Below are 52,055 nucleotides of genomic sequence, written 5' to 3' on the forward strand. Positions count from 1 at the left end.
GTTCGGCGGGGACCGACCGCCCCGCCCGCCGAGACCGTCCTTCCCCACTGAGCCCGCATTGCCCCGCCTCACGTTCCCGCCCCAGCGCAGCGCAGCGCCGAAGATCCCGACGCCGCCCGCGCAGCCGGGCCTCGTCTGGGGCTTCTCGATCGATGGGGACCGCATCGCGGCGCTGGGAGAGGCCGACCTCGATCTGCTGGGCTCCGGCGAGACGGAGGGAGACGAGGCGGAGTTCCGCTGGCTGCACCTGAACCTTGCCAACCAAGGCACCCGGCGCTGGATCGAGGAGCAGGCGGCGCTGCCCGAGGCGGTGCGCGAACTCATGCTGTCGAGCGAGACGCACCAGCGGGCGCTCGTGGTGGAGGGGCATGTCGCCTGCGTCCTCCACGATTTCGAGGTGGATTTCGGCACCGAGGAGACCTCGCGCGTCGGTTCGCTGTCGCTGGCGCTCGGCGCCAACGCGATGCTGACCGCCCGCCACCATCCGCTCTCGGCCGGCAACGTGGTGCGCCGGCGCGTCGAGGCTGGCGCGCGGCCGCGCGATGCCGCGCAAGCCTTCGACCTCGCGGTCGGCGCGATCCTCGAGATCGCGGCGCGGCGGGCCACCGTGCTCGGCGTCGCCGTGCAGGGAAGCGAGGACAAGCTCCTCGCCGACGGCTGGGAGCCCGACCCCAAGGCCCTCGCCGCGCTTCGCCGCGAGGGCGTGCGCCTGCACCGGCAGGTCTCGGGCATCCGCGCCGTGCTGCAACGCCTGGAGACCGACGAGGAATTGCCCGAGCCGCTGCTGGCGACGATGGAGAAGCTGAACCAGCGCGTCGTCTCGTTGCATGGCGATGTCGGGGCGGCGCAGGGCGACCTTCGCCTGCTGCGCGACGAGATCGACCTGCAGATGACGCAGCGCACCAACCGCAACCTCTACGTCCTGTCGATCCTCTCGGCGCTGCTCCTGCCGGCGACGCTCGTCACCGGCTTCTTCGGCATGAACACCGGCGGCATGCCGTGGAGCGGCTCGGCGCACGGCACGCTCTTTGCCGGAGCCGCCGTCGCGGGCTCGGCCGCCTCGATCTATCTCTGGCTGCGCGGCAAGGACTTTCTCGGAAGCTGACGCCCGTCGCCGCTCAGGCGGTGGCGACCAGCGCGATCCCGTCGCTTCGGAAGCGCTCCAGCATGGCGAAGAAGATCGCCGAGCGCGTGGTGTAGACGGCGCGCGGCCCCGCGACGAAGGCGAAGGACTTGAAGACGATCTTGCCGTCCTCGATGCCGTCGATGAAGACGGACGGCGCGGGATCGGCGAGCACCGCCTCGTGCGCGGCATAGATGTCGAGCAGCGCGCGCCGCACGTTGGCGACGTCCACGTCGAGCGGCGCGGCGAAGACGATCTGGATGCGCCCGAGCGGGTTCGCCAGCGTCATGTTGCGGATCGTCTTGGTAATCAGCTCGGAATTGGGCACGATCAGGGTCGAGCGGTCGGCGATCTGGATCTCGGTGGAGCGCACGCTGATGCGCCGCACGTCGCCCTCGTCGGTGCCGATGCGCACGGTGTCGCCGATCTTCACCGGCCGCTCGGCGAGGAGAATGAGGCCGGAGACGAAGTTCTGGGTGATCGCCTGCAGACCGAAGCCGATGCCGACCGAGAGCGCCGAGACCACGAGGGCGATGCGCTCGACGCCGATGCCGAGCGCCGTCAGCGCCCAGAAGCCGGCGAGGATGATGCCGGCATAGCTGACGATGGTGGAGACCGAATTGCGCGCACCGGGGTCGAGGTCGGTGGCCGGAAGGTAGCGTTCGTCGAGCCAGTGGCGCACCCCGCGCATCAGCGCGATGCCGACCGCCAGCACCACCACCGCCTTGAGGATCGAGCCCGGCACGATGGTGAAGCCGCCGATGTTGATCTCGGCGGAGTTTCCGAACTGGTAGAAGAGCGAGCTGGCGCCCGGCCCGAGCGGCCCCGACAGGAGGATCGCCGCGAGCACGAGGATGGCGATGCGCAGGACCGCCGACAGCACCACGCCGATCTGGCCGACCTGCGACTTGCGAAGGCCGAGGCCCGCGTGGAGCGAGCGCCCGAGCCGGCTCTCGCCCGACAGGAGCGTGGTGCAGAGATCGTCGGCCACCACGAGCAGCAGATAGGCCGCCGCCGCGACGATCGCGGTCCAGATCGTCTGCCGGCTGAGGAAGAGCGCGAAATTCACGTAGCCCTGGAACGCCGCGACGACGCTGACGACGACGCAGATCCAGGCGGCCAGCGTCGCCAGCGTCACGAGCGTCGTCTGCGCGCTCGGCTCGCGGCTCGCCCCTTCCGGGTGATTGCGCCGCAGGCGGCCGAGACTGACGAGAACGGCGACGATGAGGCCGCAATAGGTGAAGGCGACGACGTAGTTGAGGAGGATCGCGGCCGGCTGGCTGACGCCCACCGCCCGCCCCGTCTCGACGATCGCGACGCCGCAGAAGGTCAGGACGGCGCAGAGGCCGGGATAGGATCGCAGCCGCCGCGCGGCATCCTCTCCGATCGGCAGCAGGCGCCAGGACGGCTTGCCGACGAGCAGCAGCCCGGCGCCGAGCGCCAGAACGAAGGCGCCGACCGTGGCCGTCACCGTCAGCATCTCGGCGAGCGGGCGCACGCCTCGCGTCAGGAAGCCCGCCCAGTTCGCCGTGGCATAGACGGCGAGGAAGCCGAGCGCCGAGGTCAGCGTGCCCACGAGCACGAACCAGAGCGCCAGCCCCGAGCGCCGGGCGCGCGAGGCCGGAACCTGGCTCACCGCGAAGTTGCGCCCGGCCTGGCGCAGGCGCCGCCGCACCGGCAGGATGAGCACGGCGGCAATCGCCAGCGCGCCCGCCAGCGCCAGAAGCCGCAAGGGCAGATTGGCCTGCGGAATGCGGTTGAGCGCGTCGCCGAAGAAGTCTCGGAAGCGCGCGCTGTCGTCGGGCAGGCTGGCGCCGACCACGCTCCAGAGCGCCGGCGAGAGCGGCGAGGCGACGAGCTTGAACGTATCGCGGCTGAACGCCTCGTTGATCTCGAGGATCATCCGGTCGATCAGGTCCTTGGCGTCGGCCGCGAGCAGGCGCCCGCGCTTGATCGCCGAGTCGAGATCGCCGCGCTCGGTGTCGAGCTTATCGCGCTGCGCCTTGACGTCGGGCGCCTCGGCGTCGGTCGCCTCGCCGAGTTCGGCGATGCGGGCGTCCATCGCCTCCAGCTGCGGCACGAGCAGCGCCACGGCGGCGTTGGCGGCGGTGCCGACCGCCATACCGCGATCGCGCAGCTCGGCCTTGCGGGCCGCATCCGTGTCCCCGTCGGCGGCCTGCGTGATGGCGCCGAGCTCGGCCGTCTGCGCGTCGAGCACGGCGATCGGATCGGGCGCGGCGACCGCGCCGTCCTGAGCCTGCGCGAGCGTTGCCGCCATGAAGAGAAGGCAGCCGGCGAGTGCGGCAGCCCATGCCCGCAGGAAGGTCTTGATCGTCATCGATGCGTCCCCTCCGGTCGCGTCGCCGCTCCGGTCTCTCGAACTCGCGGTGTCGTTCCGGCCCCGCCCCATCCCCCCGGACGGATCGCGCATCCGTGCAGGCGACGCGATCCCGGCGCATGGACCTGCGGCCCGGCCATAATGTGGCGAGCCTTGCCCGGACCTCACGGTTCGGCGCCGGCTTGCCCGTCCGCCGATCCTGCGGGACAAGGTCGGGCGCGGCACGGCGAATCACGGGTGGCTCGGGCGCGCGACCCGGCAAGCGCGGTCGCTCCCCGCATGCCGGGTCGATCGAACGCAACGGGCGGGATCTCGCATGCCAGGCATCTTCGACGGACTGATCGCGACGCCGCTGACGCTGGGTCTGGCCTTGATGGCGGCCTTCTTCGTCGGCCTGTCGAAGGGCGGCCTGCCGGTCGTGGGCATGCTCAGCGTGCCCATCCTGGCGCTCGCCATGCCGCCGCTGGCGGCCGCCGCGCTCATCCTGCCGATCTACGTCGTGTCGGACCTCGTCGGCATCTATCTCTACCGCCACCGCTACAACCTGCGGAACCTCGCGATCCTCGCCCCGGCCAGCTTCGTCGGCGTCGCCATCGGCTGGGCCACCGTGTCGATCATCCCCGACCGCGCCATCACCTTCACGATCGGCGCCCTCGGCCTGCTGTTCTGCCTCGATGCGTTCGCCAAGCGGCGCCGGCCCGTGGCGGCACGCCCGGCCGACGTGCCGCGCGGCCTGTTCTGGGGCGTCCTGTCGGGGATCTCGTCCTTCATTTCGCATGCGGGCGGGCCGCCCTATCAGATGTACGTTCTGCCCCAGCGGCTTGAGAAGCTCGAATATGCGGGGACGACGACGATCCTCTTCGCCTTCGTCAATGCGGTGAAGGTCTTCTTCTACTGGCAGCTCGGGCAGGTCTCGATCGCCGGCAATCTCGAACCGACGCTCGTTCTCCTGCCGATCAGCGTCGCCGCCGCCTTCCTCGGCGCCTGGGCGACGCGGCGCATCGACGAGCGCCTGTTCTTCAAGCTGGTGGAAGGCGTGCTCTTCGCGTCGTCCCTTCTCCTCGTCGTCAAGGCGATCCGCGGCTGACGGGGCGCCGGCCGGTTCAGGTGCCGCAGAAGGTCCGGTAGGGCTCAATGGCGATCGGCGGCGGCTCCCCCTCGCCCGGCTGGTCGTCGTAGGGCCGGGAAAGACGGGCGTTCAGCGCCTCGAACGGGCCGAAATCGGCATGGCCGACCGCCGCCTCGATCGCGGCCTCCACGCGGTGGTTGCGCGGAATCACGGCCGGGTTCGTCCGGCGCATGGCCGCGCGCCGCTCAGCCGGGTCCATACCATCCCTTGCGAGACGCTCGCGCCAGCGCACGGCCCAGTCGTCGAACGCGGCAGGGTCGCGGAACAGGATGCGCACCGCGTCGTTGCCGCCGGTCTCGGCCTCGCAGAGCCGGCGGAAGGTCAGCGTCTGATCGGCGCCGTTCGCCTCCATCCGGTCGAGGAGGTCCTGTGCCAGCGCCGCATCGCCATCCTCCCAGGGCGCGCCCAGGCCGATCTTGCGGCGCAGGCCGTCGACATAGGCATCACCCATCAGAGCGGGAAAGACGGAGAGGGCCGCATTGGCCCGCTCCACCGCCGCTTCGCGGTCGCTCGCGATGAGCGGCAGCAGGCTTTCGGCGAGGCGCACGAGGTTCCAGTGCGCGATGCCCGGCTGGTTGGCGAAGGCGTAGCGGCCGTTGCGGTCGATCGAGGAGAAGACCGCCGCCGGATCATAAGCGTCGAGGAAGGCGCAAGGGCCGTAATCGATGGTCTCGCCGGAGATCGACATGTTGTCGGTGTTCATGACGCCGTGAACGAAGCCGACGCTCATCCACTGCGCGACGAGCCGCACCTGCCGGCGCATGACCCCTTCGAAGAAGGCGAGAGCGGGCTCGGGCGCCTCGGCCGCCGCCGGATCGTGGCGGGCGATGGCATAGTCGACGAGGCGCCGCAGCCCGTCCTCGTCGCCGCGCGCGGCGAAGAACTGGAACGTGCCGATGCGGATGTGGCTGGCGGCGACGCGCGTCAGCACCGCGCCCGGCAGTTCCGTCTCGCGCAGCACGCTTTCGCCGGTCTCGACGGCGGCGAGAGCGCGGGTGGTGGGGATGCCGAGCGCCGCCATGGCCTCGCTCACCAGATACTCGCGCAGCACCGGGCCGAGCGCTGCGCGCCCGTCGCCCCGGCGCGAGAAGGGTGTCGGCCCCGAGCCCTTGAGCTGGATGTCGAAGCGTCGGCCCTCCCCGTCCACCACCTCGCCGAGCAACACCGCGCGCCCGTCGCCGAGCTGCGGCACGAACTGGCCGAACTGATGCCCGGCATAGGCGAGCGCGATCGGATCGGCGCCCTCGGGCACGCTGGCACCCGACAGGAAGGCGGCCCCCGCCGGGCTGTCGAGCGCCTCCGCATCGAGGCCTAGAGCCTCGGCGAGCGGCCGGTTCAGCCGGATCAGCCGCGGCCGCATCACTGGCGTCGGCGCGACCCGCGCGAAGAAGGCCGGCGGCAGAGCGGCATAGCTGTTGTCGAAGGCAATCGGATGGGACATGGAGGCTCCGCGAACGGCCGAGAGAGGCGGCGGCGGATCGCCGCTGCCTCCGGCGGCCGGGACGGCCCCAAGATAGGGAGCCGACCGACCGTTCTCAACGCGCGAGGCCATGTGGACGTTACCATCGCGCGGCCCGCCTCACGATCTCCGCGTCGTCAAGAGAGGAGCCTGTAATGCGCCGCGCGGGCGACGAGCTGGGCGCGGTTGCGGGCGCCGAGTTTGCGGGCGGCGGCGTTGAGATGCATCGTCACGGTGGGCGCCGAGCGGTTGATCTTCAGCGAGATCTCCTTGGCCGACAGCCCCTCGCCCGAAAACCGCACGCATTCGCGCTCGCGCGGGGTCAGGCGCACGGCGCGCGACTGGCGCTCGGCCTCGCCGAAGAGCGGCTCGATCGCGGCGTGGACGGCATGGGCGAGAAGCGCGAAATCGGCCAGATGCTCCTGCGCCTCGCGGTCGAAATCGGCCGCCGCGTCGTGGCGGATACCCGTCACGGTGGCGCAGTCGCCGCGCAGGAGATGGATCGGCACCGTCATGCCGCAGGTGATGCGGGCGTCGTGGACATAATCGACCACCGGGGCATGCACCTCGCTGAGCGAGCGGTTCAGCACCGTGCGATCGTCGCGCCGGTAGCTCCAGACGAAGGGCTTGGGGCTCTGCAGCGCAAGATGCTGCACGGGGTCGATCTGGTAGAAGCCGCTCGACGACCAGAGCGCCGCCATGTCGGCGGGTACGTCGCGCATGCCGAAATAGGACGGCGTGATCAGCGTTCCCTCATGCGTGTAGGTCACCGGGGTGTAGTCGTAGATCAGCGCCGTGAGGCCGAGATGGCTCATCGCCTGATGCGCGTGGTCGAGCTTGCCGTCGATCCCCGCGATCGCCTCCAGCCCTTCCTCGAACTCCGAAACGTGCCAAGCCATCAACGCCTTGCCCTGCGACTGCCAATCGATGCGGCATGTTCACATTTTGAGCGCCCGGCGGCAAGATGGCGACGCCACGACCTATCGATTCTGATAGCTTTCGCACCAAGGCGTCCCGGACCTATGGTCCCGCCGACGAGAAGCCGAGGGAGTGGACAGCCATGTGGCGTGAGATCGAACCGGACGAGACGCGGCGCATCGCCGTCGAGGGCGGCGAGGTCGTCACCTATTCCTTCGGCAGCGGCGACGACGTCGTCCTGCTTTTGAACGGCGGCCCGGGCCTGCCCTGCGACTACCTGCGCGACAGCCATTCCTGCCTGATCGACCACGGCTACCGCGTCGTCGCCTTCGACCAGCTCGGCACCGGGCGCTCCGACCGGCCGACCGATCCCGCCCTCTGGACGATCGAGCGCTACGTGCGTGAGGTCGAGACCGTCCGCCAGACGCTCGGGCTCGGTCCGGTCCATCTCGTCGGCCAGTCCTGGGGCGGCTGGCTCTCGGTGGAATATGCGCTGACGCATCCGGACGCCCTGCGCACGCTGGTGCTGGAAAACACCGCCGCCGACATTCCCCATCTCGTCGGCGAGCTCGATCGGCTGCGCGAGGCGCTGGGCTCCGAGACCGTGGCGATGATGCAGCGTCACGAGGCCGAGGGCACGCTCGACCATCCCGAATATCAGGCCGCCATCACCGTCCTCAACTATCGCCATGTCTGCCGCCTCGCGGAATGGCCGGCGCCGGTGAAGCGCTCGCTCGGCGACTGGAACATGGGGCCCTACGAGACGATCCAGGGGCCGAACGAGTTCACCTATACCGGCAATCTCAAGGACTGGAACCGTGTGCCCGATATGCACCGGATCACCGTCCCGACGCTCATCACGGTCGGCCAGCACGACGAACTGACGCCGGCCTGCGCCATGCGGATGAAGCATGCGCTGCCCGACGCCGAGCTGAAGGTGTTCCCCAATTCCAGCCACATGCCCTTCTTCGAAGAGCCGGCGGCGTTCTTTCCGGTGCTCGTCGATTTCCTGGCGCGGCGCGGCGGCCGCGCATGAGGGCGCCGGCCGGGCTCACCGAAACAGGCGCAACCTCGGGCGGGTGCCCTCGCGCTCGGCTTGCCGGCAAGGCGGCCTGACCCGATGCATCGCTACCGCTTCGTCCTGACCCGGCCCTTCCAGCTCATCCCGGTGCTCCTGGGCATCAGCATCGTCACCTTCGTGCTGGTGCGCTCGATCCCCGGCGATCCCGCCCGCCTCATCCTCGGCACGCGCGCGACGCCCGAGGCCTTGGCGCGGGTGCGCGCCCAGTTCGGCCTCGATGCGCCGCTCTGGACCCAGTATCTCTACTTCCTGAAGAACCTCGGCGCCGGCGAGATGGGCCGCTCCATCCTCTACAAGGTGGACGTGCTCGGCCTCATCGCCAGCCGCATCGAGCCGACGCTGGTGCTGGTGGCGGGCGCCGTCGCGCTCTCGCTTCTCATCTGCGTGCCGATGGCGACCTTCGCCGCGCGCCATCGCGGCGGCCCGGTGGATCAGGGCGTGCGCTTCGTCTCGACGATGGGCCTCGGCCTGCCGAACTTCTGGCTGGCGATCATGCTCATCATCCTCTTCTCGGTGACGCTCGACTGGTTCCCCGTCTCCGGCTACGGCCAGACGCTGCCCGACAAGCTGCACCACATGGTGCTGCCCTGGGCGACGATCGCGCTGTCGCTGTCGGCGGTGCTGACGCGGAGCCTGCGCGCCACGCTGGTCGCCGAGATGCAGTCGGACGTGGCGCTGGCCGCCCGCGCCCGCGGGCTGCCCGAAGGCGTCATCTTCCGCCGCCACGTCCTGCCGAACTCGATCCTGCCGACACTCAACCTCCTCGCCGTCAACATCGGCTGGCTGATCGGCGGTACGGTCGTGGTGGAGCAGGTCTTCGCCATCCCCGGCATGGGGCAGCTGCTGGTGCGGGCGATCTTCTCGCGCGACTACATGGTGGTGCAGGGCGTCGCCATGGTCTTCGCGGTGGCTACCGTGCTCGTCAATTTCCTCGCCGATATTCTCACCGTCACGGCCGATCCGCGGGTGAAGCTGTGAGCGCGGCGCTTCCCGTTCCGACGCTCGCCCCGCCGCTGCCCGCCAGCCGCTCGCGACGCATTGCCGGCCTTCCCGCGCCGCTGCTCGCGGGCGCCGCGATGCTCGCGCTGTTCCTGGCGCTGGCGCTGCTCGCGCCGCTCATTGCGCCCTACGATCCGATCTATCAGGACGCCACCGCGCGCCTGGCCTCGCCCTCGCTCGCCCATCCGTTCGGCACCGACAATTACGGCCGCGACATCCTCTCGCGCGTCCTCTTCGCCATCCGCATCGACCTGCAGCTCGCCGTCTTCGGCGTCGCCTTCCCCTTCGCCATCGGCACCGTGGTCGGCACGGTCGCCGGCTATTTCGGCGGGGTCGTCGACACCGTGTTCATGCGCATCGTCGATGTCGTGCTGGCCTTTCCCTTCCTCGTGCTGATGCTCGCCGTCATCACCATTCTCGGCCCCGGCCTGCAGAGCTTCTTCATTGCCATGGCGCTCGTCGGCTGGGTCTCCTACGCCCGGCTGGTGCGCGCCCAGATCCTCGTCCTCAAGGGCAGCGACTTCGCGGTCGCCGCCCGCTCGCTCGGCTTTTCCCATGCCCGCATCATGTTCCGCCATCTCCTGCCCAACGCGCTGACGGCCTCGATCGTCTTCGCCATGTCCGACTGCGTGCTCGTGCTCCTGTCGGGCGCGGCGATCTCCTATCTCGGCCTCGGCGTGCAGCCGCCCGCCGCAGAATGGGGCATCATGGTGGCCGAAGGCCAGGGCTTCATCTCGCGGGCCTGGTGGATCTCGGCCTTTCCGGGCCTTGCCATCGTCACGCTTGCCTTCGCCTTCAGCCTCGTCGCCGACGGCCTCGGCGAGTTCCTGGGACGACGGGCATGAGCGCCGCGCTGGACATCGAGGGCCTCAGCGTCGCCAGCCGCGACACGGGGCGCGAGCGGCGCATCGTCGACGACCTGTCGTTCCGGCTGGAGGCCGGCGAGATCCTCGGCCTCGTCGGCGAGAGCGGTTCGGGCAAGACGGTCGCCTGCCGCGCCCTCATGCGCCTGCTCCCGGCCTCGCTCGCGATCTCCGCGCGCCGGGTGGCGATCAACGGCCGCGAGGTCTCGAAACTGCCCGAGGCCGAGTTCGCCAAGCTGCGCGGGCGCGAGATCGGCATGATCTTCCAGAACCCCGCGAGCCATCTCGATCCGGTGATGCGCATCGGAGAACAGATCGCCGAGACCGTGCGCCACACGCGCGGCTTCTCGCGGCGCGAGGCGGCGCGCGAGAGTGTCGACCTCCTGCGCCAGGTCGGCATTCCCGATCCCGAGCGACGCGCGATGAGCTTTACGCACGAGTTTTCCGGCGGCATGCGCCAGCGCGCGATGATCGCCGTGGCGCTCGCCTCAGACCCGAAGGTGCTGATCGCCGACGAGCCGACCACCGCGCTTGACGTCACCGTGCAGGCGCAGATCCTGCGGCTGCTGACCGAGCTGCGCGACCGGCGCGGCCTGTCGATCGTCTTCATCACTCACGATCTCGGCGTCGTCTCGCAGCTCTGCGACCGCATCGCCGTTCTCTACGCGGGCCGGCTCTGCGAGATCGGGCCCAAGCGCGAAGTGCTGCTGGCGCCGCGACACCCCTACGCCGCTGGACTTGTCGCCTGCCAACCGGCGGCCAGCACAGGCGCCCGCCGTCTTCGGACGATCGAGGGCCAGCCGCCGTCCGCCGGCGCCATGCCGGAGGGCTGCCGCTTCCATCCGCGCTGTTCGAAGGCCGAGGACGACTGCCGCACGCGCCAGCCGCAGCTTGAGAGCGTCGGCGGCGATCATGCCGCCGCCTGCTTCCACCGGCTCGCCGCACCGGCCCGCCATGGAGGGATCGCCGCATGAGCGCCGTTCCCTCCTCCCCCGACACGATCCTCGAAGTCGACGATGTCGAGGTGCGCTTCGCCGCGCCCGGCGGCGGGCCGTTCGGCCTGCAGCGGCGCGAGGTGCGGGCCGTCAACGGCGTCTCGCTTTCCGTTCGCCGCGGCGAGACGGTCGGCATTGTCGGCGAGAGCGGATCGGGCAAGTCGACGCTCGGACGCGCCATCCTCGGCCTCGATCGCGTGACGCAGGGCCATGTCGTCTTCGATGGCATCAAGGTTTCGGACGGCCGGCGCGACGCATTGCGGACCCTTCGCTCGCGCACGGCCATGGTGTTTCAGGACCCCGCCAACTCGCTGAACCCGCGCCTGACGGTCGGCGAGACGCTGACGGAAGTCCTGCGCGTCCACGCCAAGACGGCGCGAGGTGGGGAAGGCGCCCGCGTCACCGAACTGCTGCGGCTCGTCGGGCTCGATCCCGCGCTCGCAGGGCGGCGTCCGGCCGCGCTGTCGGGCGGCCAGTGCCAGCGCGTCGGCATCGCGCGGGCGCTCGCGGTGGAGCCCTCGCTCGTGATCGCCGACGAGTGCGTCGCCGCGCTCGACGTGTCGATCCAGGGCCAGATCATCAATCTCTTCCTCGATCTCAAGGACGAGATCGGCCTGACGCTGATCTTCATCGCCCACGACCTCGCCATCGTGCGCCGGCTCTGCGACCGGGTGGCGGTGATGTATCTCGGGCGCATCGTCGAGGAAGGCCCGACCGAGGCGATCTTCCGCGCCCCGCGCCACCCCTACACCGCCGCCCTCATCGCCGCGATCCCAGAGATCGACCCGGATCTGGCGCTGCCCGAGGCGCCGATGGGCGGCGAGCCGCCGAGCCCGCTCGCCCTGCCGCCGGGCTGCACCTTCCATCCGCGCTGCGGCTTTGCCGAAGATCGCTGCCGGACCGGCCCGCCGCCGAGCCTTCGCCGCGCCGACGACCACGGTTGGGCCTGCATCCTCGAGCCCGGCACGCTGGCGACGCCGGCGCGCAACGTCCCGTCTCTCCACCTCCCCCTCCGCCCCGACCATGAGGTTCCCGCATGACCCGATCCCGCATGACGCGCCTTCTTGCCGCCACCGCGCTGGCCGCCCTGTCCCTCACCGCCTCGATCGCCGAGGCGGCCGGTGTCCTGACGATCGGTCGCCGCGAGGATTCCACCACGTTCGACCCGATCGCCTCGGCGCAGAACGTCGACAACTGGGTCTATTCGAACGTGTTCGACGTGCTGGTGCGCGTCGACAAGACCGGCACGAAGCTGGAGCCGGGCCTCGCCGAGAGCTGGACCGTCTCGGACGACAAGCTCACCTACGTGTTCACCCTTCGCGACGCCAAGTTCTCCGACGGCTCGCCCGTCACCGCCGAGGATGCCGCCTTCTCGCTCCTGCGCATCCGCGACGAGCCGACCTCGCTCTGGTCTTCCTCTTATTCGATCGTCGACACCGCGACGGCCACCGACGCCAAGACGCTGACCGTCAAGCTGAAGGAGCCCTCGGTGCCCTTCCTCGCCTCGCTGGCTCTGCCGAACGTCTCGGTTCTGCCGAAGAAGGTGGTCGAGGCGAAGGGTGAGGAATTCGCCTCCGCGCCGATCGGCTCCGGCGCCTTCTCTGTAAAGGAGTGGATCCGCGGCGACCGGGTGATCCTCGAGAAGAACCCGAACTACTGGGACGCCGCGAAGGTCAGCCTCGATGGCGTCGAGTGGATCTCCGTGCCCGACGACAACACGCGCATGCTCAACGTGCAGGCCGGCGAACTGGACGCGGCGATCTTCGTGCCCTTCTCGCGCGTCGAGCAGCTGAAGCAGGACGCCGGCCTCAAGGTCTCGCTGGACACCTCGACCCGCGAGGACGCGCTCCTCATCAACCACGAGAAGGGCAAGCTCGGCGAGATCGCCGTGCGCCAGGCGCTGGACATGGCCATCGACAAGCAGGCGATCGTCGATGCCGTGACCTTCGGCATCGGAACGGTGGCGAACTCCTACATTCCGAAGGGCGCACTCTACTACAATGCCGACAACCTGCGCCGCCCCTACGACCCCGAGAAGGCCAAGGCGATGCTGGCGGAGGCCGGCGCGTCCGACCTGTCGCTCGACTACAACGTGAAGGCTGGCGACGAGGTGGACGAGCAGATCGCCGTCCTCATCCAGCAGCAGCTCTCGAAGGCCGGCGTCACCGTCAACATCAACAAGGTCGACGCCGCCTCGCAGTGGGACATGTTCATCGCCGGCGACTTCGACGTCGCGGTCGGCTACTGGACGAACGACGTGCTCGACCCCGACCAGAAGACGACCTTCGTGCTCGGAGACGATTCGAACATGAACTACATGACCCGCTACAAGAATGCCGACGTGAAGGCGCTGGTCGCCAAGGCCCGCACGGAGGCCGACCCGGCCAAGCGCGAGGCCATGTATGTGGAGTTGCAGACAACCGCGAAGGCCGACGCCAACTGGATTGACCTCTACTACAGCCCCTATATCAACGTGACGCGCGCCAATATCGACGGCTTCTACCAGAACCCGCTCGGCCGCTTCTGGCTGGAAGACGTCGTCAAGAACTGACGCCGCACTCGTCACGGTGCGGGCGGCGAAAACCACCCGCGCCACCCCCTCGAACAGCTTGCCGGCTGCATGTTCGCCGGCAGGCGCCGGGCTGGCCGATCAACCCGCCGGTTCCAGATGATGCGTCCAGCAGGCCGCCCGTCGTTTCGACGGGTCGGCGGTGGAGGCCGGACCGATGACCCCTTTCGAAGTCTCGTGGGACGAAGCGAAGCTCGAGGCCGTTCGCGACCGGGTCCGCGCCTTCCGCATGCCCGTGACACCCCAGGTTTTGGATGGCGAGGGCTGGCGCTATGGCTGCGACCCCGCCTTCCTCGAGACGCTGCGCCAATATTGGCTCGACGGATTCGACGCCCGCGCCGCCGAGCGCGAGCTTAACCGCTTTCCGCAGGTTACGCTCCGGGTCGAAGGCCTCGATCTCCATGCCGTCCATCTCGTCGGCGAGGCCGAGGGGCGCAATCCGCTTCTCCTGACCCATGGATGGCCGGGCTCGACCTATGAGTTCTGGCAGGTCGCGGAACCCCTCGCCTTCCCCAGCCGCTTCGGCGGCCGGGCCGAGGACGCGTTCGATCTCGTGATCCCCTCGCTGCCGGGCTTCGGCTTCTCCGGCAAGCCGTCCCGCCCGATCGGCCCGCGCACCGTCGCGAGGCTCTTCGACACGATGATGCGCGAGGGCTTCGGATATTCGCGCTATCTGGCGCAAGGCGGAGATTGGGGCGCCGGCGTCAGCGCTTTGCTGGCGCTCGACCATCCCGCGAGCGTCAAGGGGATCCATCTGAACTACCTGCTGGTGCAGCCGGCCGGCGACCCCGAGACGGCGGAAGAAAAAGCCTGGAAATCGGCCTATGACGACGCGCAGCAGCGGCTCGGCGGCTATTCCCATCTGCAGGGCACGAAACCGCAGTCGCTGGCCTATGCCATGGCCGATAATCCAATGGCGCAGGCGGCCTGGCTGGTGGAGCGCTTCCACGACTGGGCCGATCTGCGAGGCAAACCCTTCGAGGAAGTCTTCACCCTCGACCAGCTCCTCACCGACGTGATGATCACCGTCATGAACGACGCCTTCCCGACCGCCGCCTGGATCTACGCGGGCGCCGCCGAGGAGGGCATTCGCAAGATGGCGGCGGGGCAGCGGGTCGATGTTCCCACCGCCTTCTCGGCCTATCCCGACCCGCGCGCGCCGAACCCGCCGCGAAGCTGGGTGGAGCGCGGCTACCGGCTAACGCGCTGGCGCGACATGCCCCGCGGCGGCCATTTCGCCGCGATGGAAGCGCCCGACCTCTTCGTCGAGGACCTTCGCGACTGGTCGCGCTCCCTCGCCTGACACGTCAATCGGGCAGGATCAGCACCGCCCGCAGGTCGTTGACGTTGGTCAGCGTCGGCCCGGTACGCACGAGGTCGCCGAGCCGGTCGAACAGGGTGTAGCTGTCATGGGCTTGCAGGACGGCGGCGGGGTCGAGCCCGGCTTCGCGGGCAAGGGCCAGCGTTGGCGGCGAGATCACCGCGCCCGCCGCATCCTCCGTGCCGTCGATGCCGTCGGTGTCTCCGGCCAAGGCATGAATACCGGGTTCGCCGCCGAGCGCCACGGCGAGCGAGAGCAGAAACTCGCTGTTGCGCCCGCCCCGGCCCGGGGGCCCCGAGCCGATCGTCACCGTGGTCTCGCCGCCCGAGAGCAGCACCGCCGGCCCGCGCACGGGATGGCCGTGCCGCTTCACCGAGCGCGCGATGCCGGCCATCACGATCCCGGCCTCGCGCGCCTCGCCCTCCAGCGCATCGCCGAGGATCAGCGGCGTGATGCCGGCGGCGCGTGCCACCGTTGCGGCGGCTTCGAGCGCCATCTGCGGCGTCGCGATCAGGCGGAAATCGGCCTCGAAGGGCTGGGCCGGCTCGGGCGGAGCGGCGAGACGGCTGCGTACGGCGTCGGGCAGGCCGGGGCCGAGGCGCGCCGCCAGCGCGCCGAGATCCTCGCCGGCATCGGGATCGAAGACCGTGGGGCCGGATGCGATGGCGCGGGGGTCGTCGCCCGGCACGTCGGAGATCGCCAGCGTCACCAGCCGTGCCGGACGCGCGGCGAGCGCCAGCCGGCCGCCCTTGATGCCCGACAGCCGGCGCCGGACGCGGTTCATCTCGTTGATCCCCGCACCGGAGGCGAGGAGCAGGCGGTTGACCGCGATCTTGTCGGCCAGCGTCAGTCCGTCCGCCGGCAGCGCCATCAGCGACGAGCCGCCGCCCGAAACGAGCGCCAGCACGAGATCGTCGGGCCCCAGCCCGTTGAGCGCGCCGAGAATGCGCCGCGCCGCGCTTTCGCTCATCGCATCGGGCACCGGGTGGGCGGCCTCGATCACCTCGATCCGGCGCGTCGGGGCGCCGTGCCCGTAGCGCGTCACCACGACACCGGAGAGGTCGACGTCGGGCCAGGCCGCCTCCACCGCCTGCGCCATCACGGCGGCGGACTTGCCGGCGCCGACCACGACGCAGCGCCCGCGCGGCTTCTCCGGCAGGAACGGCGCGAGGACACGCAGCGGATCGGCGCTGGCGATGCCGGCGGCGAACACGCGCTCCAGCCAGGCGCGGGGGTTGAACCCCGCGGTGTCGACGGTCTGCACGGCGCTCATGATCCCTCCCCGATCGCTCTCTGCCCGCGATCCTAGACGATCGCCGGCCGGCGTGCAGGAGCCGCGGCGGATCCCTGCCTTGCAACATATCGACGGCATTCGGCTACATTTCGTAACGCTGCGGCCCGAAACCTGTCGCCGAAATCCCGCATCCTCGTCTTGCTCGACAAGGAGACGAACCGATGACGAACCCCCGCAAGCTGTCCCAGTCCCCGGCACGGTCCTTCGACCGCGCCCGGTCCCTCGCCGCCGTGGTGGGCAGACGGCTTCTGGTGCAGGCGGCCCTGTCGGGCACCGTCATGCTCGGCCTTCAGATGGCCTCGCAGATCGATCTGGGTCTCTCCGCGAAGCTGGCGGGGGTCGACTGGTCGCAGCTCGCCGACGCCCACACGGCGCCCGAACAGGCGAACAGGGATGCGCCGACGCGCCCCGATGTCGAGGCTTCGCACCCGCTGGATCTCGTGCGAACCGCGTCCCTCACGCCGGCCCCCACCACCACGGTCCTGGCTTGGCCGGCGGCCCCGGCCGCGAGAACCAGCCGCCTTCCGGGTCCTGCCGGGATCGACGCCACCAGGCCGCAGGCCGCGGTGACGGCCGAAGAGCGCCCTCGCCCCGTGACGCGCGCCCGCACGCAGGGCGCAGGCACCGCATCCGCCGCCGACGTCGTGCGCTTCGACGAATGCCAGCCGCTCTGCGAGTCCCGTGATCCCCTGCTTCTCCAGACGGCGATGGTGACCGGCGGCCGCGACACGGCGACCATCGCGCCGGTCGCTGAGCGGCTCGTATCCGTCGCTTCGCCCTCGACCATTCCCGAACTGGGGTCGCAGCTCTCCGAGCCCGCCCCGCCGCTAGCGCGCGGCGTCGTCGGCACGGCCGTGGACGGTCTGGTCGGCGCGCGCGACGTCGCCGCATCGGCGGTCGGCAGGGTCGCCGGGCTCGTCGGCTGGTAGCCGGTCCCGGCCCGCGCGGCAGGGCGAGCGGCTCAGGCGAGGGGGAAGCGCACCTCCTGACGCAGACCGCCGCCCTCGCGATGCGAGAGGACGATCGTTCCCCCGTGGCGCTCGATGATCTCGCGCGCGATGGCGAGCCCGAGCCCCGCCCCGCCGCCGGCCTGCGGCCCGCCGGCGGGCTCCGGTTTGCCACGAGCCGGATCGACCCGGAAGAAGGGCTCGAAGACACGGTCCATCAACGCCGGGGGAATACCCGGTCCCCGGTCCTCGATCAGGACGAGCGCTTCGCCCGCGTCGCGATCGAGGCTGATCTCGCCGCCGCCGCCGTGGCGCGCGGCGTTCTCCGCGAGGTTGCCGAGTGCCCGTCTGAGGGCGTTCGGCTCGCCCGTCACATCGAGAGGCCCGACGCCGCCCGGCTCGAACCGCACGGGAAGACCGATTTCCGAGAGGTCGGCCGCCAGGTGCGCCAGGAGGTCCGGCAGCGCCACCACCTCGCGCGCGCCCGGCGCCACCTCCTCGCGCACGAGCCGGATGGCGCTGTCGGCGATGGCGTCAAGTTCGGCGAGGTCGCGCAGCCAGGTTCCGCGCTCGCCCTCGGGCAGGAACTCGGCGCGCAGCCGCATGCGGGTCATCGGCGTGCGCAGATCGTGGCCGGCCGCCGCGATCAGCCGCATGCGGCTTTCCACGGCATGGCCGAGCCGCTGCGACAGGACGTTCAGCGCCCGCGCCGTCGCCTTCACCTCCGCCGGCCCCCGCTCGGGGATCGGCGCCAGCGTGCCGTCCGGGCGCACGCGTTCGAGCGCGGTCTGCAGCAGTTGCATCGGCCCGACGATGCGCGAGGCCGCATAGAGCGAAACCGCCACGGCCCCTGCGACGACGAGCCCCAGATAGGCCGTGAGCAGCCGGATCGGCGACGGCGGTTGGCCGAAATAGGGAAGATAGAGCCAGTCCTCGCCGGCGAGCAGCACCGCGAGGCGCACCTCACCGCCCGCCATCCGCACCAGACGCACGTCCGAACCGAGATGCACCAGTTCGGAGCCTTGTTCCATCTCGTCCAGCGCCTCCATGGCAGGCGTCGGCGGCGGGCCGACATCGAGGCCGACGCTGCGCGCCGTCTCGGCCGAGCCGGCGAGGAGCCGCAGGATCGAGGCTGCCTGCAGTGAGAAGCTGGCCGTCACGGGCCGCCCACCGGGATCGCGCGCCAGAATGTGGATGGTGACGGCGGCCGCGATCAGCACGACGCCCACGATGGCGGCGACGAGCAGGGCCGCCAGCCGCGTCCGCAGCGATCTCACGCGTCGCTCCGCTCGGTGCGGGCGGCGAACTGGTAACCACCGTTGCGCACGGTCTTGAACAGGCGAAAGACGCCGTTGTCGCCGAACTTGCGGCGCAGGCGGCTCATCGTCACGTCGATCGTGCGATCGAACGGATCCGTCGAGACCCGCCCATGCAGCAGATCGAGCAGCGTCTCGCGCGACAGCACGCGGCCGGGCCGCTCTAGGAAGATCATCAGAAGATCGAACTCGGCGCCGGTCAGCTCGATCGGTGCGCCTGCCGCGTCTCGGACCTGCCGCGTGGCTTCGTCGGCCTCGAAACCTTCGAAGCGGAAGCGCCGATCGGATGCCCCGGCTGGCTCGGGCTCGCCGCGCCGCAGCACCGCCCGGATGCGCGCGGCGAGTTCACGCGGGTTGAACGGCTTTCCGAGATAGTCGTCGGCGCCGAGTTCGAGGCCGATGATGCGGTCGACGTCCTCCTTCAGCGCCGTCAGCAGGATCACGGCCGGCGCCGGACGCCGGTTGCGGATCTCGCGGCAGATGTCGAGGCCCGACCCGTCCGGCAGCATGACGTCGAGCACCACGAGATCGATGCCGCCTTCCATCAGCTGCGCCTCACACTCGCGCCGGCTCGCGGCGAGCACGATGTCGAACCCCTGCGTTTCCAGGTAGCGGCCGAGAAGTTCGCGAATGTCGCGATCGTCGTCGACGACGAGAACGCGCGAGCCGGCACTCATGGCCGGTTGCCCCCCGGCGACGAGCGGGCGATGAACGGGTCGAGGAACGACATGCGATCTCCGGACAGGGAGGGATGCGGCGCGGTGGTGGACCGACGATGAAGCGTTGCACTCCGCTTCGCAATCTCGGCACACGCCTCCTCTTTGTGCATGGCTGCCATGCAAAAGCGTCGCTCGCGCCGGGGCGGCGACTGCGGCATAGTCTGTTTCAGCAAGCGTTCCTCCCGATTGTTTGCAAAATTCCAGCCCGCACGGTTCATCCGTCGCGGGCTTTTTTTTGCGCACACGGCGATCGGAACGCCGCAACGAAGCAACCCTTAACGATGATCGCGACCGTGCGAGCGCAGCGCAGCATCAGGGCTTGATGTTCAAGCGAACTTTAAGCGATGGCCGGCAGACTGGCGGATGAGGCGGACATCCGGTCGGCCGAAGCGCCGACGGAGTGCCAGCATGAGACTATCGATCGGGACGAAGCTTCTCGGGCAGACCCTGCTCTGCCTTCTGGTCCTCGCCTGCGTGCTCGGCCTGCAGATGAAGCTCCTGAGCGATCAGATCTGGCGCGATCGCAACGAGTATCTGAAGGCGCAGGTCGATGCCGCCTTTGCCATCGTCTCCAGTCTCGAGGCCCGCTCGAAGGCCGGCGAGTTCGACACGGCGACCGCGCAGGGCATCGCCAAGTCGGTGCTGCGCCCGGTGCGCTACAACAATGGCGACTACCTGTTCTTCCACGACTACGAGGGACGCCGCGTCCTGTCGCAGGATCCCGGCGAAGAGGGCAGCAGCGCCTGGGACCGGAAGGACGCCAACGGCAATCTCTACATCCAGACGATGATCTCCCATGCGCGGGCGGGCGGCGGCTGGACCGACTACGACACGACCCGCGAAGGCGTCGAGGGCCTTCTGGCCAAGCGCGGCTACTCGAAGGCGTTCGAGCCCTGGGGCTGGTCGATCTCCACGGGCATCTATGTCGACGACGTCACCGCCGTCGTGCACGCCGCCTTCCGCAGCGCTCTTCTCTGGACGTTGCCGGGGCTGGTGGTGCTGGCTCTCGTCGGCTGGTGGATCGCGCGCGGCATCGTGCGCCCGCTGCGCTCCTCGGTGGTGCTGGCCGAGGCGATCGGCGACGGCGACCTGACGCGAACGGTGCCGCGCGGCGGCCGCGACGAGATCGGCGACCTGCAGCGCGCCATGGCGCGGATGGCCGGCAACCTCTCGCAGATCGTCATGGACGTGCGCACCTCGGCGGCACAGGTCGCCTCCGGCTCGCTCCAGTCCGCCGCCACCGCCGACAGCCTGTCCTCGGGCTCCACCGAACAGGCGGCCGCCTCCGAGCAGGCCTCGGCCGCGATGGAGGAGATGACCGCCAACATTCGCCAGAACGCCGACAACGCCGCGCAGACCGAGAAGACCGCCGGGCAGGCCGCCGTCTCCGCCCGCAAGAGCCACACGGCCGTGGCGGGCTCGCTCACCGCCATGCGCAGCATCAACGAGAAGGTCCGCGTCATCCAGGAGATCGCCCGCCAGACCGATCTTCTGGCGCTGAACGCCGCGATCGAGGCGGCGCGCGCTGGACAACATGGCAAGGGCTTCGCGGTGGTCGCGTCCGAAGTGCGCAAGCTCGCCGAGCGCTCGCAGCTCGCGGCGCAGGAGATCGGCACGCTCTCGGCGGAGACGCTGAGCGTGTCGGAAGAGGCCGGCCGCCTGTTCGAGAGCCTCGTGCCCGACATCGAGCGCACGGCCGAGCTCGTCTCCGAGATCTCGGCGGCGTGCCGCGAGCAGACGGTGGGCGTCGAGCAGATCAACCAGGCGATCCAGCAGCTCGATCAGGTGACGCAGGCCAATGCCGGCGCGGCCAACGAAATGTCGGCGACGTCGGAACAGCTCTCGGCCGAGGCGAGCCGCCTGCAGGACCGCACAGGCTTCTTCCAGACCGGCACCGCGATCGAGCCGGCGGCATCGGCTCATCCTGCGCCGAACGTCGCGACGCTCGACCGGGCGCGCGCCGCCAAGGGTTCGCCGGCTCGGATCATGGGTCGCGGATCCAAGGCCCCGGCCCCCGCCGACGACGGCTTCGCGCTCGATCTCGGCGATACCGGTTTCGAGCGCCTGAGCGCTTGACGCAACCGACCTGAGGCGGATCGACGCCGGTTCCCGGAGAACCGGCGTTCTGCCCCAGCCGGTTATCGACCAGCGGCGCGGCAGATGGAGCGTCAGCCGGCGGGATCGCGGCCCATCGTCCTCTCGATGTGATCGGCCATCGATGCCGCTTCTGGCGCCGTCATCAGCCCGAAGCGCATGTCGAGATCCCAGCTTTCGCCGCCATCCAGATGCACGAAGCGCCCTTCTCGCGTCTCCAGCGTGCGCCCGCCGCTGTTGGAGGTCGAGGGGAAGGAGAAGCCGATCGCGTCCTGGTCCGGCGTGCGGCAGATCCATCGATTGACGATCGGCGCCTGATCGGGCCGGTGGCCGACATAGTCGGCGGTGCCGTCGGGATGGCGCTGCAGGGCATGGGCCCATCCCGTGTCGTCGGCCACGACATCGACCGTGAACACGACCTCCGGGTCGAAGGCGAGGCCCGGCCGAAGCACGTGGTGCAGGCTCGGGTCGGCCGCGAGTTCCCCGATGAAATCGCCATAGCCCGGACCCGGCGTGATGTGGCCGGGAATGCTGGTGCGCACACGTACGGCCTCGGCCGTATAGGGCGAGGTGTAGACGAGGCGCGCGTCGTCCACCGGGCGGAAGTTTACATGCGCCAGATACATGAGGCGCATCGGCGAGCGCTTGCGATTGTCCACATGGAGCCGGGACCGCAGCAATGCGCCATCCGCTTCGAGCGTCAGTTCGGCCGTCAGCTCGTAGTCGGTCGAGAAGGCGACGGTGTGCCGGAACGTGCCGACGATCGTCAGCTGACCCGCGGCCTCGTCGATGACGAGGTGACAGTCGCGCATCGCCGCGTTCGGCAATTCGCCGTGCAGCGTATGATCGTCGCCCTCGGCCGGGGCGCCGATCGCCGTCAGGCCGCAATGGATGAGAAAGGCGCCGTAGCTCTCGAGATAGACGAGCGAAGCAGACGGCTCGTCGAACATCGACTTCATCGTCAGGTCGCGCCCGTCGAAGACGGCGCGCCAGATCTGCTGTCCGCGATAGGGCAGGACGGTGATCTCGCCGCGCCGGTTCGTCACCCGCAGCGCCGGCACGCCCGAGGCGTAGCGGAAGGCCGAGACGGAAAAGCCCTCGCAGGCGCACAGAAGCCGTTCCCGATCGGGGAACATGGCGGGATCCAGATCGATCCGAAAGGTCATGGCAGGCTCGATTCGCTCCACGGAAGATAGGAGCGATGGATCGCCGCCGACGGGCAAAACGCAAGCCCTCGCGATGACGATCGGCTGTCTGCGCTGGCGTGTCCACCTCGTCCGATGCGCGTCGCACGAGGCGTCGAACCAGCGGCGATCATCCGCCGGTTCGATCCCGAGAGGAGCCCGGCGGGCCTACAGCATAAAGTCGGCTGCGGTCAGCGACGTCATCGACGTCGACAGCGCGACGGAGAAGTCCGCCCGCAGGTCGCCGTCGGTGTCGCCCTCGACGAGGATCGACCCCTGCGCCGTCACGCTGTAGCGCAGCTGTGCCGCGCCGGTGAACTCGGCGGTGCCAATGAACGCGAAATGCTGGCGACCGGCCGTCATGACGTCGGCGTCGAAGGCCGACACGTCGATCTCGTCGGTGACGTCGAAGTCGGCGATGAGATCGCGCGTGACGAGGTTCGAATCCTCGCTCGAGAGGAAGACGAAGACATCGTGGCTGCTTCCACCGAACATCGTGTCCGCCCCGGCGCCACCCTCCAGACGGTCCTGCCCGACCTCGCCATAAAGCGTATCGTTGCCGTCGCCGCCATAGAGCTTGTCGGTGCCCGATCCGCCGTGAAGCTCGTCATCGCCGCCGGCACCCGCCAGCATGTCGTTGCCGACGCCGCCTTCGAGATCATTGGCAAGATCGTTGCCGGTGATCTTGTTGGCGAGATCATTGCCGATGCCGAACGTCGCCGTTCCCACCAGGATCAGGTGCTCGACCTCGGCTTCGAGGACATGCGAGACCGCCGAGGTGACGCTGTCGGATCCCCCGCCCGCGAACTCGATGATCCTGTCCCCGGCATCGTCGATCCAGTAGAGGTCGTTGCCCGCGCCGCCCGACATCTCGTCGGCCCCTGCCCCGCCGTCCAGCCGGTCGACTCCCGCGCCGCCGAAGAGACTGTCGTCGCCTGCGCCGCCGTCGAGCGTGTCGAGACCCTCGCCGCCGAACAGGTGATCCGATCCTTCGTCGCCGGCGATGTTGTCGTTGCCGACGCCCCCGTCCAGCGTGTCGTCGCCCTCGCCGCCGAACAGGCGATCGTTGCCGGTGCTGCCCTGCAGGACGTCCATGCCCGCGCCGCCGGTCAGTTGGTCGTCCCCGGCATCGCCCGAGAGAATGTCGGCGCCGGCCCCGCCGTCGAGGCGGTCGCTGTCATCGCCGCCGAAGAGGACGTCGCCGCCGCCGCCGCCCCAGATCGTGTCGCGGCCTGCGTCACCGAACAGGAAGTTGGCGGCCTCGTTGCCGTTGATCACGTTGGCCAGCGTGTTGCCGAACCCGGAGATCGCAGCCAGCCCGGTGAGGGTCAGGTGGTCGAGATGCGCACCGAGGGTGAAATCGACGGACGAGCGCACGACATCGACGCCGCCCACAGCTTCCGTCTCGACGACCACGTCGCCGAGATCGTCGACGACATAGGTGTCGTTGCCGGACCCGCCCTCGAGCCGATCGGCACCGGCCCCGCCGTCGAGCATGTCGTTGCCGGCGCCGCCGAACAGGGCGTTGGCTCCGGCATCGCCCGTCAACCGATCGGCAAAGGCGGTGCCTCGGATGTTCTCGATCGAGACGAGGCTGTCGCCACGGGCATCGCCGCCGAGGGGACGCGACGCACCATCGACGAGCTGCGAGAGATCGACCACGATGGCCGCCGCCGAGCGGGTGTAGTCGGCGGTGTCGACGCCGGCACCGCCGTCGAGGCGGTCCGCGCCGGCCCCGCCGTCGAGGACGTTGTCGCCATCGTCGCCCGTCAGGCGGTCGGCGTAGATCGAGCCGACGAGGTTTTCGATGTGGACGAGACGATCTCCCGCCGCATCGCCGCCGAGCCCGGTTCCGGCCAGGAGGTCCACCGTCACGCCTGCTGCGGACGTGCGGTAGTCCGCGGTATCGAGGCCCTCGCCGCCGTCCAGCGTATCGGCGCCCGCACCGCCGACCAGCCGGTTGGCGCCGGCATTGCCGGTGATCTCATTGGCCAGCGCATTGCCGGTGCCCGAGAGATCGGACGCGCCGGTGAGCACGAGACGCTCGATCTCGGCGCCGAGCGCGTAGTCGATCGAGGCCTCCACCGTGTCGGTGCCGCCATCGGTCTCTTCGGTCACGGTGTCGGCATCGGCGATGACGTAGACATCGTCGCCGCGCCCGCCGATCAGCGTGTCGTTGCCCGCGCCGCCGTCGAGGCGGTTGGCGCCGTCGTCACCGGTGAGGCGGTCGTCATACTGCGAGCCGACGACACTCTCGATGCCCGACAGGCGATCGCCCTCGGCATCACCGCCGAGCCCGGTGCCGGCCGCGAGATCGACGGTGACGCCGGCCTGCGAATGCGCATAGACGGCCAGATCGAAGCCGGCGCCGCCCTCCAGCGTGTCGGCGCCGCCCCGGCCCTCGAGCCGGTTGTCGCCCTCGTTGCCGCGCAGCGTATTGGCTGCCTCGTTGCCGGTGCCCGACAGGTTCGCGGTGCCGGCCAGAACGAGTGTCTCGAGTTCGGCGCCGAGCGTGTAGTCGAAGTTAGCGATCACCGTGTCGGTTCCCTCGCCGACCAGTTCCGTCACGAGGTCGTTGTCGTTGAGGATGTAGACGTCGTCGCCGGTGCCGCCCGCGAGGCGATCGTGTCCGGTGCCGCCGTCGAGCGTGTCGGCGCCGGTGCCGCCGTTGAGGCTGTCGTCGCCCTCCATGCCGAACAGCGTGTCGGCGCCGTCCATGCCGGAGATCAGGTTGCGGCCGACATTGCCGGTAATGACGTTGGCGAGATCGTTGCCGATGCCGGTGAGGTCGCCGGCGCCGACGAAGATGAGATTGTCGGTGAAGCGGGTCATCGCGCGGTCGGCCGAGCTGATGATCAGGTCGATCGCGCCATCGTCGACGGTCTGGCCGAAGCGCTCGTTGATACCGTCGTCGTCGCTGTCGACATAGTAGATGTCGGCGCCGGCGCCGCCGCGCAGCACGTCGTTTCCGGCGCCGCCGTCGAGGATATCGTCGCCGGCCCCGCCGAGGAGCTCGTCGCTCCCCTCGCCGCCGAACAGCGAGTCCGCGCCGGCACCGCCATCGAGCTTGTCGTCGCCGTCGCCGCCGAGGATCGTATCGGCGCCGTCGTCGCCGAAGACGGAATCGTTGCCTGTGCCGCCGTCGAGACTGTCGTCTCCCGAAGCGCCATGCAGCACGTCGGCGCCGTTCGATGCGATGATCGTGTCCGCGCCGTCCGAGCCGGTGATCTTCGCCGGGCGCCCTTCGAGTGCCTGCGTGAAGTCGATCGAGCCGGCGGACGCCAGCTTCAGCGAGACGGAATTGGCCAGCGCGTCGGCGCTGCGCACGATCGAGGTGACGGACGCGAACTGATCGGCGTTGGCTGTGATCGTGTTGTCGAGGGTCTCGATCCGCTCGATGCCGATCAGCGTCAGCTGGGTCAGGTCGGCGGCGGTGGGATCGCCGATCGACAGGACGTCGGCGCCCGGGCCGCCATCTACGGTTCCCGCGACGGGCCCCTCGACAAGCGTGATGCGATCGTCGCCGTCCCCGGTCGACAGCGAGAGAACAGGTCCGGCGGCGCCGACGGCGACACCCGCGGCCGTGCCCGTGCGGACCGCGATGTCGTCGTAGGTCGCGCCGGTGACGACGGTCTCGCCGGTCCGGACGTCGCGGATCGGCGAATTGGCGAGAAGGCGGGCCCCGACATCGTCGTGCACGCCGACGAGAACCGCGGCGACTTCCCATCCGGCGGGACCGTCGCGCCCGTCACGATCGACCGAGATCACCGTGTTGCCGGCCACGACGTCGATCTCGATGAAGTCCGACCAGGGCGCGGTGAGCGGGTCGTAGCCGCTCAAGAGACCCGACAGGTCGATGCGGTCGCCGCCGGCATAGTCGAAATTGAAGACGGTGAGCGCGGACCCGCCAGCGGCATCGGCGGGAATGACGTCGGCGATGCCGTCATTGCCCGCGAGCAACGTGATCTCGCGAGCAAAGGGCAGATCGAAGCCGGTGTAGATCCCGTTGATGAACTCTTCGAGGTTGGTGTAGCCGTCGGCGTCCGCATCGCCGGCGGAATCGACCGCCCCCGCGTCGAAGCCGTAGAGGTTCTCGAACCAGTCGGGCATGCCGTCATGGTCGGTGTCGCTCGCCGCCTGGACGGGGCGGTGATAGGCGCTGTCGCCCGCCTCGGCGACCGTATCGATGATCTTGCCGGTCTGGTCGATCACGTTCTGGATGATGCGCGTATCGGTGGCGTCGCGGTCGTAGGGGCTCGCCCCGACCGAGGTCAGGATGTAGTCGAGAAGGTAGGCGGAATCGAGGATCTCGGTGGCGCTGAGGGCGAAGGGCAGGTCCGAGGAGAGGTACTTCAGGCCGCCATTGTTCCAGACCAGCTTGCCCTGGTCCTGGTTGCCGTAGGCGTCGGCGGCGATCTTCGTCCAGAAATTGTCGGACAGGAAGATCGAGCTCCCCTCCCCCATCTTCTGGAAGGCGATCGGCATCTTGTAGTTCTCGGTGCTCGGACCGGGATCGAAGACGTTGCCGATGGCCGCGATCGTCGTCGCCAGCGTGCCGTTGTTGCCGGCGCCGATCGAGAAGGCCAGGTGCGACAGGCCGTAGTCGTACATGTAGTTGTTGATGACCTCGATCGACTGGCCGGCCTTGATCTCGGGATTGCGGGCGAAGTTGTGCGCCAGCAGGTTCTTGACGATCGTCAGGCGGCTATCGAAGGCCGGGTCGAGGCTTCCCCAGTTGGAGATGAGGATGCCCTTCGAGTGCTCCCCGTCGGGATGAACACTGTGGCTAAGACCTTCGGCCACGATGTTGTTCGACAGGGTCGTGTTCGTGACGTGGCCGCTGATCGTCAGGTTCTCGTCGAGACCCCAGGAGATCGAGTTGTGGTCGACGATGACGTTCTTGATCTCGTAGTCGGTGGTGCCGATGAAGAGACCGTCGCGATTGCCGACATCCTCGCCCTCGACGCCGTCGCCGGGCCGGAACTTCATGCCGCGGACGATGACCTCGCTCGTGCGGATGTGCAGGCGAGCGCCTTCCAGCGTGATGCCGTCGCCCGGCGCCGTCTGCCCCGCGATCGTCACGTTGGGCTCGCGGATGACGATCTGGTCCTTGAGCTGGATCACGCCGTTGACGGCGAAGACCACGGTGCGCGGCCCCGCCACGTCCTGGAGCGCCCAGCGCAGGCTGCCGACGCCGGAATCGTCGAGATTGGTCACGGTGACGACCTGTCCCCCGCGCCCGCCGACGGTCGACGCGCCGAACCCTTCGGCACCCGCGAATGCGATGACATCGCTCATAGTTCGGCTCTCTCCGGGGACCGGCTCGTGGTTAACGCCAGGCTTCCGCAGAGGAATAAACTTTAAAAATAAGATCGGCAAATCAAATGTTGCGATGCACAACCTAAACGCTCGAGTTTCTGATAAGCAATTGACTTGCCTTGACTATTTTCGTCGGAGAAATGAGACCGATGATGGCAGCCGTTGGAGTGAAACCGCCAGCGGACCGCGTCCACCGCGGCCATCTGCCTGGACCAGCTGCACGAGCGCAGGAACGCGACGGCAGGCAATCGCGAAGCACAGTTCCAAGCGACCGCGAAGCGATCAGGCGGAGATACACGCAGTATCACTTGGCAATCACGACAACCAACACGCGCAATGAAATCCAATCTAGACTTACATTGTTGGATTCTATTAAAATTTTACATTTGTGCTATTAACTCTTTCTCAACCATCTTGTTGCGATAGATTAACAAAACCTTTATTCCCGGCACATGGCATGAGGCCATGGGGCAGGGACCGGGATGTTTTTTCTTCGTTTTTTATGGAATTTCTTCAACTATCAGCCTGAGCCGGTTGCTCAGGTGCAGGTGGGTGACGATCAAGCCAACACGCTGATCGGCACCAAGTGCGCCGACGACCTGTCCGGCCTCGGCGGCAACGACCTTCTCGTCGGCAAGCGCGGCAACGACATCCTGTCGGGCGGCGACGGCAACGACACGCTGAACGGCGGCTCCGGCCGCGACCAGCTGCATGGCGGCAACGGCACCGACACCATCACCTACGAGAATTCCTGCGCGGCCGTCGAGATCAACCTCGCCACGGGTCTGGCGCGCGGCGGCGAAGCCACCGGCGACACCTTCACCTCGATCGAGAACGTCACGGGTTCGGCCTATCATGACCGCCTCACCGGCGACGCCGGCGTGAACGTGCTCAATGGCCTCGCCGGGAACGACACGCTCGACGGCGGTGCCGGCAACGATCGCCTCTTCGGCGGCATCGGCAACGATCGCCTGATCGGCGGCGAAGGCAACGACCAGCTCGTCGGCGACACCGGCACCAATGACGACATCGGCAAGGGCGGCGGTGCGGACACGATGCTCGGCGGCGTCGGCAACGACACCTATTCCGTCTACCAGTCCGGCGACATCGTGATCGAGAATGCCGACGAGGGCACCGGCGACATCGTGCTCGCCTCGGTCGACTACACGCTGACGGCCAATGTCGAGAACCTGACGCTGTTCAACATGGCGGTCTCGGGCACCGGCAACGAGCTTGCCAACAAGATCACCGGCAGTTCCGGCAACAACATCATCAACGGCAAGGGCGGCATCGACGACCTCGTCGGCGGCGGCGGCTCGGACACCTTCGTCTTCGACAAGGCCGACGCGACGAGCCGCGACATCGTCCGCGACTTCATCAGCGGCGACGACAAGGTCGGCATCTCCGTCAGCGGCTTCGGCCTGAAGCTGGCCGCCGGTCAGGCCCTGCCCGACGACTACTTCTTCGTCGACACCACCCGGCCGACCAGCGCCGATCCCGCGCAGACCGACCATGGCCAGTTCATCCTGGTGCGCGACAGCGCCTCGATCGTCAGCCTCTACTTCGACGCAGACGGTGGTCTCGCCGCCAACAACCCGGTGCTCGTGGCCAACTTCATCGGCGGCACGGCTCCGACGGCCGCGGACTTCGCACTCGTCGCCTGAGCGACCCCGCCGAGAGACGCCGCACCGATCGAACGCAAGAAGGGCGCCCCTCGCAGGAGGGGCGCCCTTCTTAGTTGGAGATCGATCCGTTCAGGACCGAACGGTCGATCGACCGGGAATGAGAGTTCCGGTGCGCCCGGCGGGACCGAGCTGCGGGACCCTCAGGCCTTCGCGTCTGCCAGAGGCAGGATTCGCACCCCGTCGTCGCGCGTGCCCACCTTCACCCTGTTGAGACCGAGCAGACCGAACACCCATCCGAGCAAGGCCATCATCAGACCGCGGAACCGCCATTCGACGAGACGCGAGGCGGCCCAGGCGATCAGGCAGATCGCGGCCAAGGCGACGTAGACGGCAGCGTCGAGGCCGATGGCGGGGGTCACGTACTTGATGATCGTCAAGCCCAGCATCTGATGGAAGAGGTAGATCGAGTAGCTGTATTTTCCGAGCCAGAGGAACACCCGGCTACCGAAGCAGAACTGGTCGGCGATGAGGATCAGACCGAGGATCAGCAGGAAGGTGACGTCGGCCTGGACGTTGAACTTGTGATCCTCCGCGACACCGATGATGGCGGAGATGATCGCCAGGAGCGCGATGGCGCAGAACATCGCATCCATGTGCCCGCGATGCAGCAGCAGCCCGAGCGCGAAGAGCGGCAGGTAGATCGAGATCAGGCCGCCATGCAGGATCTTGCTGAGGATCACGAGATCGCCGGACTGCGCGAAGTCCACGCCATGGCCCGGTTCAGAGATCATGAGGATCAGATCGATCGTCGTGACCACCACGGCGAAGATGGCGAACCGCTCGATGAACCTGCCGCGGAACACGGCGGCGAAGATGCCGATGATGACGTAGAATTTCAGCTCGGTCAGGATCGACCAGTAGGCGCCGTCGACCCACTCGAACCCGAGATCCTTGAGGAAGAACAGCGATCCGATGAGATCGACGACCGTCCGCTTCTCCGTGTAGAACGGGTCGAGGCCGGTATAGACGACCGGCGGCGACCAGATGTGCATGCAGATGAAGACGAAGACGCTGGCGAACGCGAAGAGCGGCCAGATACGGGCGATCCGCTTGGCGTAGAAGTCTGCCAGGCTCGCGGACTTCTCGATCGACTGGGCGATCAGGTAGCCCGACAGCACGAAGAAGATGTAGACGCCGAGTTTTCCGAGATTGGTGATGACCATCGCGGGCGCGCTGGCATTCAAGGCCTCCGGCGGGAGCCGCGTCGTGTAGTGATAGAGGACGACGATGAGGACCGCGATACCTCGCATGACCTCGATGTTCTGGTTCTTTTTCAGTTTTTCGATCATGCGCGCACCTGCGAATTCTCCGGTGTCATCGATGAAACTGAACAAGAACGTCAGATCATCTCGAAATTCCCTGCATCGACCCTATTCTCCCGACTGCCAAAATTTTCTGACTTATTTTGGTTAATCTCATATCATTCAAATATTATCAGATCAAATAAGGCACACTTGCTGGTGCATTTTTGACAGCGAGAAAGTTCACGGGCGGAGCGGCTCGAAGCCTGTCGGGCAAGGCCCTCGACGCCGCCGCACACGCCCCGCTATGGCATCAGTTCTTGATCCGCCAGCCCGTGCGGAAGATCCAGGCGATCGCGGCGATGCAGGCGATCATGATCGCCACCGTCATGGCGAGGCTGACGGCGACGCCGACATCGGACTGGCCGAAGAAGCTCCAGCGAAAGCCGCTGACGAGATAGACCACCGGGTTGAACAGCGTCACCTTCTGCCAGAAGGGCGGCAGCATCGAGATCGAGTAGAAGGAGCCGCCGAGGAAGGTCAGCGGCGTCACCACGAGCAGCGGCACGATCTGCAGCTTCTCGAACCCCTCCGCCCAGATGCCGATGATGAAGCCGAACAGGCTGAAGGTCACCGAGGTGAGGACGAGGAAGAGCAGCATGAAGCCGGGATGCTCGACGCGCAGCGGCACGAAGAGCGCGGCGGTGGCGAGGATGATGAGCCCGAGGAGGATCGATTTCGTGGCGGCCGCCCCGACATAGGCGAGCGTGATCTCGACCGCCGAGATCGGCGCCGACAGAAGCTCGTAGATCGTGCCGGTGAATTTCGGGAAGTAGATGCCGAACGAGGCGTTCGAGATGCTCTGCGTGAGCAACGACAGCATGATCAGTCCCGGCACGATGAAGGCGCCGTAGGCGACGCCGTCGATGTCGGTCATCCGCGAGCCGATGGCCGAGCCGAAGACCACGAAGTACAGCGCGGTCGAGATCACCGGCGCCACGATGCTCTGCAGCAGCGTGCGCCAGGTGCGGGCCATCTCGAAGAGATAGATCGCGCGGATGGCGTGGATGTTGATGCTCATGCCCGCTCTCCCACGAGACCGACGAAGATGTCCTCGAGCGAACTCTCGCGCGTGGTGACGTCGCGAAGCCGCAGGCCGGCCGCCGAAAGATCCTCCAGAAGGCTGGTGATGCCCGGCCGCTCCGCCTTCATGTTGTAGACATAGGTCAGTTCCGTCCCCTCCTTCGAAAGCGCGAGATCGTAGGCACCCAGCGCCGGGGGCACGGCGGGGATCGGCTCCTGCAGGATCAGCCGCAGTTCCTTGCGCCCGAGCTTGCGCATCAACGCCGCCTTCTCCTCGACGAGCACGAGACGGCCACCGCGGATGACGCCGACGCGGTCGGCCATCTCCTCGGCCTCCTCGATATAGTGGGTGGTGAGAATGACCGTGACGCCGCTCTCGCGCAGTCCGCGCACCACCTGCCACATTTCCTGGCGCAGCTGCACGTCGACGCCCGCCGTCGGCTCGTCGAGAAAGAGGACGCGCGGCTCGTGCGACAGCGCCTTGGCGATGAGGACGCGCCGCTTCATGCCGCCCGAAAGCGTCATGATCTTGGCGTCGCGCTTGTCCCAGAGCGAGAGCTGGCGCAGCACCGTCTCGATATGGGCGGGGTTGGCCGGCTTGCCGAACAGGCCCCGGCTGAACGACACCGTCGCCCACACCGTCTCGAACGCGTCGGTGGTCAGTTCCTGCGGCACGAGGCCGATGAGGGCGCGCGCCGCACGGTAGTCCCGGACGATGTCGTGGCCGCCCACGAGGACATGGCCCTCGCCGGGATTGACGATGCCGCAGACGATCGAGATCAGCGTCGTCTTGCCGGCACCGTTCGGGCCGAGCAGCGCGAAGATCTCGCCGGCCTCAATGTCGAGCGAGACGTCGTCGAGGACGCGCGCGCCCGAGCCGTAGGATTTGCCGAGGTTGCGGATGGAAAGGATGGCGCTCATCGGGGCCTCGCGCGCCGAACGGAGCGGACCGCCGGGCGATGGTCGAACGGGGTGGAGCGACGACGAAACCGCCGGCTCGGGCGCAGCCTTGCACCAGCGGCCGCGCGAAGACCACCCCCGGGGCGTCTGAACGGCGCGGCCGCCCGACGCCCGGCGCTCCCGCCGCCGACGACACTTCGTCGCGGCGCAGCAAAGCAACCAATGCCGCGCGCATGGCTTCTCTCGGTTCATGACGAAGGGACGAAGCATGGCGAAGACGGTTGTCATCACGGGCGGAACGGCGGGCATCGGTCTCGCGACGGCGGAGAAGTTCGCACGCAAAGGCTGGAACGTCGGCGTCATCGCGCGGCACGAGGCGCGCCTCGCCGAGACCGAAACCCGGCTGCGGGCTCTCGGCGTCAAGGCGCTCGCCGTCAAGGCCGATGTCGCCGACCAGGACCAGGTGAACGCCGCTGCCGACCGCATCGCCGCAGAGCTCGGGCCGATCGAGGCCTGGGTCAACAATGCGATGGCGACGATCGTCGCCCCAGCGGGCGAGATCAAGACAGACGAGTTTCGCCGCGTCACCGAGGTCACCTATCACGGGCAGGTCTTCGGCACGCTCGCGGCGCTGCGCCACATGCGCCCGCGCAACCGCGGCTCGATCGTGCAGATCAACTCGGTGCTGGGCATTCGCCCCTTCCCGCTGCAGTCGGCCTATGCCGGTGCCAAGGCCGCGGCGCTGGGCTTCACCAATGCGCTGCGCGCCGAACTCGACCACGAGGGCGTCGCCGTCACGTTGTCGACGGTCTTCCTTCCAGCCGTGAACACGCCCCAGTTCGGCGGCTGGGCGCGCAACCGGATGGGTCGCCGACAGATCGCGCCCGATCCGGTCTACGATCCCCGCCTCTGCGCCAACGCGATCTTCTTCGCAACCGTGAACCCACGCCGCGACGTCTGGGTCGGTCGCACGACGATGATGGCGAGCGTCCTTCAGCGCATCTGGCCCAATGCCGGCGACGCGCAGGCCAAGAGCGGCTGGGAGGGCCAGCTGTCGGACGAGCGCATGCCGGAACTGGCGGGCAACCTCTTCGAGCCCGGCCCCGGCTCGGCCGTGATCGACGGGCCGTTCCGCGACCGGGTGCTCGGCTCTCGCCAGACCTTCGTCACCAGCCGGCAGCGCGACGCGGCGCTCCTCGGCGGCATCGGTCTCGGCATCGCCGCGCTTCTCTGCGCCCTGCGCCGCCGCTCCTGAACCGGACTGTCGAAGACAAGCGTGGGGAGCGGCAATGCAAGGCGGCTCCCCACGCCGCCCCGTATCCCCGCGTTGCCCGTGAAAGACGTCAGATGAAGAAGACCGAAACCGCCCGCCGCGACGGATACCTGCCGCTGAAATCCTACACCGCGCTCGGCGACGGCCGCTCGGTGGCGCTGTCGGGGGCCGACGGCTCGATCGACTGGTGGTGCGTCCCCAACATGGATTCGCCGCCGCTCTTCGACCGGCTGCTCAGCGCCGAAGACGGCGGGCGCTTCTCGATCACGCCGCGCGAGCCCTACACGTCGGAACGCCGCTACATCGAGGGCAGCAACGTCCACGAAACGGTCTTCACCACCGCTGGCGGGCGCGCGAAGATCACCGAGGCGGTGAACAGCGGTTCGGCCGGGCGCCTGCCTTGGTGCGAGCTCGCGCGCCGCGTCGAGGGGCTGGAAGGCGAAGTGCGCTTCGACGTGGTGATGCGCATCGGCACGCGCGCCGACACCTGCTCGCCTTATCTCGTCCCCAACCGCAACGGCACCGTCTTCAACGCGGGCGCCGTGCTCGGCCTCCTGCGGCGCAGCGACGGCGTGGTGGTGACGCGCGAGGACGACCTCGCCTTCGAGGCGACGTTGACGGTTCAGGCCGGGACGCGCGAAGTCGTCGCCATCGTCGCGGGCGAGAACGAGCCGCTCGTGGTGCCCTCGATCGCCGAAATCGACCGCCGCATCGACGTCTCCGACAAGGAATGGCGCGAGTGGAGCGAACGCATCGGGTATAGCGGACCGCACCGCACGACGGTCCTGCGCAGCTCGCTGGCGCTGAAGCTCCTCCTCTACAGCCCCTCCGGCGCCATCGCCGCGGCGGCCACCACATCGCTGCCGGAGCGCATCGGCGGCAACAAGAACTACGATTATCGCTACGCCTGGGTCCGCGACGCCGGCTACACGATCAAGGCCTTCCTCAAGATCGGCGCCGACGCCGAGGCCAAGGCCGCCTTCACCTGGCTGATCAAGCGGCTGGCCGAGCACGGGTCGCAGGTCTTCTACACGCTGGAGGGCGGCATGCCGCCCGAGGACCGCGAGATCGCCCTGCCCGGCTACCAGAACTCCCAGCCCGTACGCATCGGCAATGCCGCCGCCTCGCAGCATCAGCACGGAATCTACGGCGACATTTTCGAAGTCGCCTTCCGCTTCGTCGAGGCCGGCAACATTCTTGACCAGGGATCGGCGAAAACCCTCTCGGCGCTCGCCGACGAATGCGCCGAGGGCTGGCGCCAGGCCGATGCCGGCATCTGGGAGCTGGAAGAGCAGCGCCACTACACGATGTCGAAGATCTCGTGCTGGCAGGCTTTGGCGCGCGCCGTCCAGATGGCCGAGGACGGCCATCTTCCGACGACCTGCCAGCCTCGCTGGATGCGCGAGCGCGACCGCGTCGCCGAGTGGATCGACGGCCACTGCTGGTCGGAGGAACGGCAGGCCTATATGGCCTGGGCGGGCTCCGACGGGCTCGACGCCTCGCTGGCGCTCGCCGTGCGCTTCGGCTTCGACGGTCGCGACCGGCTGGCCTCGACGATGGAAGCGATCGACCGGGAACTCGGTGCCGGACCGTTCCACTATCGCTACACCGGCGTCCATGTGGAAGAGGGCTGCTTCCTCGCCTGCTCGTTCTGGATCCTCGAAGCGAAGGCGCTCCTCGGCCGCAAGGACGAGGCCCGCCGCGACTTCGAGACGCTTCTCGCGACGCTCGATGCCGAAGGCGTCTACCCGGAGATGATCGACCCCGACAGCGGCGAATGGCTCGGCAACCTGCCGCAGGGGCTGACGCATCTGGCCATCGTCCAGGCTGCCGCCGCGCTCGGCGACGACTGATGCCGACCATGCGCGGCGGCTGGCCTCAGACGACGAGGCCCGCCGCCGCGAACGCCGCGCGCTGTCGCGCAAGCTCGGCGGCGACCGCCGGCTCGGCGCCGCGACCGTTCGGGTCGCTGGCAAAGCGCAGCAGCCCGTTCGGGCAATAGCGCTCGTCGTCCCAGCCGGGATGGTCCAGAACGGGGTAGAGGCAGATCCCCTCCACGGGCACGCCGGCGCGCATGGCCGCGCGCACCTCCGAGCCGACGTAGGCCAGCCAGTCCGGCCGGCGATCCCCCTCGATTCCGGTCTCGGCGACGAAGATCGGGCGCCCATAGCGGGAATGGGTCTCGGTCAGGATGGCGCGGAACGGCTTGTAGAGCGGGTGGCCGAGATCGATCGGCGGGCCGCCGTGGATCCACTGGTTGTTGAAGTAGTAGTTGACGCCGACGAGGTCGAGCAGCGCCTCGCGCCCGCCGATCTGTGGCCAGGCGCGCCCCGCCAGCATGTCCCAGGCCTGGAATTGCGCCTGCCGGTGCCCTTCGGCATGAGCAGCGTCGTGCGGGCGCGAGGGATCGCAGATCACGTTGATGACGGGGTCGGCATGGACGAAGCGGGCGGCGGGATCGACGAGAAGGATCGCCTCCATCGCCGCGATCGAGGCGCGCGAGAGCTGCACCTTCAACTCGTGCGCCCGCCCATGGGCGAAGGGGTTGAGGTAGCCGGCATCGCCGCCGCCCCAGGCGAAGAACGAGATCTCGTTGACCGGCGCGTAGAAGCGCGTTCCGCTTGTGCGCGCTCCGATCACCCGGGCCGCCTCGGCCGCGAACCTTGCGAAGCGGGCGACGAATTCGGGGCGCCAGATATCGAGATCGTCCGGCCAGCCATAGTGGAGGATGTCCCAGACGACCTGCGTCCCCGTTGCCTCCGCCGCGCTCAGCTGCGCCTCGAGGCTCGTCCAGTCGTAGCGGCCGGGCTCGGGCTCGATCAGATGCCAGCGCAGCCCGTCACGGACGGTGGCGATGGCGTGTCCGCGCAGGGCCGTATAGTCCTCTTGGGCGAAACGATCGTGGTAGCTCGCGGCGATCATGTCCACCCGCCGGCGGTCGTGCGCGCGCCGGTGCGTCGATGACTCGAAGCCGCCGTGAAAGAACGACCGGAACAGCGCCGGGCGGTGCGCCGGGCGCCGCGTCTCGGCCAGCACCTCGGCGATGACAGCCTCCCACTGCGCCACCACCACCGGCACCGCATAGTCGCGCTCGACCGTGGCGCGCAGCGCCAAGCCGAGCCGAGCCCGGCGCTCGGGATCCCCGATCAGCGCGAGCATCCCGGCGGCCAGCGCCTGCGGATCCTCGTGCGGCACGAAGAGGCCGCTGACGCCGTCCTCGATCTGCTGCAGCGCGCCGTTGTCGGGCGTCGCCAGCACCGGCAGCCGGGCAGCGCCCGCCTCTGCGATCACATGCGGCATGCCCTCGCCGCGCGACAGCCAGGCGAAGACGTCGAGGGCGGACAGCAACTCGGGAATGTCCGCGCGATCGCCGAGGAAGCGCAGCGTGCCGCCAAGGCCGAGAGCGGCCGCGTGGGCGTGCAGCGCCTGCGCATAATCCGGCAGGAAGGCGTCGGGGCCGCCGATGACGAGGAAACGCGCGTCCGGACGCGTGCGCCGCACGATCGCAGCCGCCTCGATGAAATCCTCAACGCGCTTCTTCGGGTCGAGCCGCCCGACCCAGCCGATCACGGGTGTTTCGTCGCCGAAGCCGAGCGCCCGGCGCATCGGCACGCGCGTCGCGGGATCGAAGGCGCCAAGATCCACCATCGAGGGGATCTCGACGGCGTCAGCCTCGCGGCCGGGCATGCGCGAGGCCGCGGCGTCGCGGATCGAGCGGCAGACGCCGACATAGCGTCGGGTGAAGTGCTTGGGGCCGCCGAGCGCCTCCGACACCAGCCCGCCATGTTCGATCAGCGCCGGACGATGGTGCAGCCGCTCCAGCGCCGGATAGATGTCGGCGACGTTCTGGCAGGAGACCACGAGATCGTAGGCCGCCAGCTTGCCCGCGAGATAGGAGATCGTATCCTCGAAGGAGAGCGCATAGGGCGTGCGGTCGACGGAGACGCCGAGCGCCTCCAGCTGCTCGTGCGTCTGCTCGGGCATGCCGTCCCGCCGGAAGCAGGCGACGACGTCGATGCGGTAGCGCGCGGGGTCGAGATGCCGGGCGAGAAGACGAACCTCGGTCTCCTCGCCCCCCACCACCAGCCAGGCGAAGACGAAGAGGATGCGGATCGGCCCCTCCTCGTCCGCCGGCCCCTCCCTGCCCGACGGATTGGCTGACGCTTGAACCATTGCCGACATCAATCGCGGACCTTGAACACGATCTGGAGGAAGTCCGGTCGCTCATCCACGAGATGGCGCAGGAAGGCGGGCGCCTCCTCGAAGGGCACGACATGGGTGATCATGTGCTTGGCGATGTCGCCGCCGCGCTCGGTGAGGAGCCCGATCGTCTCCTGCGCCAGCCGCCGCTTGTTCCACTCGAAGCCGAGACCGCGCGGCACCCGGTTGATCTGCGCGCAGCGGATCGACAGGCCGTTATGATGGAACTCCTCGCCGAGCCGCACCGCCTCCGTCCCGCCCTGGTAGAAGGCGAGATCGATCACCGTGCCCTGCGGGCGCAGCGCTCGCAGGCTCGCCTGCAGCGAACGGGCGTCGGCACGCGTCTGGAACACGAAGTCGGCGCCGCGATCGCCGCCGCCATGGTGCCAGTTGGCCTTGGCGTAGGCCCAGGCCTGGTCCTCGTCCATCGCCGTGAAGCCGAGCGCCTCGATCCGCCCACGGCGGAACGGCGAGGGATCGGCGACCACGATTTCGGCCGCGCCCGCGCGCGCCGCGAAGAGCGCCGTGAGCAGGCCGACGACACCGCCGCCGACGACCAGCACCGGGCGCCCGCAGACCCCCTGCCCCAGCCGCTCGACATGAGCCCCGGCAAGCTCCGCGTCGGCATGAAGGATGCCGTTCGCCGCGATCGGCCCCATCTGCGCGACGTAAATGCCGAGCATCGGATCGAGCCCAGCCGGCATCTTGATCAGGAGATCGTGGAACGGGTCGGCCGTGTGGCCGCTCTTGTGGGCATAGGTCGAGGCGACGACGTCGCCGGTAGCGAAGCCCGGCGCCCTCGCCTCGGTGACGCGGGCCACCTCCATGTAGCCGAGGAACGGCACCGGAAAGTGCTGGCCGGCCTCGCCGGGCACGAAGACGCCGCGCCCGGCATCCCAGCGCGAATGGAGATAGGGATTGGTGTTCTTGTAGAAGGTCAGCTCGGTGCCGGCCGAGAAGCCGGTATAGAGCGTGTCGAGCCGCACCTGGCCGTCGCCGGGCGGGCCTTCCTCGTACTGGAAGTGATAGGCCTCGCCGGGCCGTTCGACGCCGAGCGAGCGGATGTGGCGATGGCCCGGCGGCAGCTGGCCCGGCTCGGGTCGCGGGGGAAACTGCAACGGCGCCAGCGCCGCACGGGCCGGCACCGGGGCGGTGAGGCGGATCACCTCGCCGCTGCGGCCCGATTCCACCACGGCGAGCGCCAGCCGGTGCGTCGCCACCGCGTCGCCATAGGTGCAGCGGATGCGGTTTTCACCGCCCGCCACGGCGTCGATGAAGTCGCGGTCCTCGCGCCAGACCGGGTCGCCGTCGGCGCCGCGCACCGGCCGCCCGCGCCCGACATCCACCATGATGTCGCGGTCGGTCAGCTCGATCGCCAGCCTGTCGGCGAAAATGTGGAGCCCGACGCGGTGGCTCCAGCCGAGAAGGCAGGTGGAGGCGATGTTGGCGACGGTGCCGCTGGCGAAGGTGAGGCTCGCCGTCGAGGTGGTGGGCACGTCGAGGCCAGGGAAGTCGGTGCGGTCCTTGTGCGCCGCGCGCCCATAGACTTCCGTGACCTCGCCGACGAGGAAGCGGGCGAGATCGAGAAGATGCGTCGCCTGCTCGACCATCTGGCCGCCGGAGCGGTCCTCGTGCCACCACCATTGCGGCGGCGGCGTCGAATCCAGCCAGTAGCCCGACAGGAGCTGCGCGGGATTGTCCTTGAGGAGCGCGCGCGCTTCGTCCACCGTGTCGAGATAGCGCCAATGGTAGCCGACACCGGTGACGAGGCCCTTCGCCTCCACCGCCGCCGCGATTGCCTCGGCCGTCTCGATATCGAGCGCCACCGGCTTCTCGACGAAGAAGGGCAGACCGCGCTCGATCGCAGCACGCTCCGGCGCGCCGTGCGCGAAGGGCGGGATGCAGATGTAGACGGCATCGAGGGCGCAGGCGTCCATCATCTCGGCCGCATCGCCGAAGGCACGCGCCCCGAAACGCAGCGCCGCGTCTTCGGCCCGGGCGCGATCGGTGTCGGCGAAACCGACGATCGCGACGTCGGTGAACTGTTCGAGAATGCCGAGATGGCGTTGGGCGATGCCCCCGGCTCCGACGAAGCCGATACGGATGGTCTTCATGTCACTGTCCTGGACTGCGTCTTGAGAAGATGCCGCGAGCCGACGGTAGAGGGCGAGCGTCGCCTCCGCCATGCCAGCGGCCTGGAACATCGTGTCGAAGCGCAAGCGCCCGGCTTGGCCGGCGCGCGCCAGCATTGCCGGGTCATCCAGCGCCTGCATCAGCCTTGCCGCCAGCGACGCGGGGTCGCCGGGCTCGGTGAGCCAGCCGGTCTCCTCGTCCACCACCGCCTCGTCGGTGCCCCCGATCCGGGTGGCGACGACCGGACGCCCGGCCGCCATGGCTTCGAGCACCACAAGCGGCAGGCCTTCGAAGAGCGAGGGCAGCACCAGACAGTCGGCGGCCGCCAGGAGATCGGGCACGTCGGTGCGATGGCCGAGAAACTGCACGGCCTCACTGAGCCCGGCGGCTTCGGCTTGCGCTTCCAGCGCCTGGTGCAAGGGGCCCTCGCCAGCCACGAGGCAGACGAGACCGGGATGGGCGGCGAGCACGGCGCCGAGCGCGTCCAGAAGGATGGCATGCCCCTTCTGCGCCGTCAGCCGGGCGACCACGAGAAGCACCAGCACATCCGGCTTGAGCCCGAGCCACTGCCGGACCTCGGCGCGCGGATACGAGCCCTTGCGTGGATGAATGCCGTTGCGGATCGCGTGAACCCGGTCCGGCGCGACGCCGGCCGCCACGAAGCTTCGGGCGGCGCCATCGGAGACGCAGACCACGGCATCGAGATCGGCGACCGCGCCAAGATAGGCCGCGATCTCGTCCGCTTCGGTCAGCACGAAGGGCAAGTGCTCCGTGCGCACGACCCGGCCGAGCCCGGCCATGCGCCCGATCTCGGCGAGCGCATGCCCCTCCCAGCCGATGCCGGCATGGACATGGAGGACGTCAGCGCGCCAACGGCCGAGCCGATCGCCGAACGAGCCCGGCTCGTCGGCATCGAAAGGCATCGCGGCCAGCCCTTCGCGAAGGGCGTGCGCGACGAGCCCGCTGCGGGGATCGGCGGCGATCACCACGTCGTCATGGCGCGACAGCTCGCGCGCCAGCGCCAGCATGTGCTCGCCGACGCCAGACGGAATGAGGCTGTCGGTGGCGAGGCAGATACGAAGGCGCCGCGGCACCGAACCCGCTGGGCTCAAGTGGAGGGCCCGGCCGTCAGCGTCGAGACCCCGGCACCGGCGCCCGCCATCGCCGGCTGGCCGCCCATGCGGGCATAAGTGGCGAGGGCCTGCGCCACGACCTGATCCATGTTGTAGTAGCGATAGGTGGCGAGCCGCCCGACGAAGCTGACATCGGGCGTCGCGTTGGCGAGCGTCTCATAGCGCCGGTAGATCGCCTGGTTCTCCTCGCGCGGCACAGGATAATAGGGGTCGCCCTTGTCGCATGGGAACTCGTAGGAGACGCTCGTCTTGGCGTGGTTCTGGCCTGTCAGGTGCTTGTACTCGGTGATCCGCGTGTACGGCACGTCCCTGGCGGGATAGTTCACCACCGCCACCGGCTGGAACTGCTCAAGATCATGCGTCTCATGCCGGAAGGCGAGGCAGCGATAGGGCAATCGGCCAAAGCGATGGTCGAAGAACTCGTCCACCGGTCCGGTGAAGACCGTATGCCCGACATCGATGGTCTCGCGCACCGAACGATAGTCGGTGCCGGTGCGAACCGTGATCCCGGGATGGTCGAGCATACGCTCGAACATCGCTGTGTAGCCGTCTGCCGGCATCGCCTGGAACCGGTCGAGGAAGTATCGGTCGTCGGTGTCGGTGCGGGTCGGCACGCGGGCCGTCACCGAGCGGTCGAGCTGCGAGGGGTCGAGGCCCCACTGCTTCTGGGTGTAGCCACGGAAGAAGGTCTCGTAGAGCTCGCGCCCGACCGCCGCCACCACGACGTCCTCCGAGGTGCGGATCTCCGCCACCGGCTCGGCACGCGCGCTCAGAAAAGCCGCCGCTTCGGCGTCGGTCCTGAGGTCGAGGCCGTAGAGACCGTTCAACGTCGTGCGGTTGATCGGGATCGGCAGGAGATGCTCGCCGACGCTGGCGAGAACCCGGTGCTCGTAGGGGCGCCACGCCGTGAACCGCGAGAGGTAGTCGACCACCTTCGGGCTGTTCGTGTGAAAGATGTGCGGCCCGTAGCGGTGGACGAGAACGCCCGCCGCGTCGTGATGATCGTAGGCATTGCCGCCGATATGGTCGCGCCGGTCGACGACGAGGACGCGCTGGCCGGAGCCCTCGGCCAACCGTTCCGCCAGCACCGCTCCGGCAAAGCCCGCGCCGACCACGAGCGTGTCGAAACGCTCGCGCCGGTCGATCGTATGGACCGCCGGGGCGCCCGGCGCCTCGTCGTTGGCGGCGTGCGTGCCGGCCGAGCGCGCGGCGATCACGGCATCCGACAGGATGCGCGCCATCTGCGCCTGCGTCACGTCCCACGAAATTCCGGCGAGCGCAGCGTCGGCAGCTTCCAGCCACGGGCCCGTGCGCCCGAGTGCCAGCGCCGCCTCGCAGGCCACGACGAAGCCGGGAGCATCCGAGGCGATCGCGACGCCGTCAAGTTCGCCATAGTGGCGCACCACGTCGGCGATCCCGGTGGAGACCACGGGCCGCCCGCCCGCCAGGTATTCCGGCGTCTTCGTCGGGCTGATGAAACGCGTCGCCTCGTTGATGGCGAAGGGCATCAACGCCACGTCCCACCCCCCGAGATAGGCCGGGAGCTCGCCGTAGGATTTGGAGCCCAGCCAATGCAGGTTCGGCGCGCGCGGCAGGTCGGCCGGGTCGATCTTGGCGACCGGCCCGAGCATCACGAGGCTCCAGTCCGGCCGCAGCGCCGCGACGTCGCGAAGGAGAGCGAGATCCAGCCGCTCGTCGATCACGCCGTAGAAGCCGAGCACCGGGCCGGGAAGGACCGCCTGATCGCCGGGAAGGGCGAGATCGGCGCCCCGCGCCCGGCCGAAATGTGCGGCATCGACGGCGGAGGGGAAGGCGTGGATGTTGGCGTGGCGGTGCCGCTTGGCCTCGTAAAGACTCCAGCCGCCGGTGAAGACGGCGTCGGCCCGCGCGATGAGCGCCGTCTCCATCTGGACGAGGCGCGGATCGGCGAAGCGAAAGCCCGTGAGTTCGTCCATGCAATCGTAGACGACCGCCGCGGCCTTCACGTCCGCGGCGAACGCGAACATGAGAGGCGTGTAGAACCAGAGCACCGGCTCGCTGGCGCAGACCGTGTCGACGAGCATGGCGAGAAGGTCGCGCAGGGCGGCCTCGCGCTCGGACACGCTCCACCAGTGCGGCAGGCGCGGGCGCAGCGCCACGACGCCGTCGGCCGGGAACGGGTGAAACTCGAGGTAGGGCAACGGATGGTCGCAGGGGATGTACTCTTCGAAGAAGAACACCTTCCGGTCGCTCGCGAAGCGCCGCATCAGGTGCTGCGGTCGCTGCGTCACGAAATCCCAGCGCAGATGGGAAAAACAGATGATCGGCGCCTCGCCCGGCGGTGTCCCAAGACTTTCGCCGGACCGGCGACCGTGGGCGGATGGAACGTCGATCGTTGCTGACGGCAATGTGCGCCCCTTATCGTTCAAGGCTCAACTCGAAGTGTCATGAACCGTTCCCGCGTTGCAGCATGACTTTTGCGGCCGCAACCTGGCGCACGATCTCGCCGAAGCGCTCGACGGTGTGTGGCCAGGTCCAGCGCGCCAGCACGGCCTCGCGCGGCCGGAAAGAGCCGAGATCGTCCAGCATCGCGGAGAGCGCCGCGCCGAAGCCCTCGGCAGGCGCGGTTCGCCCGGTCTCGGGCGTGATGAACTGCAGCCCGCAGGCCAGTTTCTCGTTCGACAGAACCGGCAAGCCGGCGAGCATGTATTCGGTCAGGATCGCCGGGGCGCCGTCGTCGACGCCGCAGACGACGCCGACCCGCGCCGCGTTCATCAGCGCGTTGACCTGCGCGAAGGGTACGCCGGGCGGGCCGACGAACTCGATGTCGAGGCTCCGCGCTTGCGCTTCCTCGCGAAGGGCCTCGCCCATCTCGCCATAGCCGAAGACGCAGAGCGCCCGCAGCGGGCGGGGCGCGGCGGCGAGCGCCTCGAAGAGAATGTCGTGGCGCTTGTAGCCCTGCGCGGCCGCGACGTAGACGACGTCGTGGCGTTTCTCGGCTCCGAGCGGGCGAAACGTCTCGGGATCGGCGAATTCCGGGCCGATCGGCATCACCGCGCAGCGCATGCCGGGATGGCGGGCACGCACCTCGTCGGACTGCCACTCGGCGCCCGTGAGCACGAGGTCGAAATGGCGGCTGACCTCGGGGGGAACGCGCAGCGACGGCGCGTCGATCGAATTGTAGACGATGACGCTGCGTGCGCAGGCTCGAAGGATCCGCTCGTCGACGCCGAGGCCGAGGACCACGAGGATATGCGGCGCGCCCTCTTCACGGATGAAATCGATCATGTCGCTGGAGGAAAAGGGTGCGCCCTCGCCGTCGAGCCGGAACACGCGCCGCGCCAAGTATGCGCTCTCGCGGCGCAGCGGCGGCACGTCCAGCGACCGCGCGTGGTGCCAGATCTCGGCATGGTCGGCGAGCCCGGCCTTGACGCAGGCGAGCGGCAGCCGTTCGAGATAGCCGCCGACGACCGCGAGCCCGTCGCGGTCCACCGCCTCGTCGCCCTGCAGCCCGAATTGGTCCTCGGTGCGCCGGAGCAGAGCGTCCCGCGACAGCCGATCGAGATCGTCGGGACCCAGCCCATGCGGCGGCCACCCTTCGACGAGATCGCCGATCACCGTGATCGAGGGCCGTCGCGTCAACGGCGCCGCTTCGTCCTCCATGCCCGATCGCCCATCCCTATCCGTGGCGCGGGCCTATGCCATGCGCAGTGCGCCCTCTTGGCCGGGGAAACGATCACCGACCACAGATTGTCGTTTAGCCTGACACGAACCGGTGATGCAGCGTTGATTGATCGTCATCGCATCCATACCGGAAGTTGTAGCCAAGTGCCTGCGAAGACTGGCGTTTCATCAATGGAGCGATACCCGCGCGCCCGGACCCGTGCGGCAGGAACGGCGACGATTCACCGCAGCCTGTGCGCGCCGGCTTCCCCGGCTTCCGGCACCGAGGCGAGGAACCAGGCCACCAGCTCGGCGCCGTTGCGCACGCCGGCCGCCTTCACGAGGCGCAGGCGATGGGCCTCCACCGTGCGGCGCGACAGGCTGATCTCGTCGGCGATGGACTGGCTGGTCTTCCCCTGCGCCACCAGCGTCAGGATCTGGCGCTGGCGTCCGGTCAGCGTCATCGCCATGGCGTTCGGCGCGCGCGCCATCGGTTCGAAGCAGTAGAGCGCGGCGGCGAACGGGTCGGCGGCGTTGCGGCTGCGCCCGCGCACCCGGCACCAGAAGCGGCGCCCGCCGGCATCCGCCATCAGGCGTGCGTCGTCGAAGACCTGCCCGCCCGCCAGCCCCGAGCGCCACATCCGGCCGGTGCGGATGAAGTCGGCGAGGTCCGGATAGAGCCGCGAGAAGCTGCGATCGACGAGATCGGCGCGCTCGAAGCCGAAGAGCGCGGCGAACTCGGCGTTGCAGTCGCGGATGATGCGGTGCGTCGCATAGACCATCGGCACCGGCATGTCGTCGAGCGAGAAGCCGGGACCGCCGGGGTTCGGGGATGGGGGCGAGGCTGCACGCATAGGGTAGAAATACGACTAACCCGGCGACCGCCGCAATTCCTATTCTGCCGCCGGGAGTGCCGCTGCCGATGTCTCGAACCCTCATGGGTTCACCGGCGCGAGGCGCGGCGACGAGGAGGAGGCAGGAACGTGCGAAAGACCTATGGAAGCGCCACGGAGGCGCTGGCCGACATTCTGCGCGACGACATGGTGGTGATGTCCGGCGGCTTCGGCCTCTGCGGCATTCCCGAGGCGCTGATCGATGCCGTCCAGGCGTCCGGCGTCAAGGGCCTCACGGTCATCTCCAACAATGCCGGCGTCGACGGGATCGGCCTCGGGCGACTGCTCGAGACCAAGCAGATCCGCAAGATGGTCTCGTCCTATGTCGGCGAGAACAAGCTGTTCGCGCAGCAATATCTTTCCGGCGAGCTGGAGCTGGAGTTCAATCCGCAGGGCACGCTGGCCGAGCGCATCCGCGCCGGCGGCGCCGGCATTCCCGCCTTCTTCACCAAGACTGGCGTCGGCACGATCATCGCCGACGGCAAGGAGGTGCGCGAGTTCGACGGCGAGACGTTCGTGATGGAGCGCGGGCTCGTCGCCGACGTCGCGCTCGTTCATGCCTTCAAGGCGCCGGGACGAGAACGCCGCACCGGCGGCCGCAGGGGAGGAAGTCTGATGGCCTGGACACGCGAAGAGATGGCGGCCCGCGCGGCGAAGGAATTGCAGGACGGGTTCTACGTCAATCTCGGCATCGGCATCCCGACGCTCGTCGCCAACTACATTCCGCAAGGGATCGACGTCTGCCTGCAGAGCGAGAACGGCATGCTGGGCATGGGCCCCTTCCCGTTTGAGGGCGAGGAGGATGCCGACCTCATCATATGTCGGCGAGAACAAGCTGTTCGCGCAGCAATATCTTTCCGGCGAGCTGGAGCTGGAGTTCAATCCGCAGGGCACGCTGGCCGAGCGCATCCGCGCCGGCGGCGCCGGCATTCCCGCCTTCTTCACCAAGACTGGCGTCGGCACGATCATCGCCGACGGCAAGGAGGTGCGCGAGTTCGACGGCGAGACGTTCGTGATGGAGCGCGGGCTCGTCGCCGACGTCGCGCTCGTTCATGCCTTCAAGGGAGATCACGAGGGCAACCTCGTCTACCGCAAGACCGCCCGCAACTTCAGCCCGATGATGGCGACCGCCGGCCGCATCACCGTGGCCGAGGTCGAGCATCTCGTCGAGCCCGGCGAAATCGACCCGGACACGATCCACACGCCCGGCATCTTCGTGTCGCGCATCGTGCACGTGCCCGGACCGGTCAAGCATATCGAGCAGCGCACGGTGCGCCGGCGCCGGGACGAGAACGCCGCACCGGCGGCCGCAGGGGAGGAAGTCTGATGGCCTGGACACGCGAAGAGATGGCGGCCCGCGCGGCGAAGGAATTGCAGGACGGGTTCTACGTCAATCTCGGCATCGGCATCCCGACGCTCGTCGCCAACTACATTCCGCAAGGGATCGACGTCTGCCTGCAGAGCGAGAACGGCATGCTGGGCATGGGCCCCTTCCCGTTTGAGGGCGAGGAGGATGCCGACCTCATCAATGCCGGCAAGCAGACGATCACCGAGCTGAAGACCACCTCCTACTTCTCCAGCGCCGACAGCTTCGCGATGATCCGCGGCGGCCATATCGACCTGTCGATCCTCGGCGCGATGCAGGTCGCCGAGAACGGCGACCTCGCCAACTGGATGATCCCCGGCAAGATGGTGAAGGGCATGGGCGGCGCCATGGACCTCGTCGCCGGGGTGAAGCGCGTCGTGGTGCTGATGGAGCACGAGGCCAAGGGGCAGCCCAAGCTCCTCAAGCAGTGCGACCTGCCGCTGACCGGCACGCGCGTCGTCGATCTCGTGGTCACCGATCTCGGCGTCTTCACGCTGGAGCGGCGCGGCGAGCCGAAGATGACGCTGATCGAACTCGCCAGCGGCGTCACGCTGGAGGAGATCACCGCCAAGACCGAGGCGCGCTTCGAGGTCGCCCTCGGCTGACGCCGGCCCGCCCCGATCAAGACCCGAACGGCGCGGACGATCCGCGCCGTTTCCTTGCCGCCGGCCGGGGTCGGGGGTAATCGTCTCGCTGAACCCATAAGGAGAGACGCCATGAGCGCCGCGCGCCCCACCATCGAGGCCATCATCGCCGGCGAGATCGGCGCGAGCGCGGCGCAGGTCGCATCCGCCGTCGCCCTTCTCGACGGCGGCGCCACGGTTCCCTTCATCGCCCGCTACCGCAAGGAAGCGACCGGCGGCCTCGACGACATCCAGCTTCGCGCCCTCGAAACAAGGCTCGCCAGCCTGCGCGACCTGGAAGCGCGCCGCGACACGGTGCGCCGCTCGATCTCCGAACAGGGCAAGATGACACCGGCGCTATCAGTCGCCATCGACGCCGCGCCGACGCGGGGCGTGCTCGAAGACCTCTACCTGCCCTTCCGCCCCAAGCGCCGCTCGCGCGCCGATGCCGCCCGCGAGCGTGGTCTCGGGCCCTTGGCCGAGCGCATCCTCACCGATCGCACGGTGGACCCCGCCGCGCTCGCCGCCGGTTTCCTGGGCGATCAGGTGGCCGACGTGAAGGCCGCGCTCGAAGGCGCGCGCGACATCGTCGCCGAGACGATGGCCGAGACCCCCGCGCTCGTCGGCGCCATGCGCCGGCACCTCGTCGACAAGGCGCGGCTGCGCGCCCGCGTGGTGCCCGGCAAGGAAGAGTCCGGCGCCAAGTTTTCGGACTATTTCGACCACGAGGAAAAGTGGGCGAGCGCGCCCAGCCACCGCGTCCTGGCGCTGCTGCGCGCCGCGAAGGAGGGCGTCGTGACGCTCGGCGTCGAGGTGGATGCCGACGATCCCTCGCCGGTGAAGCCGGTGGAGGCGATGATCGCGCGCCAGTTCGGCATCAACACCGCCGGCGGCACGGCGGCGGATGCGTGGCTGATGTCGGTGGCGCGATGGGCCTGGCGCCAGAAGATCCACGTCCATCTCTCCACCGACATGATGGGCTCGATGAAGGACGGCGCCGACGCCGAGGCGATCCGGGTCTTCTCGCGCAACCTGAAGGACATTCTGCTTGCCGCGCCTGCGGGCGCCAAGGCGACGATGGGCCTCGATCCCGGCATCCGCACCGGCGTCAAGGTCGCCGTGGTCGACGGGACCGGGCGGCTGGTGGACACCGCCACCGTCTATCCGTTCCAGCCGCGCAACGACGTGCGCGGCGCCTCGACCGCGCTCGCCGCGCTGATGGTGCGCCACGGCGTCGAATTGGTGGCCATCGGCAACGGCACGGCCAGCCGCGAGACCGAGAAGCTCGCCGCCGACGTGATCGCCGAGCTGCCGGGCGCGGTGAAGCCGACGAAGGTGGTGGTGAGCGAGGCCGGGGCCTCTGTCTATTCCGCCTCCGAGATCGCCTCGCGCGAGATGCCTGATGTCGACGTGTCGCTGCGCGGCGCCGCCTCGATCGCGCGGCGCCTGCAGGATCCGCTGGCCGAGATCGTCAAGGTCGACCCCAAGGCCATCGGCGTCGGCCAGTATCAGCACGATGTCGACCAGGGCGCGCTGTCGCGGGCGCTGGAGACGGTGGTGGAAGACGCGGTGAACGCCGTCGGCGTCGACGTCAACACCGCTTCCCCCGCCCTCCTCTCGCATGTCTCGGGGATCGGCCCGGGCCTTGCCGAGGCGATCGTCGCCCATCGCGACCGCGAGGGGCCGTTCGCGACCCGGCGCAAGCTCCTCGCCGTCCCGCGCCTCGGGCCTAAGGCCTTCGAGCAATGCGCCGGCTTCCTGCGCATCCAGGGCGGAACCGAGCCGCTCGATGCCTCGGCAGTTCATCCGGAGGCCTATCCGGTGGCCAAGCGCATCGTCGCCGCCGTCGGCAAGGATCTGCGCGCGCTGATGGGCGACAGCGCGACGCTGCGCGGCCTCGACCCCGCGCGCTTCATCAGTGAGGGCTTCGGCCTGCCGACGGTGAAGGACATCATCGCCGAACTCGAAAAGCCCGGCCGCGACCCGCGACCCGCCTTCCGCACCGCCACCTTCACCGACGGCGTCGACGAGATCGGCGACCTCCTGCCGGGCATGATGCTCGAAGGCACGGTCACGAACGTCGCGGCCTTCGGCGCCTTCGTCGATATCGGCGTCCACCAGGACGGGCTCGTCCACGTCTCGCAGCTCTCCGATCGCTTCGTGAAGGATCCGTCCGAGGTGGTGAAGGCCGGACAGGTGGTGCGGGTCCGGGTTCTCGAAGTCGACCCCAAGCGCAAGCGCATCTCGCTGTCGATGAAGACGCAGGCCGACGCCGCGGATGGGCGCGGCACCGGCGCTCCCTCGTCACGCGAGCCCCGGCCGAAGCCAGCGGATGCACGGGCCCCGCGCAGCCCGCCGGCCAGCCCGGCGCCCTCGCAGGGTGCCTTCGGCGCGGCGTTGGCGGATGCGTTCAAGCGGCGCTGAGCAGCCTTGGCGTCGCGGCAGCGCGCGTCGCCTACCCGCATCGGGTCCGACGCTCATGGGAGCGGATTCACACGCCATGCCTCGCCGCCAACACCGATGGGTCAAGCAAGGCGGCGCCGGGTCTTCCCGGCAGGCCGGATCGCCAGCGCGCCATTGTTCCCCGCGGCGATTTGGGCCAGTCTGCGCGGCGCTGCAACATTCCCCCCGGCGCGAAGCCGGGGCCGATCGAAGGGATTTCCCGCTGTTGACGTTCATGCACCGGATCGCCGGCCGCCTCGTCCTTGCCGCCTCGATCTCCCTGGGCGCTCTCGGTGCTGCACAGGCGGCTCCGCGGACCGATCTCGTGCTGGGCATGTCGGTGGAGCCGGCGGGGCTCGACCCCACCGTCGCGGCGCCCGTGGCGATCGGTCAGGTGACGTGGCAGAACCTCTTCGAGGGCCTCGTGCGCATCGACCGCGACGGCAAGGTGCAGCCGCAGCTCGCCAGGAGCTGGACGATCTCGCAGGATGGTCGGACCTATACGTTCGCGCTGCAGACGGGCGTCGCCTTCCACGATGGCGAAGCCTTCGATTCCGCCGCCGCCAAGTTCGCCCTCGACCGGGCGCGCGGCGAGGCTTCGACCAATCCGCAGAAGCAGTTCTACAGCGTCATCGACACCATCGAGACGCCGGATGCCGCAACGCTCGTCCTCAAGCTGAAGCAGCCCGCCGGCAACCTTCTCTACTGGCTGGGTTGGCCAGCCTCCGTGATGGTCGGCCCGAAGAGCGCCGAGACGGACAGGACCGAGCCGGTCGGTACCGGCCCCTTCCGCTTCAAGAGCTGGACGAAGGGCGACCGCGTCGTTCTCGAGAAGAACCCGAGCTACTGGGACGCGGCCAATCCCAGCAGCCTCGACACCGTGACCTTCCGCTTCGTCGGCGATCCGCAGGCGCAGGTCGCCGCCCTCCAGTCCGGCGGTCTCCACGCCTTTCCCGAGCTGTCGGCGCCGGAACTCTTCGGTGCCTTCGCCAGCGACCCTCGCTTTGCCGCCGTCGCAGGGAATACCGAGCTCAAGGTCGTGGCCGGCATGAACAATGCCGTGAAGCCCTTCGACGACATCCGCGTCCGGCAGGCGCTGATGATGGCTGTGGACCGCGCGACGCTGATCGAGGGCGCCTATAGCGGTTTCGGGCAGGCGATCGGCAGCCACTACACGCCGAACGATCCCGGCTATGTCGATCTCACCGCCGTCCATCCCTACGACGTGGGAAAGGCCAAGGCGCTGCTCACGGAGGCCGGCCATCCCGACGGCTTCGCCTTCACGATGAAGGTGCCGCAGATGCCCTACGCCATCCGCTCGGCGGAGGTGATGCAGGCGATGTTCGCCGAGATCGGCGTGACGATGACCATCGCACCGACGGAATTTCCGGCCAAGTGGGTGTCCGAAGTCCTGAAGGGCAAGGACTACGAGATGACGATCGTGGCGCATGCCGAACCGCTCGACATCGCGATCTACGCCCGGCCGGACTATTATTTCGGCTACGAGAACCCCGCCTTCAACGAGGTGATCGCCAAGGCCGACGCCGCCAGCGACGAGGCGACCCGCCTGCAGTTCTACGGCGAGGCGCAGCGCATGCTCGCCGCCGACGTGCCCGCCCTCTACCTCTTCGTGATGCCCAAGCTCGGCGTCTGGAACGCCAAGCTGAACGGGCTCTGGGTCAACGAGCCCATCCCGTCCAACGACGTCACCGACGTCACCTGGAGCGAATGAGCGGCGGGGGTCTGCCCCCCTGCCTGCAGGCCCCTTCGATC

At 68.9% G+C, this 52,055-nt stretch carries 33 protein-coding genes and 2 pseudogenes; 19 read left to right on the forward strand and 16 right to left on the reverse strand.

What is annotated here, in order from left to right; translation table 11 throughout:
* Positions 1 to 58: 58 nt before the first annotated feature.
* Positions 59 to 1,105, forward strand: a complete 1,047-nt coding sequence (locus AUL33_RS05690) for a CorA family divalent cation transporter (RefSeq protein WP_062204956.1) — start codon at positions 59 to 61, stop codon at positions 1,103 to 1,105.
* Positions 1,106 to 1,118: 13 nt separating this feature from the next.
* Here AUL33_RS05690 and AUL33_RS05695 read toward each other — a convergent pair whose 3' ends face one another.
* Positions 1,119 to 3,461 carry a DUF3772 domain-containing protein gene (locus AUL33_RS05695; protein ID WP_062204958.1) on the reverse strand — a complete coding sequence of 781 codons (2,343 nt, stop codon included), beginning with the start codon at positions 3,459 to 3,461 and terminating at the stop codon, positions 1,119 to 1,121.
* A 316-nt stretch (positions 3,462 to 3,777) separates the two neighbouring features.
* On the opposite strand from AUL33_RS05695, the gene AUL33_RS05700 reads away from it, so the two are divergent.
* Entirely contained in the window at positions 3,778 to 4,548 is a 771-nt protein-coding gene (locus AUL33_RS05700) for a sulfite exporter TauE/SafE family protein (RefSeq protein ID WP_062204962.1), read from the forward strand.
* 16 nt (positions 4,549 to 4,564) lie between these two features.
* Here the strand turns inward: AUL33_RS05700 and AUL33_RS05705 are convergent, their stop codons facing one another.
* Both AUL33_RS05705 and AUL33_RS05710 read right to left on the reverse strand, forming a co-directional pair.
* Positions 4,565 to 6,031 (reverse strand): YdiU family protein, encoded by a 1,467-nt coding sequence (locus tag AUL33_RS05705; protein ID WP_062205046.1) that lies wholly within the window; start codon positions 6,029 to 6,031, stop codon positions 4,565 to 4,567.
* A 155-nt stretch (positions 6,032 to 6,186) separates the two neighbouring features.
* Positions 6,187 to 6,948 carry a LuxR family transcriptional regulator gene (locus AUL33_RS05710; RefSeq protein WP_062204964.1) on the reverse strand — a complete coding sequence of 254 codons (762 nt, stop codon included), beginning with the start codon at positions 6,946 to 6,948 and terminating at the stop codon, positions 6,187 to 6,189.
* 161 nt (positions 6,949 to 7,109) lie between these two features.
* On the opposite strand from AUL33_RS05710, the gene AUL33_RS05715 reads away from it, so the two are divergent.
* The 7 genes from AUL33_RS05715 (at position 7,110) to AUL33_RS05745 (ending at position 14,777) form a co-directional block, all read left to right on the forward strand.
* A complete protein-coding gene (locus AUL33_RS05715) occupies positions 7,110 to 8,003 on the forward strand; it encodes a proline iminopeptidase-family hydrolase (protein WP_062204966.1) in 894 nt (297 codons plus the stop codon).
* A gap of 84 nt (positions 8,004 to 8,087) precedes the next feature.
* Positions 8,088 to 9,026, forward strand: a complete 939-nt coding sequence (locus AUL33_RS05720) for an ABC transporter permease (RefSeq protein WP_062204969.1) — start codon at positions 8,088 to 8,090, stop codon at positions 9,024 to 9,026.
* A 59-nt stretch (positions 9,027 to 9,085) separates the two neighbouring features.
* Positions 9,086 to 9,892, forward strand: coding sequence for an ABC transporter permease (locus AUL33_RS05725; protein ID WP_374754409.1), 807 nt, complete (start codon positions 9,086 to 9,088; stop codon positions 9,890 to 9,892).
* Complete coding sequence (locus tag AUL33_RS05730; RefSeq protein WP_062204972.1) at positions 9,889 to 10,884, forward strand: ABC transporter ATP-binding protein; 996 nt, start codon at positions 9,889 to 9,891, stop codon at positions 10,882 to 10,884. The genes AUL33_RS05725 and AUL33_RS05730 overlap by 4 nt, the downstream gene beginning before the upstream one ends.
* The gene (locus tag AUL33_RS05735) at positions 10,881 to 11,945 is read left to right on the forward strand and encodes an ABC transporter ATP-binding protein (RefSeq protein WP_082652351.1); all 1,065 of its coding nucleotides are present in this window, start codon (positions 10,881 to 10,883) and stop codon (positions 11,943 to 11,945) included. The genes AUL33_RS05730 and AUL33_RS05735 overlap by 4 nt, the downstream gene beginning before the upstream one ends.
* Positions 11,942 to 13,456, forward strand: a complete 1,515-nt coding sequence (locus tag AUL33_RS05740) for an ABC transporter substrate-binding protein (protein ID WP_062204975.1) — start codon at positions 11,942 to 11,944, stop codon at positions 13,454 to 13,456. Before AUL33_RS05735 ends, AUL33_RS05740 begins: the two co-directional genes overlap by 4 nt.
* Positions 13,457 to 13,631: 175 nt before the next feature.
* Positions 13,632 to 14,777, forward strand: coding sequence for an epoxide hydrolase family protein (locus tag AUL33_RS05745; RefSeq protein ID WP_062204978.1), 1,146 nt, complete (start codon positions 13,632 to 13,634; stop codon positions 14,775 to 14,777).
* Between the two features lie 4 nt (positions 14,778 to 14,781).
* Here AUL33_RS05745 and AUL33_RS05750 read toward each other — a convergent pair whose 3' ends face one another.
* Positions 14,782 to 16,068, reverse strand: coding sequence for a glycerate kinase (locus AUL33_RS05750; protein ID WP_062204981.1), 1,287 nt, complete (start codon positions 16,066 to 16,068; stop codon positions 14,782 to 14,784).
* 182 nt (positions 16,069 to 16,250) lie between these two features.
* Between AUL33_RS05750 and AUL33_RS05755 the strand changes: the two genes are divergently transcribed.
* The gene (locus AUL33_RS05755; RefSeq protein WP_062204982.1) at positions 16,251 to 17,018 is read left to right on the forward strand and encodes a hypothetical protein; all 768 of its coding nucleotides are present in this window, start codon (positions 16,251 to 16,253) and stop codon (positions 17,016 to 17,018) included.
* Between the two features lie 32 nt (positions 17,019 to 17,050).
* On the opposite strand, the gene AUL33_RS05760 is transcribed toward AUL33_RS05755, so the two are convergent.
* The gene (locus AUL33_RS05760; protein WP_062204985.1) at positions 17,051 to 18,313 is read right to left on the reverse strand and encodes an ATP-binding protein; all 1,263 of its coding nucleotides are present in this window, start codon (positions 18,311 to 18,313) and stop codon (positions 17,051 to 17,053) included.
* Positions 18,310 to 19,029, reverse strand: coding sequence for a response regulator transcription factor (locus tag AUL33_RS05765; RefSeq protein WP_062204990.1), 720 nt, complete (start codon positions 19,027 to 19,029; stop codon positions 18,310 to 18,312). The genes AUL33_RS05760 and AUL33_RS05765 overlap by 4 nt, the downstream gene beginning before the upstream one ends.
* A gap of 450 nt (positions 19,030 to 19,479) precedes the next feature.
* Here AUL33_RS05765 and AUL33_RS05770 point away from each other — a divergent pair, with 450 nt between their 5' ends.
* Positions 19,480 to 21,147, forward strand: a complete 1,668-nt coding sequence (locus AUL33_RS05770; RefSeq protein ID WP_062204993.1) for a methyl-accepting chemotaxis protein — start codon at positions 19,480 to 19,482, stop codon at positions 21,145 to 21,147.
* A 92-nt stretch (positions 21,148 to 21,239) separates the two neighbouring features.
* Here AUL33_RS05770 and AUL33_RS05775 read toward each other — a convergent pair whose 3' ends face one another.
* Both AUL33_RS05775 and AUL33_RS05780 read right to left on the reverse strand, forming a co-directional pair.
* Entirely contained in the window at positions 21,240 to 22,331 is a 1,092-nt protein-coding gene (locus AUL33_RS05775; RefSeq protein ID WP_062204997.1) for a DUF4432 family protein, read from the reverse strand.
* Positions 22,332 to 22,517: 186 nt separating this feature from the next.
* Positions 22,518 to 27,647 carry a type I secretion C-terminal target domain-containing protein gene (locus tag AUL33_RS05780; RefSeq protein WP_062205001.1) on the reverse strand — a complete coding sequence of 1,710 codons (5,130 nt, stop codon included), beginning with the start codon at positions 27,645 to 27,647 and terminating at the stop codon, positions 22,518 to 22,520.
* Between the two features lie 569 nt (positions 27,648 to 28,216).
* Here AUL33_RS05780 and AUL33_RS05785 point away from each other — a divergent pair.
* Positions 28,217 to 29,332 carry a calcium-binding protein gene (locus AUL33_RS05785; protein ID WP_192843145.1) on the forward strand — a complete coding sequence of 372 codons (1,116 nt, stop codon included), beginning with the start codon at positions 28,217 to 28,219 and terminating at the stop codon, positions 29,330 to 29,332.
* A gap of 161 nt (positions 29,333 to 29,493) precedes the next feature.
* On the opposite strand, the gene AUL33_RS05790 is transcribed toward AUL33_RS05785, so the two are convergent.
* The 3 genes from AUL33_RS05790 to AUL33_RS05800 all read right to left on the reverse strand — a co-directional run bounded on the left by AUL33_RS05790 (position 29,494) and on the right by AUL33_RS05800 (position 32,598).
* Complete coding sequence (locus AUL33_RS05790; protein ID WP_156419299.1) at positions 29,494 to 30,642, reverse strand: acyltransferase; 1,149 nt, start codon at positions 30,640 to 30,642, stop codon at positions 29,494 to 29,496.
* Positions 30,643 to 30,907: 265 nt separating this feature from the next.
* Positions 30,908 to 31,669 (reverse strand): ABC transporter permease, encoded by a 762-nt coding sequence (locus AUL33_RS05795; RefSeq protein WP_062205053.1) that lies wholly within the window; start codon positions 31,667 to 31,669, stop codon positions 30,908 to 30,910.
* 2 nt (positions 31,670 to 31,671) lie between these two features.
* Positions 31,672 to 32,598 (reverse strand): ABC transporter ATP-binding protein, encoded by a 927-nt coding sequence (locus tag AUL33_RS05800; protein ID WP_062205012.1) that lies wholly within the window; start codon positions 32,596 to 32,598, stop codon positions 31,672 to 31,674.
* A 247-nt stretch (positions 32,599 to 32,845) separates the two neighbouring features.
* Between AUL33_RS05800 and AUL33_RS05805 the strand changes: the two genes are divergently transcribed.
* Together AUL33_RS05805 and AUL33_RS05810 are read left to right on the forward strand one after the other, a co-directional pair.
* Positions 32,846 to 33,832 (forward strand): SDR family oxidoreductase, encoded by a 987-nt coding sequence (locus AUL33_RS05805; RefSeq protein WP_082652352.1) that lies wholly within the window; start codon positions 32,846 to 32,848, stop codon positions 33,830 to 33,832.
* Between the two features lie 92 nt (positions 33,833 to 33,924).
* Positions 33,925 to 35,703, forward strand: coding sequence for a glycoside hydrolase family 15 protein (locus tag AUL33_RS05810; protein WP_062205018.1), 1,779 nt, complete (start codon positions 33,925 to 33,927; stop codon positions 35,701 to 35,703).
* Between the two features lie 25 nt (positions 35,704 to 35,728).
* On the opposite strand, the gene AUL33_RS05815 is transcribed toward AUL33_RS05810, so the two are convergent.
* The 5 genes from AUL33_RS05815 to AUL33_RS05835 all read right to left on the reverse strand — a co-directional run bounded on the left by AUL33_RS05815 (position 35,729) and on the right by AUL33_RS05835 (position 45,812).
* On the reverse strand, positions 35,729 to 38,023 hold the full coding sequence (locus AUL33_RS05815) for a glycosyltransferase family 4 protein (protein ID WP_062205020.1): 2,295 nt from the start codon (positions 38,021 to 38,023) through the stop codon (positions 35,729 to 35,731).
* Between the two features lie 8 nt (positions 38,024 to 38,031).
* Positions 38,032 to 41,277 carry a glycosyltransferase gene (locus tag AUL33_RS05820; RefSeq protein WP_062205034.1) on the reverse strand — a complete coding sequence of 1,082 codons (3,246 nt, stop codon included), beginning with the start codon at positions 41,275 to 41,277 and terminating at the stop codon, positions 38,032 to 38,034.
* Between the two features lie 14 nt (positions 41,278 to 41,291).
* Positions 41,292 to 43,562, reverse strand: a complete 2,271-nt coding sequence (gene glf / locus AUL33_RS05825) for a UDP-galactopyranose mutase (RefSeq protein WP_156419301.1) — start codon at positions 43,560 to 43,562, stop codon at positions 41,292 to 41,294.
* A gap of 178 nt (positions 43,563 to 43,740) precedes the next feature.
* Positions 43,741 to 44,958, reverse strand: a complete 1,218-nt coding sequence (locus tag AUL33_RS05830; RefSeq protein WP_082652353.1) for a glycosyltransferase — start codon at positions 44,956 to 44,958, stop codon at positions 43,741 to 43,743.
* A gap of 242 nt (positions 44,959 to 45,200) precedes the next feature.
* On the reverse strand, positions 45,201 to 45,812 hold the full coding sequence (locus AUL33_RS05835; RefSeq protein ID WP_156419302.1) for a PAS and helix-turn-helix domain-containing protein: 612 nt from the start codon (positions 45,810 to 45,812) through the stop codon (positions 45,201 to 45,203).
* A 186-nt stretch (positions 45,813 to 45,998) separates the two neighbouring features.
* On the opposite strand from AUL33_RS05835, the pseudogene AUL33_RS23020 reads away from it, so the two are divergent.
* The 5 genes and pseudogenes from AUL33_RS23020 to AUL33_RS05860 form a co-directional block, all read left to right on the forward strand.
* A pseudogene (locus AUL33_RS23020) lies at positions 45,999 to 46,418 on the forward strand (CoA transferase subunit A); the annotation flags it as partial.
* Between the two features lie 123 nt (positions 46,419 to 46,541).
* Positions 46,542 to 47,178 (forward strand): annotated as a pseudogene (locus tag AUL33_RS23025) (3-oxoacid CoA-transferase subunit A); the annotation flags it as partial.
* Entirely contained in the window at positions 47,178 to 47,822 is a 645-nt protein-coding gene (locus AUL33_RS05850; protein WP_062205041.1) for a CoA transferase subunit B, read from the forward strand. The pseudogene AUL33_RS23025 and the gene AUL33_RS05850, both read left to right, overlap by 1 nt.
* A gap of 111 nt (positions 47,823 to 47,933) precedes the next feature.
* A complete protein-coding gene (locus tag AUL33_RS05855) occupies positions 47,934 to 50,264 on the forward strand; it encodes a Tex family protein (protein WP_062205043.1) in 2,331 nt (776 codons plus the stop codon).
* A gap of 253 nt (positions 50,265 to 50,517) precedes the next feature.
* Positions 50,518 to 52,014, forward strand: a complete 1,497-nt coding sequence (locus AUL33_RS05860) for an ABC transporter substrate-binding protein (RefSeq protein ID WP_062205066.1) — start codon at positions 50,518 to 50,520, stop codon at positions 52,012 to 52,014.
* Positions 52,015 to 52,055 lie beyond the last annotated feature (41 nt).

This window comes from Aureimonas sp. AU12, from assembly GCF_001463705.1.
Lineage (GTDB): Bacteria > Pseudomonadota > Alphaproteobacteria > Rhizobiales > Rhizobiaceae > Aureimonas.

Bases quoted from the DNA above. Each gene is read 5' to 3' on its own strand.
- AUL33_RS05780 (WP_062205001.1), bottom strand. From the start codon at position 27,647: ATGAGCGATGTCATCGCATTCGCGGGTGCCGAAGGGTTCGGCGCGTCG.
- AUL33_RS05710 (WP_062204964.1), bottom strand. From the start codon at position 6,948: ATGGCTTGGCACGTTTCGGAGTTCGAGGAAGGGCTGGAGGCGATCGCG.
- AUL33_RS05735 (WP_082652351.1), top strand. From the start codon at position 10,881: ATGAGCGCCGTTCCCTCCTCCCCCGACACGATCCTCGAAGTCGACGAT.
- AUL33_RS05810 (WP_062205018.1), top strand. From the start codon at position 33,925: ATGAAGAAGACCGAAACCGCCCGCCGCGACGGATACCTGCCGCTGAAA.
- AUL33_RS05830 (WP_082652353.1), bottom strand. From the start codon at position 44,958: ATGGAGGACGAAGCGGCGCCGTTGACGCGACGGCCCTCGATCACGGTG.
- AUL33_RS05850 (WP_062205041.1), top strand. From the start codon at position 47,178: ATGGCCTGGACACGCGAAGAGATGGCGGCCCGCGCGGCGAAGGAATTG.
- AUL33_RS05805 (WP_082652352.1), top strand. From the start codon at position 32,846: ATGGCGAAGACGGTTGTCATCACGGGCGGAACGGCGGGCATCGGTCTC.
- AUL33_RS05730 (WP_062204972.1), top strand. From the start codon at position 9,889: ATGAGCGCCGCGCTGGACATCGAGGGCCTCAGCGTCGCCAGCCGCGAC.
- AUL33_RS05815 (WP_062205020.1), bottom strand. From the start codon at position 38,023: ATGGTTCAAGCGTCAGCCAATCCGTCGGGCAGGGAGGGGCCGGCGGAC.
- AUL33_RS05770 (WP_062204993.1), top strand. From the start codon at position 19,480: ATGAGACTATCGATCGGGACGAAGCTTCTCGGGCAGACCCTGCTCTGC.
- AUL33_RS05720 (WP_062204969.1), top strand. From the start codon at position 8,088: ATGCATCGCTACCGCTTCGTCCTGACCCGGCCCTTCCAGCTCATCCCG.
- AUL33_RS05740 (WP_062204975.1), top strand. From the start codon at position 11,942: ATGACCCGATCCCGCATGACGCGCCTTCTTGCCGCCACCGCGCTGGCC.
- AUL33_RS05750 (WP_062204981.1), bottom strand. From the start codon at position 16,068: ATGAGCGCCGTGCAGACCGTCGACACCGCGGGGTTCAACCCCCGCGCC.
- AUL33_RS05715 (WP_062204966.1), top strand. From the start codon at position 7,110: ATGTGGCGTGAGATCGAACCGGACGAGACGCGGCGCATCGCCGTCGAG.
- AUL33_RS05855 (WP_062205043.1), top strand. From the start codon at position 47,934: ATGAGCGCCGCGCGCCCCACCATCGAGGCCATCATCGCCGGCGAGATC.
- AUL33_RS05695 (WP_062204958.1), bottom strand. From the start codon at position 3,461: ATGACGATCAAGACCTTCCTGCGGGCATGGGCTGCCGCACTCGCCGGC.
- AUL33_RS05775 (WP_062204997.1), bottom strand. From the start codon at position 22,331: ATGACCTTTCGGATCGATCTGGATCCCGCCATGTTCCCCGATCGGGAA.
- AUL33_RS05745 (WP_062204978.1), top strand. From the start codon at position 13,632: ATGACCCCTTTCGAAGTCTCGTGGGACGAAGCGAAGCTCGAGGCCGTT.
- AUL33_RS05705 (WP_062205046.1), bottom strand. From the start codon at position 6,031: ATGTCCCATCCGATTGCCTTCGACAACAGCTATGCCGCTCTGCCGCCG.
- AUL33_RS05800 (WP_062205012.1), bottom strand. From the start codon at position 32,598: ATGAGCGCCATCCTTTCCATCCGCAACCTCGGCAAATCCTACGGCTCG.
- AUL33_RS05790 (WP_156419299.1), bottom strand. From the start codon at position 30,642: ATGATCGAAAAACTGAAAAAGAACCAGAACATCGAGGTCATGCGAGGT.
- AUL33_RS05755 (WP_062204982.1), top strand. From the start codon at position 16,251: ATGACGAACCCCCGCAAGCTGTCCCAGTCCCCGGCACGGTCCTTCGAC.
- AUL33_RS05765 (WP_062204990.1), bottom strand. From the start codon at position 19,029: ATGAGTGCCGGCTCGCGCGTTCTCGTCGTCGACGACGATCGCGACATT.
- AUL33_RS05835 (WP_156419302.1), bottom strand. From the start codon at position 45,812: ATGCGTGCAGCCTCGCCCCCATCCCCGAACCCCGGCGGTCCCGGCTTC.
- AUL33_RS05860 (WP_062205066.1), top strand. From the start codon at position 50,518: ATGCACCGGATCGCCGGCCGCCTCGTCCTTGCCGCCTCGATCTCCCTG.
- glf (WP_156419301.1), bottom strand. From the start codon at position 43,562: ATGCGGCGCTTCGCGAGCGACCGGAAGGTGTTCTTCTTCGAAGAGTAC.
- AUL33_RS05700 (WP_062204962.1), top strand. From the start codon at position 3,778: ATGCCAGGCATCTTCGACGGACTGATCGCGACGCCGCTGACGCTGGGT.